The sequence below is a fragment of the Vibrio sp. 05-20-BW147 genome (genome assembly GCF_013369385.1).
In the GTDB taxonomy this organism is placed as follows: Bacteria; Pseudomonadota; Gammaproteobacteria; order Enterobacterales; family Vibrionaceae; genus Vibrio; species Vibrio floridensis.
This window is the reverse complement of sequence record NZ_SZTO01000001.1, coordinates 114,728-172,398: the sequence shown is the minus strand read 5'-3', so window position 1 is coordinate 172,398 and position 57,671 is coordinate 114,728. Positions and strand designations below refer to the sequence as shown.

Below are 57,671 nucleotides of genomic sequence, written 5' to 3'. Positions count from 1 at the left end.
CGATCGGAATTGTGGCCAACAACGGCATTCTTTTCTCTGAATCGGCGCAAAAAGGCGCACATTTCATTGAGTTGTGCGCAAAACGCAAAATTCCACTACTCTTTTTACAGAACATCACTGGCTTTATGGTGGGGAAAAAAGTCGAAGCAGAGGGCATTGCGAAACACGGCGCCAAACTCGTGATGGCGGTGGCATGTGCCGATGTGCCTAAGTTTACAGTGATCATCGGCGGCTCTTATGGTGCGGGCAATTACGGCATGTGTGGCAGGGCTTATGATCCCACTATGTTGTGGATGTGGCCCAACGCTCGCATTTCGGTCATGGGCGGCGAACAAGCAGCAGGGGTGCTCACGCAAGTGCGTCGTGACGTAAAAGCACGCCAAGGGGAACACTGGCCAGAACAAGATGAACACGATTATCGTCAGTCGATTCTTGAACTGTACGAAAGCCAAGGTAATCCCTATTACGCCAGTGCGCGATTATGGGATGACGGCATCATCGATCCCGTAGAGACTCGCGCCATCGTTGGTCGTGCATTACGCGCAAGCTTGAATGCGCCGATCGGCGACAGCGAGTTTGGTATTTTCCGCATGTAAATAGTCACACGTTGGAGAGTTAACCTATGGTTAGGCAGGCGTTATTAGCCAATATGGATCAGCAAGGGGTTGCCACGTTAACCCTTAATCGGCTTGAAAAGCACAATGCCTTTGATGCCGACCTGATCCGCGCATTGATTGAAGCGCTAGAAACCTTCGCTTCAAACGCACAATTGCGGGTTTTGATTCTCAACGCCAACGGGCCACACTTTTCGGCTGGGGCCGATCTCAACTGGATGCGTGCCATGGCAGAGCAAGACGAAGCCGCTAACCTTGAAGATGCAAAACGCTTGGCCAAGTTGATGCAAACCCTCGACCACTTCCCTGCCCCCACCATCGCCAGCGTTCAAGGCGCGGCTTTTGGTGGTGCACTTGGGTTGATTTGTTGTTGCGATATCGCCATTGCCACCGCGGAAAGCCGCTTCTGTTTGAGTGAAGTTAAATTAGGGTTGATTCCTGCCACCATTGGGCCGTATGTCTGCCGAAGTTTGGGACAACGACATGCTCGACGTTACATGCTCAGTGCCGAAACCTTTGATGCCAATACCGCACTGGAAATGGGATTGGTGCACATTGTGGTTAACGACGAGAAACAGTTGCCGCAGACCACACAATCGATGGCCCAGCGCCTATTGCACAACAGTCCGAAAGCGATGCAACAAGTAAAACGGCTCTGCCAAGATTGCGCATCCATGCCCATCGAATCGCCGTTGATCGACAAAACCAGTGCCATGATCGCCAATATTCGTTGCAGTGAAGAAGGCCAAGAAGGGCTCAATGCATTTTTTAGCAAAAGGTTACCCAGTTGGTGTCCGGCCAAAAGGGAGATTGAATGAGCCGCTTCTCTGCAGAGAACTTAACCCTGCCTGAACACGTCACGATTGTTGAGGTTGGCCCTCGTGACGGCTTACAAAACGAGGGCGCCGTTTCCACCGATAGCAAGGTGGCGCTGATCAACGCCCTCTCCCAAACCGGATTAACACGCATCGAAGCGGGCGCGTTTGTTTCTGCTAAACGTGTGCCACAAATGGCAGATTCTCTTGCTGTGTTTGAACAAATTCACCGCAGTCTGGGAGTTCAATACAGTGCCCTCACACCTAACTTGCAGGGTTTTCAAGCCGCTGTTTCTGCCCAAGTGGATCACGTCGCCGTCTTCGCCTCTTGCAGTGAAGGGTTTAGCCAACACAATATTCATTGCTCCATTGCCGAAAGCCTAGAGCGCTTTCAACCTGTAATGGCACAAGCCAAGCAGCTCAACATCCCCGTACGAGGTTACCTTTCTACTGTCATTGACTGCCCTTACGATGGTGCAACCCCGCCCAGCCAAGTGGCTTCCATAGCTTCTGCGCTATATCAGTTAGGCTGCTTTGAGATTTCACTTGGCGATACCATTGGTACAGGCACGCCACGTAAAGTCGCCACCATGCTCGATACAGTGATGAAACAAGTGCCATGTGAACACCTTGCCGTGCATTTTCACGATACCTATGGCCAAGCAATTGCCAATATCTATCAATCGCTACTGATGGGCATCAATACGCTAGACAGCAGTGTGGCTGGCCTAGGTGGATGCCCTTATGCTCCCGGGGCGTCGGGCAATGTCGCCAGTGAAGATGTGGTCTATTTGTGCCAAGGATTAGGCATAGAAACTGGTGTCGATCTTGATTTACTCATCCAAACTGGCTGGCAAATCAGCCGTCAGCTCAACAAGCAACCGAACTCAAAAGTGTCATTGGCCAAAAAGCCTTAGCCCAGAAAGCCCTAAGCCAGCAGAGCAGAAGCGCTTTAGAGAATGGTTCCTATCACACAAAACATCACCTATTAAAAATCCACAATCAATAGATAAGACTTTTCAAATAACGCCTTTGTTCCCCTAGGTAAAATAGAAAACGCCTATCAATAGAATAGCCACAAGCAATTTTCCTTTCATGGGTCAGAATGGGAATATACCTCCCGAAGGCAAGCGATGCCAAACCTAACAAACTTAAAGGAAATCAAGAATATGATTAACACTACTATCAAACCATTTAGCGCAACAGCATACAAAGATGGCAAATTCGTTGACATCACTGAACAAGATGTATTGGGCAAATGGTCGGTATTTTTCTTCTACCCAGCGGACTTCACTTTCGTCTGTCCGACTGAACTTGGTGACCTAGCAGACCACTACGAAGAGCTTCAATCTCGCGGTGTGGAAGTATTCTCAGTGTCAACTGACACGCATTTCACTCACAAAGCGTGGCATGACAGCTCTGAAACTATCGGCAAAATCAAATACTTCATGGTGGGCGACCAAACTGGCAACATTACCAACAACTTTGGTGTAATGCGCCCAGGCCAAGGTCTTGCAGACCGTGCAACCTTCGTTATCGACCCACAAGGTGTTATCCAAGCGGTTGAAATTACAGCAGAAGGTATCGGCCGTGACGCAGAAGACCTACTACGCAAAATCAAAGCAGCTCAATACGTTGCTGCGCACCCAGGCGAAGTATGTCCTGCTAAATGGAAAGAAGGCGAACAAACGCTAGCACCTTCACTAGACCTAGTTGGCAAAATCTAACCATTTGCGTTGATTACCCCTTAAGTTAAAGAGTGGGCCGGGCGTTTTACTTGACGACCTAAATGCTCGGTCCACTCTCCCCCTGATATCCAGAGTGACCGCTCTCCAATTTAAAAAAACTATAAAGGTATTCGAGTATGCTAGACCAAGCGATCAAGCAACAGTTAACCCAGTATCTAACAAATCTAAAACAAGACGTCCGTTTAGTGGTCAGCCTAGATGACAGTAAAGGCTCACAAGATATTCTTGCGCTCGCCAATGAAATCGCAGATCTAAGCCCGCTGATCACCGTTGTCCGTGATGATGCTGCGAGCACACGCAAGCCCGTTATGACGGTGACTAACCCAGAGAAAAGCACTGCGCTTCGCTTTGCAGGTTTGCCAATGGGTCATGAATTTACATCCTTAGTTCTTGCCCTGCTTCATTCAGGTGGTCATCCGATCAAACTGGATGCAGAAACCATCGAACAGATTGCACAACTAGACAAAGAACTCGATGTGGAAGTCTTTATTTCCCTTTCATGTCAAAACTGTCCGGATGTGGTGCAAGCGTTCAACATGATGGCGGCGATTAACCCGAAAATTCGCGCAACCATGATTGATGGTGCCCTGTTCCAAGATGAAGTGAAGCAGCGTGACATCCTCGCGGTACCGAGCGTCTTTGTAAACGGTGAGCTGTTTGGTCAAGGCCGCATGTCATTGACAGAAATTCTTAACAAATTGGACGATGGCGCAGCAGAAAAAGCGGCGGCAAGTCTTAATGAAAAAGATCCGTATGACGTTCTTGTTGTCGGTGGTGGCCCAGCAGGTGCAGCCGCTGCGATTTACGCAGCGCGTAAAGGCATTCGCACTGGTATTGTTGCTCAGCGTTTGGGTGGTCAGGTGATGGACACCATGGCAATTGAAAACTTTATTTCAGTCAAACACACGGAAGGTCCAAAACTGGCGGCTAACCTTGGTGAGCACTTGAAAGAGTACGGTGTTGATATCATCACAGAGCAGCAAGCTGAAAAGCTGATGGGCGCGCAATACACTGAAGATGGCAAAATTCACGTCAATCTACAAAGTGGTGCAACGCTTAAAAGTAACAGCGTGATCCTCAGCCCTGGTGCTCGTTGGCGTGAAATGAACGTCCCTGGTGAACAAGAATATCGCAATAAAGGCGTGGCGTACTGCCCACACTGTGATGGCCCTTTGTTCAAAGGCAAGAAAACCGCTGTTATTGGTGGAGGTAACTCCGGCATCGAAGCGGCCATTGACCTTGCAGGTATCGTAGAACATGTGACGGTTTTGGAGTTTGCTGACACATTGCGCGCAGACCAAGTACTGATCAACAAAGCGAACTCTCTGCCTAACGTCGATATCATCACCATGGCTCAAACCACTGAAGTGGTTGGTGATGGTAAACGTGTGACTGGCTTGAAATACAAAGATCGCAACACTGATGAGATCAAGCAGTTAGATCTTGCTGGTATCTTTGTTCAAATTGGTCTTGTGCCGAATACCGAGTGGCTAAAAGATTCTGACGTTGAGCTTTCTGCTCGCGGCGAAATCGAAATCGGTAGCCGTGGTGAAACCAGCCTAGAAGGTGTATTTGCCGCTGGTGACGCGACAACCGTGCCTTACAAGCAAATCATCATCGCAATGGGCGAAGGTGCAAAAGCGAGCTTGGGAGCGTTTGATTACTTGATTCGTAAGCAAGGCTAAAACCAACCCGCAAAGGCATGTCACAAAAGAGAGAGGTTTAAAAGCACCTCTCTTTTTATTTTTAACCATGCTAAAAAATAATTTGCTTAAAAACAAAATAAAGCTATCTAATAAATAAAAAGTGTGTATAGTAATCATCAGCTCTTACCAAATGAGCTATTCATGATAGATTTAGTTCAAGTTTAATCTCAGTTATCTTTCGATACCCTTCGTTTAGCCTCTGCGACAGCTTTTCCTTAATACCCATAATAGCTTTTGTTATCAGCAATTAATTAATCGAAAAATTTAATACTTAGAGGTATCTATGTCTAATAAAGTAACTGGTTCAGTAAAATGGTTTAACGAAACGAAAGGTTTCGGTTTTATTTCTCAAGACAACGGTGGTAACGATGTGTTTGTTCACTTCAACTCTATCGTTTCAACAGGTTTTAAAACTTTGGCAGAAGGCCAACGCGTAACATTTGAAGTTGAGCAAGGCAAAAAAGGCCCACAAGCTGCAAACGTAACTGCGCTATAATTTTAATGGCGTGGTCACCACGGCCACGCCATCTCCTGCTCTGCCCCATCGTGTAATCCATTTAAAATCAATCACCTTCATCAAATACCTCTGATCTGTTTGTCGACAGTTTTAAAGACTTTTTTGTTGCCAACAGAATAGGAGTAGACACATCTGTGTCATATTGGTTTTGTATATTCATTCAATCAAATTCATCGGAGGACTTATGTCTCGTAGAACCACTCGCCAACGTCATTGGTATCAACTATTACGTGAAAAACACATAAAGGAAGAAAATTTAAAGCATGTTCAAAATAAACTTTAATATTTACAAAGATAATTTAAATTGGTCTGCAGAAATACATCAACTTAACAGTGATATATTAACGCGCCATGTTGTACTCAAAACTCAGCTCGGCCTTTTTGATTTAAACTTTGATTTTTGTGAAAAATCGAACCAAGGCAGTATTTTTTCACTCAGTGGAAATAAAATAGGTGCATTCTCGGTCTTTTAGGTGTATTTCATCAATAGATAACATCAAAGAAAAACACAGATAGAGAGCGAAAATGGATAAGAAAAAAGAAAAAACAAGTAAGAAAGAGACATTAGACGCTGATGAGAAAAAGCCACTCACACAGCACCAAACTCGAAAGCGAATCGAAGACATTTTGGAACAGAAAGAATTCGAGAAACAGTATGCGCTTTAAGTGTTCCAGTTACCAACCATGCTCTGCCATGCACAACTCTGATTGGTAACTGGATTGTTCGACTTGCTCTAGCGGTTAATTTACCGTTGAAATCCTATAACGCACCGTAAACCAAGTAACCGTTATAAACCACATAGCAACCTAGCAGTGCAGCGCCTTCCATTCGAGTAATAGTCTGTTTTTTGCCAAAGCGCGCAGCGGTCACTAACAATAGTAACGTGACAAACAGCATGGTTGCCCAATCTCGCCAAAACACTTCTAAACCAATATTTTCGATTGGCTCAATACTGGCTGCGATCCCCACCACTGCCAATGAGTTAAACATATTTGAACCGACGATATTACCCACAGCAATATCGTGTTCACCTTTTCTTGCAGCCACAATCGATGCGGCAAGTTCTGGTAAAGAGGTACCTAAAGCGACGATGGTTAAGCCAATTAGTAAATCGCTGATGCCCAGTTGCTGAGCAATGTTTACTGCGCCCCACACCAGCATTCTTGAGCTGACGATAAGCAGAACTAAACCGGCGATCAACCAGAAAATAGCCATCCCTTTAGAAAGCTGAGGTACGTCGAGTTCTTGCTCAAACTCTGTGGCAAGAGAGTCTTTTTTGGCACGCATCGCACTCCAAATTGACCAAGCAACCATAGCAAAGAAACTCGCCAGCAACACAAACGCTTCCATCAAGCTAATGGTTTGGTTCCACAGCATCCCCCCTAGTAATAGGGTAATGAGCAGCAACAACGGAATCTCTTTGCGAATGATGTTGGAATGCACCACGATCGGAGAAATCACGGCCGTGACGCCAAGGATCAAACCGATATTTACGATGTTGGAACCCAGTGCGTTCCCCAACGCCAATGCAGGATTGCCATCCATTGCTGCCATCGCCGAGACCACCATTTCTGGCGCTGAGGTACCAAAGCCGACCACCAGCATACCGATCAGTAACGCTGGCATTCCCGCGTATTTGGCACTCGCAGCGGCCCCTTCGACAAATTTATCCGCACTCCAAACCAAAAGCGCGAAGCCTAAAATAATTGCAACACTTGCCAGTAACATGTTTGTATCCTGAAAAGAAAATGACTACATGAGTAAGCTTGATAAATGTGTAATGGCAGTTCAGAGAAGTAGTGTAGAAATGAAGGGAATCTTACGTCTGCTCTCCGATACCAAGTACATGTAATATCGCATGCATACTCGTATCTCGGGTAGGCTTTAACCGAAGCAAAGTTTGAAATGCTACCCAAATTCAAACTTTGCTTAAGTCTTGCCAGAACAGATGAACGTGAATACCACAAGCATTAAGCTCGGAGACTGTTGATATTCACTCCTCAAACCATGAGGAAGGCTACTCCCTTAAGCGGCGCTATTCTATTACCAAACCACGAGAAAAGAAAACAAATTGATCGTTATAAGATCAAACACCAGCCAAACACTAGACGACTGGTCTAATATCATTTATAGTGCCGCTCATGAATACGAAAACCAATGACACTCGCCAACACATTCTTGACGTTGGCTATCAACTCGTCGTCAACCAGGGCTTTACTGCCGTGGGATTGTCGCAATTGTTGAAAGAAGCAGGCGTGCCGAAAGGCTCGTTTTATCATTACTTCAAGTCGAAAGAGCAATTTGGCCAAGCATTGATTGAGGAATATTTTCATCAATACCTTGCTCGCTTAGAGGCGCATTTTAACCAGCAAAATGACTCTGGTTTTGACAACCTTATCTCGTATTTTTCTCGTTGGCTTTCGATTGAAAATGGTGTGTGTAATGCCAATCGCTGTCTTGTGGTGAAGCTCAGTGCTGAGGTATCTGACCTATCTGAAACGATGCGTCATACCCTTTCGCAAGGTGCACAACGCGTTATTCTGGCGTTGGCAAGCGCAGTACAAACTGGCATTGATGATGGTTCGATCTCGGTAAACAATGCCACGGCTACCGCACAGCAGCTTTACCAACAATGGCTAGGTGCCAGCTTGTTAAATAAGTTAATGCAGGATCAAACGCATTTAGAACAGTGCTTAGCCAGCACCAAACAGATACTCAAAGGGTAACGTTCAAATACGTTATCGACACCCCGCCTTGCTGGCGGGATTTTTTGAAATAAACACTAGACGACCGGTCTAATAAAGGAAGAATAGATGACTCACCCTACAAACCGTCAAATCGTGCTCGCGTCTCGCCCAGTAGGCGCACCAACCGCAGAAAACTTTGCGCTTACACAGAGTGACATCCCAACACCAGCCCAAGGTGAAATACTGCTACGCTCTGTTTATCTGTCACTCGATCCCTACATGCGTGGCCGCATGAGCGATGCCAAATCGTATGCCGACCCCGTTGGTATCGATGAGGTCATGGTCGGTGGCACGGTTTGCCAAGTTGAAGCATCCAACCACGCCGAGTTTGAAGTGGGTGAATGGGTGTTGGCTTACACAGGTTGGCAAGATTACGCGCTTTCCAACGGTGAAGGCTTGATCAAATTAGGCAAACAGCCTAGCCACCCTTCTTATGCACTTGGTGTGATGGGCATGCCTGGATTTACTGCCTACATGGGCCTATTGGATATTGGTCAACCCAAAGAAGGGGACACATTAGTGGTTGCCGCAGCAACAGGCGCGGTCGGCTCTATGGTGGGACAAATTGGCAAACTCAAGGGCTGCCGCGTCATTGGCATTGCCGGTGGCGAAGAAAAATGCCAATTTGCCAAAGAAACACTGGGCTTTGATGAATGTATCGACCACAAAGCGGCTGACTTTGCCGAGCAATTAGCAAAAGTATGCCACAACGGAATCGACATCTATTTTGAAAATGTCGGCGGAAAAGTCTTTGATGCTGTGATGCCGTTGCTAAACACTGGTGCACGCATTCCACTGTGTGGTTTGATTTCCCAGTACAACGCCACATCACTGCCAGAAGGTCCAGATCGCATGTCTATGCTGATGGCGCAACTGTTGATCAAACGCATCAAGATGCAAGGTTTCATCATTTTTGATGATTACGGCCATCGCTATGGTGAGTTTGCCGCGGACATGACCCAATGGCTAGCACAAGGAAAAATTCACTATCGTGAACATCTTGTCCAAGGGCTGGAAAACGCGCCTGAAGCCTTTATTGGCCTGCTTGAAGGGAAAAACTTCGGCAAAATGGTCGTCCAAACCAATCAACCACGCTAGGAGCTAGGTATGATCACTCTACATCATCTCAACAAATCCCGTTCAAAGCGTATCATTTGGTTGCTGGAAGAGCTGGGCGTTGACTATCACGTTGTCGCCTACCAGCGAGACAGCGTGACGTTTTTAGCACCACCAGAGCTGAAAGCGATCCACCCACTAGGCAAATCACCGGTCATCGAAGCCGATGGTAAAGTGATTGCTGAGTCAGGCGCGATCACCGAATACCTCATTGCCAAACACGCCCCACTGCGATTGGCTCCAGCACCAGAGAGCGCTGAGTACGTGGAATATCTGCAATGGCTGCATTTTGCGGAAAGCTCCGGCATTTTGCCTTTGCTGCTTAAAGTCTTTTTAACCAAAGATGGCGCGCAAACGCAGTTTCTTGCTCAGTACGCAGATGCGGAGATCAACAAAGTGGTGGGTTATCTCGACCAAAGCTTGCAGGGCAAAAACTACCTTGTTGGTGAGACGCTCTCCGGTGCCGACATCATGAACTCGTTCATTGTCGAGATTGTGCAGCAATTTGGTTTGCTTGAGCAGTATCCGAACCTTGCCCGTTACGCGGATACACTCGCCAGCCACCCAAGCTTTGTTAAAGCGCAAGCGCTGGAACAACAATACAATTAATCCCTTTTAAACACTGCCTTTGCCAGCCGCTGATACGGCTGGCTTTTTTTTAAACAGAAAGCCCTACAGTTTGCAAAAGCCTAAGAAAGCCGTCGTCCGCGATTATTCGTCTTTCAAATTAGTGGGGCAGAACATCAGCCCCACTTGCACAGCAAACGCCTAGAATTGATATGCTGCAGAAAGCTTGACGTTTCTTCCCGGCTCATAGTCATCCAACTTATAACCTCTCGCAAAACCCGAGCGTGAGGCGTGAGAGGTATAGGTTTCATCCAAGATATTATCAACGCCAAATGTGACGGTTAATCCCTCAACCTGTTGTGGCAGCCATTGGGCATATAGGTTGTGTACATCGTAACCTTCTTTAACTGGCGTGCCTTCGAAAACATTATCTTCTTCTAGCACCACTATCGAGCTCCAACCAAGCAGAAGATCAAGTGAACCTGCATAGTAATCTAGCGTAAGCGCAACGCTGTCGCCCATATCCATACTACGTCCATTGCCAGCGGCAACCGGGCCACCTGTTTGTTTATTTTTCATGTCCGATTTCGCATAGGACAATTTCGCATTGAATGCGTCATAGCCGTAAGTGACAGCGGCCTCAAAGCCTTTGATTTCCACATCACCGAGGTTGTAAACCAAATAACTTCTCGTCGCACCTTGATAGGACTCAGCAATGTAATCATCAATTTGTGTATCAAACACCGTTACATTGGCAGCGACGCTATGCTCACCAAACGTTTGTCGATATTTCACGCCACCTTGCGTATTCTGACCCGTTTCAGCCTTAAGATCATCGGTCAAGTACGTCGAGTGCTGAGCTCGAATAAAGGTTTCCATAAGTTCAGGCCCTTTGAACAGGCTACGTGTACTCGCAAACAGAGCCAGCTGTTCAGTGGCTTGCCATTCTGTCGCTAGCGCCCAAGTGACATCATCAAACTCGCGAGAATCATTGACCGCATCTCTTGTGTAGTCATCCCAACGTAACCCTCCGGTAACTGACCAGTCTTTTGTAATCCATAGCTGATTTTCCACAAACAGCGCCAAAGAATCCGCGGATTCTTCCATGTATTTACTGCCGCCATACGTCGCACTGGATCGCTTGTCCATGTAATCGAGGCCATAAGTCGTTGCGTTCTCTAGGCCAAACCCATTGAAATAAGAAACAAACTGAGCGTTTAGACCTGTATTGCGGTTTTGGGCCACATTTTCACTCAAGCGATTTGCTGGCCAGCGCCCAACTGGAATAACAGACTCATCACGCGTAATTTCCGTTTTACTTGAATAGAGGCTAACACGCCCTTTGTGCTGTTCTCCTAACAGTTCATAACCTAAAGTGACCGTATCACGATCATATTGCGTTGGAATCAGGATTGCTTGGGAAAGCCCTTGGTTGGCGCTGCCCGACATATCGGGTCTTGGTCGATAGTCACCTTTGTCACGATAGAGATCGTAAGTCAGCTCCAAACGATGGCGCTCACTCGGTTCAAAACCCACTTTCGCTAAGATATTGTACACATCACCAGCAGAACCAAATGATGTGGTTCCTTCTCCATCTTTAAAGTCATCTCGACTCAAGTAATTGCCATAGAGCATCCAGTCAAACTGCTCACCAGCCAGACCATAGGCAGTGAGCGATCCTTGTTGGCTGTCATTGGTTTGATAATCAGCAAAAACACGGGCACCGATTGTCTCGCCATAGCGGAGAAGATCACGCGCATCTTTGGTTTCGAATAACACCGAGCCACCTAGCCCATTTTGCACCACCGAGTTGTTACCTACTTGAATCGTTGCCGATTTCAGAATGTCAGGATTGAGCGTCAAATTACCGATATGATGAAACATGTTGGCATGCTGAGAAGCGCCATCAAGTCGAATATCCAAATCTGTCTCACCTAAGCCACGAATGGTAATTCGCTGGTTGACTGAATGCGTGCCGCCCACATCGACACCGGGGATATCACGCAGCAAATCAGACATGTGATCCGCCTGTTTTAACGACATATCATCTGACGCCATCGACTCTGTGTTGCTGGACACGGTCGTTCCCCATACGATTTGCCTTTCATTGGTTTGCGGGTCGTAGGCACTATTTTCTTGAGCCATCGCACCACTCGATATGCCAAGTGCGACTGAGTAGGAAAGCAATGAAAGTGTAAAGCGATGGTATTTTGTCTGTTCCATGGAATTGTTCCAAATATTGATAATGATAATAATTCTCAAATATAATAGAATCCTGATGCTATGAGACCAAGATCAAATGCTTATGCGGAACAACCGACAAGTTATGAGGAAACGTCAGCATGGAACAAAACGAAACGCGCGTGTACAGCCACCGAAAAGTTGCTCTAACGGAATGTGTGAAGAACGACGACAACCAGCAGATTATTGCCAGAGGCATCAGCGGTTCTCCGTTGCTCACCGAAGGACGTTTTCTCAACTATCGCTATGGTGACGGTATTGTTTTACAAGGAGGAACTACTGTTGAACGATGCAGCTGTGAAGTCATCTCGAGTGCGTCACCGAGCTTGAGTTTGGTGTTTATATTGGAAGGCAACGTCACCTTTGGTTTCGATGATGAGGCGTTTGAACTGCACGCTGGCGCTCCTGTTGATGCTGTGGCGATCAACCTGACCAAACCTGTGCGTTTTCGACGGATTTTGAAGGCGGGAAATAGTGTAAAAAAGTTGAACATCGCTTTAGCACCGCACTGGTTAGAGCGGCATTTTGGTGTCCAAGACGCTGCGTATCGATTCACTTTCACGCATCTAGCGAGCCAAACATTGCAGATATCAGGTCAGATGCGCAAACTGATCACACAACTGCTTACCCATCCTTCACCAAGTACATTGCAAGAGAAACTCGCATTTGAATGCACCTGCCACCAACTTATCGCCTTGGCATTGGAGCAGTTGCAGCCACTCGATCTTGAATCCAATGCACCAAGCAGACAACACCAACTCAACTTGCTTGAACCCGTCCTCGCTCATATTGATGCAAATCTAAATCGTAATCTGGAACTCAGCCACTTAGCACAGCTGTTTTCCATTAGTGTCTCTAAGTTGCAAAGAGTGTTTAACCAAGCGTTAGGCCTATCTGCCAATGCCTATATTCGCTATCGGCGACTCCAGTTGGCCAAGATACACCTCGAAAGTGGTTTAATGTCAGTAACTGAAGCGGCTTACGAGTCGGGCTATCAGCACCCCTCTAACTTTACCAATGCCTTCAAACGCCATTTTGGTGTTGCGCCACATACCATTGCAAAACCCATCTCGAGGAACACAATCAATTAAAACAGACTATCGAACAGCTCAACGAACATAGGAGTCAGTTCGATAGCGACACAATCCGTACAGTGAGCCCTCTCATTGAAACAAGAGCACATGTTTTAGCCATGAATTAACACAAACCTCAATCCATTCTGTATAGTAATGCGCGAAGAAAATGACTCGAATATGAGGACGTAATGAAAAGAACACTATTTGTTGTGTTAAGCGCAGTAACACTTTCAGCTTGCAACGATGTGGGCAGTGAAAATTGGTGCAACGACATGCGCGATAAGCCGAAAAGCGAATGGAACGGGCAAAACACGCTAGACTTTGCCAAACACTGCCTACTCAACAACGAGATTGGTAGCAAGAGCTGGTGTGAGGATATGGACGAGAAATCCAAAGGTGACTGGACAGCCAAAGAAGCTACATCTTACGCAAAATACTGCATAATTTAGTTGTATTACCCTTAGTTGTTATGGTTTGGAGTAGATCTGACACTTCAGTTTGAAAAGAAGAGAGTCACCCACTTCGATTCATAGCCCGATCTAATGCACAGTATTACTCATTTCACGCTTTCACCCAGCAGTACTATTCCTACGCAAATTGGTCACGAACTTCTTCCTAGTGAAAGATATTCTGTTTCTTGCGGTGGCAATCAGTGTAATTGAGCGCAGTAAGGCATTGATGTTGAAGGAACAACAATCTTAGTCCCCTTCAAAACAACCAAGATGGTTTGCATGACAAACCATCTTGGTTTCTTACTCCGCTATTGAGTGAGTATCACTAAAAACTACGCCAAGCCATTCGCCGATGCGCTGCTTTGGTAGTTTCCAAGCAATGCCTGATAGATATGTTCCGTATCGAGCACGCCAACAAATTGATCATCTTCTGCCAACAAAATCGGCTGCCTATTTTTCTTTTTCAACGCGATCATCTCGCGCATATCCAGATCGGGTGAAGCGACAAGAAGCACATTGTCATCAACCACAGGATCTTGCTGCTCACAAGGCCAAGCCAGCAGGCGCTTGTCTGAATTGCGTAATGTCATCTGCTGGTCCGACTGCTCCAACCACAAATCCTGCCTACCACACACTTGCCATGCGCCATCAGTCTGCGTCAATGATTCTTTGCTGAGCATCAAAGTACGACCTTTCAGAACATTGAGAGGATTGGTGTGGGCCACGAAATCCTTCACATAATCGGTTTCTGGAGACAACACAATCTCTTCTGGCGCGCCATGCTGTATCAAGCATCCGGATTCCATGATCGCAATGTTGTTACCAATTTTTAGTGCTTCGTCTAAATCATGGCTGACAAAGAGAATGGTTTTGTTCATTTTTTTCTGCAGTTGAATCAGTTCATCTTGCAACTGAGCGCGAATCAACGGATCTAAGGCGGAAAAAGGTTCGTCCATCAAGAGAATGTCGGTGTCCATCGCGAACGCTCTCGCTAGGCCAACGCGTTGCTGCATGCCTCCCGACAGTTCATGTGGATACTTATCCTGCCATTCCGAAAGCCCCACCATTTCAAGCTGTTCTTTGGCTTTTTTACGGCGTTGCTTTTTCGCCATACCTTGCATTTCTAGGCCAAACGCAACATTGTCGAGCACCGTGAGCCAAGGCATCAGCGCAAACTTTTGGAAAACCATGGAAACACGATGCGTTCGTAAATGCCTTAACGTTGCTTCGTCACATTGCGCTAGATCGACCTGTTGGTCCCCATCTTTTATACGCAACGACCCACGAGAAATGCTGTTCAAGCCGTTCACCGCTCGCAATAAGCTCGACTTACCTGAACCGGACAAACCCATCAACACACAGATTTCGCCTTCTTTGATTGAGAGAGAAACCTTGTTCACCCCCACCACTTGGCCTGCTTCATCAATGATTTCTTGGCGCGTTTTACCTTGATCGAGCAGCGCCAAAGCGTGCTCTGGCTTGTCGCCAAAAACCACATCAACATTCTCAATTGTAATGGCATCCATGATTAGGCCTCCTTCTGCTGAGGTGTTTTACAAAGGCGATCCAAAATTATCGCCACCAGAACGATCGCCAAACCGGCTTCAAAACCTTGAGCGATGTTCACTGTGTTGAGCGCGCGAACCACAGGTTTGCCTAATCCATCCGCACCAACGAGCGCAGCAATCACCACCATAGAAAGCGACAACATAATGCACTGAGTAATACCGGCCATTATGCTAGGCAAAGCGGCAGGCAGTTCTACTTTAAGCAGTAACTTCAGCCGGTTAGCGCCAAAAGCTTTGCCCGCTTCAACCAACTCTTCCGGCACTTTGGTAATGCCGAGGTAGGTCAAACGTATCGGCGCGGCGATAGCAAAAATAATGGTTGAGATAAGCCCAGGTACAATACCTAAGCCAAATAACACCAAGGTAGGAATCAAGTAAACAAAAGTCGGCACGGTTTGCATCAGGTCAAGTATTGGCCTTAGCAAGGTGTATATCCAACGACGATGCGCAGCCATGATCCCAATCGGCACACCAATTAATACGGAAATCGTTGTCGCGGCGAAGACCAAAACAAAGGTTTCCAGCATTTCTTGCCAGTAGCCAAGATTTAAAATGGTCAGCAGAGCCAAGACCACAAAGAGGACTAACCCAATACTGCGATGCAGAAACCAAGCGATCAGTGCTGTAGCGATAATTGGCATCGCTGGCGGCATCCATTTAAATACGTCCACGACGAATAAAATGATGCTTTCCAAAAAGAAAGCGACCGCATCAAAAAAACCGGCTGCGTTGAGTGTTAACCAATCGACGCCCATTTCCATCCACTCACCGAACGGGAGTTTGTTTTCAGTTATAAAGTTCACTGTATTGCCTTTGTTTTGCTGGGCGGGCTGTCGATTGCCCGCCTGTCTTTATCTCTTAAGCTTGTGTGTTTACGTAGTCAATCACGGCTTGAGCTGCCGGTTTGCCCTCGAGCGTTTTTACGCCTTCAAGCCACGCTTTTATCTGCTCTGGGTGCTGCTTTAGCCAGTTCAACGCCGCCTTGGCAGGTTTCTCTTTTTGGTTGAGAATGGCTTCCATGAGCTGGTTTTCCATTTCTAAGCTGAACGTTAGGTTTTGCAGTAACTGGCCCACATTCGGACACGCTGAGAGATAACCCTCTCGCACATTGGTGTAGACATTGGCGCCGCCGTAGTTTGGCCCAAAGAAGTCATCCCCTCCCGACAGGTACACCATTTCTACATTGCTATTCATTGGATGCGGAGCCCAACCCAGATAGACGATCCATTGGTTTCGGCGCACTGCTCTCGCCACTTGCGACACCATGCCTGCTTCACTGGATTCCACCAAGCTGAATCCTTTTAAATCAAAGGCGTTTTGGTCAATCATGCTTTGAATTAGGCGGTTACCATCGTTACCGGGTTCAATGCCGTAGATACGATTTTTGAACTTATCTGCGTACTTGCTGATATCGGCAAAGCTCTGCACGCCTTGCTCATAGACATATTTAGGTACCGCTAAGGTGTACTTAGCGCCTTCAAGATTGGCTTTGACTGTCTCCACTTCCCCTGAGTCTCGGTATTTCGCGATATCCCCTTCCATGGTTGGCATCCAGTTTCCGAGAAAGACATCCACATCACCGTTGGCCATTGACGAGTAGGTCACAGGAACAGAAAGCAGATCCGTTTTGGTGTGATACCCCATACCTTTGAGCAGCTGACTAGTCACTGCGGTTGTTGCGGTGATATCGGTCCAGCCGACATCCGCAAAACGGACTGTTTGGCATTGGTTGGCAGCGGCGGTAAACGAGAAGGCGCTCAGGGCCATGATTGAAAGTGTTTTTGTCGTCATAGACATTGTTTTTTCCTTGTAATGATTACTGACTTTTATGAGGGCACGCTGTTTGGCGTGGCTTATCTCATCGGCTCTCCAGTCCGCTGCTGAGTTTCCCAACTCGGGGCTAGCCAAACCTTTGAGCGCTGTGGAGGCAACGGCTGTTTATGCAAAATTAAATCGGCGGCTCTTTCCGCCACCATGATGGTTGGCGCATTAAGATTGCCGTTAGGAATAGTGGGAAAAACGGATGAATCCACTACGCGCAGGTTGGTGATTCCTCGTACACGACACTCTTCATCAAGCACCGCCATTGGGTCATCGTCTGCGCCCATTTTGCATGAGCATGAAGGGTGATACGCGCTCTCGACGTTCTCTTTCACCCACTGATCGATTTCCGCATCGGTCGCGACATTGATGCCGGGCTGTATCTCTTCACCACGGAACTCATCCATTGCTGGCTGCGCCAAAATTTCGCGAGTAAGGCGGATACAATCTCGCCAATCTTGACGATCGCGCTCGGTCGATAAGTAGTTAAACTGAATTTTGGGTTTGTCCAATGGATTGGCTGAGACGATCTCAACACGGCCTCGGCTCTCAGGCTTGTTTGGCCCAACATGAACTTGGAAGCCATGACCATCGAAGGCGGCTTGTCCATCGTAACGCATTGCCGCGGGCAAAAAGTGGTACTGAATATTCGGCCATTTCAAACCTGCACGTGAGCGAATAAAGGCGCAAGACTCAAAGTGATTGGTCGCCCCAAGCCCTTTGCGCGTTAAAATCCACTCGGTTCCAATCAACCCTTTGCTGAACCAGTCCAATTTCCCATTCAAGGTGATGGGCTTTTGGCAATGGTATTGGAAATAGACTTCGAGATGGTCTTGCAAGTTTTGTCCAACGCCTGGCAGATGGTGAACGGGCGTCACCCCCGCCTTCTCAAGTACTGTTTTAGGGCCAATGCCAGAGAGCTGTAACAGTTGCACCGAGCCAATCGAGCCCGCACTGGAAATCACTTCATTTTTGGCAAAACAAGTACGCAGTTCGCCTGCCAGTTCAAACTCGACCCCTACGGCACGCTTTTCTTCCAGTAAGATACGTTGAACCACAACGCCTTTGATCAGTTTGAAATTGTTTCTTTTTTTGGCACGGCTTAAGTATGCGTTTGAGGTTGAAGCTCGCACACCATTTTTAACCGTCATATGCATCGGACCAAAGCCTTCTTGTTGGTAGCCATTGTAGTCCGATGTTTCTGGATATCCGGCCTCCTTACCCGCATCAATGAACGCGCGATAGAGTGGATTCAGCGTCATCTTATTGCCAGCACAGGTACTTAATGGCCCATCGCCACCGCGATACTCATCTTCCCCGTCAATCCAGTTTTCTGCTCGGCGAAAATACGGCAGACACGCTTGGTAGTTCCAGCCTTTTGCCCCTTGTTCTTCCCATTCATCAAAATCACAGGCATGACCACGAACATAAACCATGCCGTTGATGGAGGAACTGCCCCCGAGCACTTTCCCTCTTGGGCAATGTAAACGACGGCCATCTAAGTCCGCTTCTGCATCGGTTTCAAATTGCCAAGCGTACTTCTCTGAGTTCATAGGGTAAGAGAGCGCCGTTGGCATTTGAATGAAAATACTCTTGTCGGAACCGCCCGCTTCGAGTAATAAAACACTGTGATCACCACTCTCTGATAGTCGATCCGCTAGCACACAGCCAGCGGAACCCGCACCGACGATAATGTAATCGTAGTGTTGCTGCATCTTTTTCTCCTAACTATTGATTAAGCGTAAGGGGAGTCGAACGGACCCAGTTCGACAAACACGCTTTTGGTCTGCGTATAGTGCAGTAACGTCTCTTGGCCATTTTCGCGGCCAATGCCCGACAACTTGTAGCCCCCCACCGGCATCTCTGCGGGTGAATTTCCCCAAGTGTTTATCCAGCAAATGCCCGCTTGCAGTTGGTGAATGACTCTATGGGCTTTGGATAGATTTTGCGTAAATACCCCAGCAGCCAAGCCGTATTGGGTGTTGTTCGCGCGAGCAATGACTTCATCTTCGTCATCAAACACCAGCACTGACATGACAGGTCCAAAGATTTCATTTTGCACATGAGGCATCTCATCGCGGCAATCGACAAAGACGGTAGGCGCAACAAAACACCCTTTCTCTAGCCCTCTTTCCGTCACTTGGAAACCACCAGTGAGCAACGTTGCACCACTCTCTTTCGCACTCGAAATAGCACCGAGTACTTTTTCTAGATGCGATTTAGAAATCAGTGAGCCAATTTGCGTTTCCATGTTCATTGGATCGCCGACAATGAGCTTTTCCGTGCGCTCTTTTAGCTGTTCAACAAACGCGTCGTACATCGCTCGTTGAACATAAACTCGCGTGCCATGGGTACACACCTCACCTTGAGTGTAAAAATTTGCCACCATTGCTGCCGAGACAGCATCATCGAGATCGGCATCATCGAAAATAATCAAGGGCGATTTCCCCCCCAATTCCATGGTGACGGGCTTGAGTGTCGCAGCGCTATCGGCCATCACTTTCTTGCCCGTGCCTGACTCACCGGTGAATGAGACTTTGTCGATTTCAGGATGCGCGGTGAGCATTTGCCCAACACGATAGTCCCCTTGAACAACGTTAAACACGCCATCAGGCACGCCCGCTTGCGTAAAGAGTTCAGCCAGTTTGAGTGCCGAAAGTGGCGTTTCTTCTGAGGGTTTAAAGATCATCGCGTTGCCAGCGGCTAATGCAGGCGCGGCTTTCCACATTGCAATTTGAATCGGATAATTCCAAGCGCCGATGCCTGCACAAATGCCCAGAGGTTCTCTTCTGGTGTAAAAAAACTGATTGGAACCAAGGGATTGTTGCTCGCCACCTAAGCCATTCACTAATCCAGCAAAATACTCGATAACATCTGCGCCAGTGGCAATGTCAACCACACTCGCTTCTTGAATTGGTTTGCCCGTATCGTGCACTTCCAACTCTGCTAGTTCATCATTGTGATCGCGAATCAGCTGCGCCGCTTTGAGTAAGCATCGGCTGCGCTCGGCAGCGCTCATAGATGACCACACAGAAAAGCCAAGCTTCGCGCTCTCGATGGCATGAGCTAACACCCTTTCGTCGGCTTGCTCAATGTGCGCTAACACTTCTCCGGTTGCTGGATTTAAGGTCGCAAAAGATTCGCCAGTGTCACCAACGAAAGGCTTCCCTCCAATGTAATGTGCTGTAACTTCCATCTGAAATTTGACTCTAGGTTATTGTTGTGAATAAAACGTGAGCTGTTTTTCTAAATAATCGTTAATAATGATGCGCGCTTTGTTCGCATTAATACCTTCCGGATTAAGCGCTCCACGCAGCCAGATCCCGTCGATAAGCGCGGCAATGCCTTGGGCGACAATGTCGGCTTGTTCTTTGCTCATCAACGCTTTGAGTTCTCGCTTTAAATGTGAAAGCAAGCGCTTTTCATTAACGCGCTGTAAACGCTTTAACGCTTCGTCATGCATGGAATAAGACCAAAACGCCAACCATGTTTTGATCACCTTGCTTTCAGATTGAAAGCCAACGAAATTAGCATCCAATATCGCGTTGATTCTCTGCATATGCGCCTGCTTCGGTAGTGAGTTCAAGCGTTTTGTTGCATCACAAGATAACTGCCTCAAAATATCGCGCATCGTTTCTTCAAGCAGTCCATGCTTACCACCAAAGTAGTGGTTGATGATGCCACTAGAGACACCCGCCTCTTGGCTAATCAAAGAAACACTGGCTCCGTGCAAGCCCACACGGTCAATTACCGTCATGGTCGCACTCACTAATTGTGGCCTGCGAATCTTTGGCATTCCTACCTTGGGCATCCGTGTTCCTTTTTTTATTTGAACGATTAGTTAAATTAAAATGGCACAAAAATAATTAGATCTCAAACCATAAAGCCACTTTTACCGTCGATCATAAAGCTCAATCACCCAACAAAACTCATACACAACTCAACACATCCAACGCCACTCGCGCACAAAAACCAAACAAAAACGAAATTTTTAACGTGTTGTTTTTAAAGGAAAGTAGCCAAACCTAGTAACAAAACACGACAATTAACACCCAGTTCACCAATTAACCCTCATTTGTTAACAAATAAAAAATTAAAAGAAATTTACTTAGACATCGAATCATTTAGCGTTTTAGAATTGCCCTCTCTTAACTGAGTGAGAGATGGAGTATTGGATGGTGGGCGAAAGCAGTTCTGTGCATTCTGCTTTTCGTTATTCACACTCCGAACCGCTATTCGCACAACATACCTAAAGGTGGAGCCGTCCTTCTATGCGAGTTTTATTCATATTTATGATGCTAATCAGCATCAACTTGCCCGCACAGGCCGAGCAGCAAACGTATTCCGACAGCGAGTTGCTCGATAGGCCATTAATGGAGAGATACATCCTTGATGAGCTCAAATCGCTAAGACAAGATCAACAAGACTTAGAAAAGCGATTAACCGTTCAGTTTACCGAGCGCGAACTCTCAGTAGCCGATAAGTCACTGAACTACGCCAATGTGACAGTGACTTACTTCTTCTACATCATTGCCGGTGTTGCTTCTCTTGTCGCCTTTGTTGGCTGGCAATCATTAAGGGAGTTAAAAAACAACACCAAAGCGATGGCCGATAAAAGGCTGGAAACCATTGCAGAAAAGTATGAGAAGAAGTTCATTGCGTTAGAAAGAGATTTGAAACGCAAAACACGCATCATCAGTGAAAACAACCGAGAGATCGAAATCATCAATGAGATTCATAACCTGTGGTTGAGAGCGCAAAGTATGCCAACCGCTGAGCAGCGTATTGATGTGTACGATGAGATTCTGGCGATAAGGCCGGGCGACTTAGAGGCCGTCACCTACAAAGCCGATGCTGCAATGGAAATCAAAGAGTACAACTGGGCACTCAGTCTTTGTAACCGCGTACTGGATATGGACAGTTCTAATGCCCCCGCACTCTACCAAAGAGCCTGTGCATATTCTCGTCTGGGTTTGGAAGAGCAGTCGATCGACGATCTCGAACGAGCAATCGAAGCAAGCCCTTCAATACGCGACCTCATCGCTAATGAGCCCGATTTGGAACCATTACACGGTAACCCGAATTTTGATCGCATGATCGCTCGCGGCCAAGAGAGTTAGAACGAAAAAGTTTGCAAAAAAACTGCGGATGTAAAACTCGAGACAAGTCATCGTCTCGAGTTATTTTTTACAGCCCAAAAAAGCGGGTGAACCAAGTGATTTCACCAAACTCAATTAAATCGTAAATGGAGAAAAAGACCGCGCAGATAACCGCGAGTTTGAGTAACTTGATGGCAATTAACATCATAATTTCTTCCTTAGCTTGCGTTGCGCACACAGTCTAACGAAAAAGCAATAAGACACAATCCCTAACGCTCCTGTAACGTCCATTTATCCCATTGAATGGTCTGCATAATGAATCGCTCAGGATCAATAAAACCGTGAAAAACAGGCATAGCACTCGTATAGCCCGCCATCCAACGTCCCTCTCCCGACTCAGGATAATCTGATTTGATTCCTAAACGCAGTGCAAAATGCAAATGCGGCACACGGCTATCGCCTTCATGTATCATAGGCTCAGCTACGTAACCGATAATAGCGCCTCGTTTCACTGGCCCCTGAGTCACCACTGCTTGTTTGGTCGAGAGGTGCCCATAGAGTGAATGCAGCCCTTCTTTGTAATGGTCAATAATGACCAGCCCAAGGTGTTCTTCTTGTTCACCCGAATAACTTACATTGCCATCAGCCACCGCATAGACAGGGGAACCCGCTTGAACATGATAGTCTATTGCCGCGTGATAAAGATTGGGAAAGCGTGGAGAAACGTTAAATGCGGCGTACTCCTGCAAAACGGTGCGGCGGTCAAGGGGAAAAAGATAAGATACCTCACTATCTTCAAGCACCGCGGTTAATTCTCGATGCACACGATCAAGCTCCTGCTCAGCATTTAATCGATGTTTTTCAGAATAGGTTTTCGTCCCCCAAAACAGGAAAATAAACACCAATGAAAGCAGTAAAAATAGAGTGATATTCTGCAACTTTAGTAACATCTAGCCATCCATGTATGGTTCAACTTAATCCCAAAGACACCCTTGACGAACATTGCAAAAAAAGTGGCCAAGCAAAAATCTTAAAAGGCTTTTCTTACGAGAGTTCATCCATAGCCCTCTCAAACAATTGGGTGAGTGACGTTGATATTGCTGAATCTCCCATTGAGCAATAATGAATCGACATCTTTACGATTCATTTCACATTTGCAGCCCAATGCAATCGATTACACATTCACATACGCAATGCTCAGGTGGTTTTATATGCAACAGAATAATTTATAAAATAACCAGAGAGAAAGTGATGATTAGAACCTTTGTAATATCCGGAATTTTGTTGCTCATAACCGCATGCGGCGGTGGGTCTTCTGGCGATAACACCTCAACAGCGCCCCCTTCCAGCCGAGATTTATCCGTCGAACTGGGTCAAGACCTTTTCCACAATGCCAATGACACCATAGAACTCGTTCCTCAATACCAGCATGACAGCGCATTTCCCCCCACGTTTCAGTGGCGACAAACCGAAGGTCCTAGCTTAGATGCCTCCCCTTTTAACCAGAAAAGTCTTAAGTTCACCCTTCCATCTGTCGCGGTAGAAACCACCATCGCGTTTGAACTGACGTTAACCGACGCTCAAGGCAACCAAGCGCAAGATACGATTCGCATTACCATCAAACCCACTCCTCAGCCACACAACCTCCCCCCCACCGTACAAGCAGGTTCGCCCTTTAGTGTAGAAGAAGGCGCCTTTGCCGACGGACTGAGTGTCACCGCCCGAGATGAAGACGGGCAGATAGAAAAAATCGAATGGCGACAAACGGGTGGCCCGACGGTGTCCCTCTCGAATGTCAATTCAGCTTATCCAAAGTTCAAAGCACCTTTGGTAGATAACGATACGGATCTGGAGTTTAGCGTCACCGTGACTGACAACTTAGGGGCAACCGCGCAAGACCAACAGCTCGTCACCGTACAGGACAGCGCGATCAATCAGCGCCCGCAAGTTTCAGTTGGAGAAGATAAAGCCGTCATAGAAGGCACCGACGTGACGCTCACGGCACACGCCACTGATGCAGACGGCAACATTGTCGCTTATCGCTGGAGACAGTTATCGGGACCAAGCGTCACGCTCAATGACGCCACTCAAGCCAATGTGACCTTTTCTGTACCGACGCAATGGACGCAAGGCGATAGCATCGGCTTAATGGTCAGCGTGACAGACAATCAAGGTGGCATTGGCAACGCCAGAATAACGCTTGCCATCACTGCCGCAGAGCACAGCTTTAACGCCATTGAATACCTCGACCCAGAGCTCAAACGTTGTGTGGATCAGCACCGCACGCTGAAAGGGTGGCAGAATACACTCGAGGTGACGGAACTTGACTGCGCTTCTTCTTTCCAAGTCAATACCAGCCGCGATTTGGTCAACTTTACCAACCTTGCAAAATTGACCATCAAGTCACGTCTGTTTACCGACTTTTCTTCGGACCATGTACCCAACATTGAACGTTTGTCGTTCCAAGGTTCTGCACTGAAAACACTCGACTTCTCAGGCAATAAGTCGCTTAGATCACTGACGTTAGTCAGTATTAACACGCTGCAGAGCCTCGCCCTAGCGCAAAACTTTGCTCTGACACAACTGACGGTCAATGGCAGTCAGATAGCAGATTTGGATTTGGGTCAGCAAACCGCTTTGCAATCCTTGTCCCTTCATATGGCGAGGCTGAATCAACTGCAATTGGCAAACATGCCGGATTTAACCACGCTCAAAATCACCGGAACACAGCTCACCCAGTTTATTGCGCCCTCTCTACCGCAACTACGCACCTTGAACGTGAGCGACAACAAACTGCAAACCTTGGGGGTGACAGAGTTACCCGCTCTGACTGCTCTCTATGCGGGCAACAATGCACTGACGGAACTGAGCTTAGCCAACAACCTCGCGCTCACCGACGTTCGCGTGTCGAAAAACCCGCTTTCGACACTCAATATTCGGCCACTTCTTGAGTTAGAAAGATTAGAGATCAGCGAAACCGATCTCACGACCATCGACTTTTCGCAAAGCCAGAAAATAGCGGCGCTTCTTGCAGGCAATAGCACTCAATTGCACACCCTACATGGCCCGCTCCTCCCCATCAAAGAAATCGATTTAAGTCATACTCGCGTCACCGATATCGACTTCAATCAGCTTCAGGAGGGTATGGTGTTGATTGGGGCGTCTGGGAAGGGGCTCACGCAGTTTAATGCGGCGCGATATCCGAACTTGCGAACGCTCTATATCGCAGATAACGCACTCACCTCCTTGGCGTTATCGCACAATCCGCAGCTGCTTCTGCTTGATGCAAAAAACAATCAGCTCGCTCAACTCGACTTGAGTGCTAACCCAGAGCTGGCGGATCTGGATGCAGCTCACAATCGACTCACTTCCGTTCAATTGGCCGAAGGAAGCAGACTGAGTTTCATCGTGCTTTCTCACAATCAGTTGAAAGACGTGGACTTGTCTCCAGCGGTCAATGTTTTTGATGTGGAAGTTCAAAATAACCCATTGGTGAACATCGAGTTATCGGGGCTGCGTCAATTACAAACTTTGGATGTGTCAAACTCTGACCTTGTGGATCTCGACACACCGACAGCGGCAAGTTTTTGGTGCCTGAGAGCGGAAAATAACCGCTTCAGTACCCAACTGCTTGAACAACTGACGCTGTTTGACCAAATGCTTGGCAAGGTATTTTTGACAACGCCCATGAGCAAAAGCACCTTAAATGACGAGTGCCACGCGCACCTTTAATAAAACAAAAGCCGTGAAAGGCGACCTTTCACGGCTTTTGTCGTTTGCGACAAGATTAAAACAGATTGCTCAACCAACGCTTAAACCAATCGGTAATGCGTTTAAACAGCCCACCTTGCTCAACGGATTCTAACGCCACAAGGTCGACCTCTTTCAACACCTTATCTTCCACTTTATAAACCACCTGACCAACCACCTGATCACGCAAGATTGGCGCTGATAGGTCCGGCAGATAAATCAGCTCAGCTTGAAGCTTTTTAGTATCCCCTTTGGGTAAGGTAAGGTAAATGTCCTCTTTAAGACCAACGCTTAACTGATTCTTCTCTCCCATCCAAATTCGAGTATCTGCCAGCGGCTGATTCGCTTTCGTTGGGGAAACCGTATCAAAAAAGCGGAAACCGTAGCTCAGCAGTTGTTTGCTCTCCGCTTCACGGCTTGAAGTGCTGTTGGACCCCATCACCACCGAGATTAAGCGCATATTGCCACTGGTGGCAGACGTCGCCAAACTGTAACCAGCGCCACTGGTGAAGCCTGTTTTCATACCATCCACGGCAATACTTCGGTCTCGCAGCAATCCATTGCGGTTGTATTGCGTAATGCCGTTGTAGGTAAACGAGGTTTCACTGTACATCGGGTAAACACTAGGCAAATCACGAATGATCGCCTGCCCCAACTTGGCAATGTCACGTGGTGTTGAGTAGAGACCAGTACTGTCCAAGCCATGAGGGTTGGTGAAGGCGGAATTTTGTAAACCAAGCTTGTCGGCCCACGAGTTCATCAAACTGACAAACGCATCTTGGCTACCGGCCACATGCTCGGCGATAGCGACACTCGCGTCATTGCCCGACTGGATGATCAGACCTCGGTAGAGATCTTCCAAGCTCACAGAAGTACCCACTTCGATAAACATTTTCGAAGAATCTGGGAAGTTTTTTGCCCATGCGTTACGGCTGATCACCACTTGATCTGAAAAGCGAATGTTGCCGCGATTCATTTCTTGCCCTGCCACATACGCCGTCATCAATTTGGTTAAACTGGCAGGATTTAACTGAGTATCGGCATTTTTGGCGACCAATACTTCCCCTGAATGGTAGTCCATCAGCACATAGCCTTTGGCACCCAAAGCGGGAGGATCGGGAATGACGGTTGGCGCGGCGTGAGCGGAAAATGCCATAACGCTGGCACACAAAGCGGAAGTAAGAGAAACAATAGATTTCATGAAAGCAGCCATCGTCAAATAAAAACTACCCCCGAGTATAAGTCAGTTAATTCAGGTTTCAGTCGCTAGGTTACGAATGGTTACGTTTCTTCGAAAAATGTCGCAATTTGCTCACATACCAATGAGTTGGCACTGTTTCGCAAAATGGGGAAATGAGGAAAAAAGAGAGGGGGTATGTTTAGTGGAGCTCCCTTATCGCAAGCTCCACTGACTTTCATTTGCACTTAAGCGTTAAACACGTACTTATCCATCATGGCAACCATACGACCAATTTCAGGTTTGGTAATGGTGTCATTGGCACCTAAAGCCAGTGCTTTAGAACGGTTGTCCTCACTCATCAATGAAGAAAACATCACAATTGGTATTGTTTTGTACGCTTCACTTTCACGAAGACGCTTGACTAAATGCATACCGTCCATACGAGGCATTTCAACGTCAGTCACCACCGCATCAATCAACTCACTCAGAGGTAAGTTCTCTTCACGAGCAACTTCGATCAAGTTCATCAATTTATCGTGCGCTTCACCACCATCTTTACAGGCGATCACATTGTACCCAGCAGATGTTAGGGTATCTTGAATCAGAGAACGAATGAAGGCCGAGTCATCCACGACCATAATCGTTTTGGCGTTACGCTTCACAACCATACGTTGGTTAAGATCGACGCTACGGTCTGTCTTAACGTCGTATTTTTCCATGCTAAGTTCTGGGTTGATATCTGCAATGATCTTCTCGAAGTCGAGGATCATGATCAGGTTGCCATCTTTACGCACAACTGCAACGACGCAATCTTGTTCCCCGGCTTCTAAAAACTGGCTTGGTGACTCTACATCATTCCATGAAATGCGATGGATACGGCTAATGCTGTCAATCAAGAAGCCGTTGGTCATCTTGTTGAAGTCGGTAACAATAACAAATTTTCTTTCAACATCAGGACGTGTTGGAACCCCCAACCACCCAGCAAGATCCACCAAAGGCGTCAAAATATCGCGAGAGGAGAAGACTCCGACCATATGCGGCTGCGCATTCGGATAATCTGTCGTTTCGGGAACTTGAATCACCTCACGAACCTTCGCGACGTTGATACCGTAATAACACGTTTTTGTCTTACCGTTTGGTAGCATTTTCTCTAAATGAAACTCAATGATCTCAAGTTCATTGGTACCGCTTTCGGTCAAAATTGTACTACTTGAATAGCTCATGATTGCAAATACTTTTCATGGTTAGCAAAAACCAGCCTAAAAACAGGCAATAGTTTTTATCGATAGATTTATTTTTACTGCTTGGCTCAGTTTTGTAAATCAGTAAACAACCCAGTACTTCAAATATTTAAACAAAAAATAGCATTACACCACTTTTACCAAAGTAAAAACCCTGTTCTTTTCAATAATAGTCGTAGTTTTTCAGTTCGCTGCAGTTTCTTGCACTGCTCTTGGCTCATCAAACTCAACGGACGTTTGCAGCCACAGACGACAGATTCCACCTTGCTACTGACCATCAAACAAAAAGCACCTTACGAGAAGGTGCTTTTTGTTTGCTAGCGTTTGTGTGATGACGTTTGTTTACTCATGAGCGAGGTATTTTCGTTTAAATTCAGATGCCAACGCAAATACCAAAACCATCAAAAAGGTGACTGCGATACCAACTCCATACCGTAGATTTTCATTGGCAAGTAACTCATAGCAACTGACGATAAATATCGCCAGTGTGAACAACAGATTAAAACGATGAACCCAAGGGTATTTAACTGAAAAATGAGCGTATTTTCTACCAATCATATCGCAACTCAATGCTTGTAATAATTAACTTATCGATATATCAATAAGACCACACAGTGTTCGTATTAACAACTATTGATAGCGATTCTTGGCTGAGTATCACACGATTGATCCTATTTAATATTGAGAAACAGAATCACTTTCAATCCGCCGAGAGTGAGCTCCAAAAGCAACTTAGCTTTGCATACAAAACGCTCACAAGTGTAAGGAAATTTTACAAAAAAAGATGAAAGATGAACTACCTCTCTTTTTTACCGTATCTCGTTACACTCATTCTCTCTACTAATGTCGGTTCAAGCTGTACTACCTGCACTTCTGCGGTCTCTTTATTAATTTTCTTTAATAGGGTCTCTACCGCTGCTTGGCCTAAACGATATTTGGGTTGATGAATAGTGGTAAGCGAAGGCGTCATAAATTTAGCGATGTGAATATCGTCATAACCGATAATAGAAAGGTCATGAGGAATCTCCACGCCCAGTTCATTGGCAGCATTGATCACCCCCATCGCCATCATGTCATTGCAAACAAACAGAGCACTTGGCAAAGGGCCTTTGGCGACGATTTTTTTGAATGCTTGATAGCCTCCTTCGCATTCGAAGTCCGCTTCCACAATCCACGCAGGGTTGAACGACAATCCGTGCTCATTGAGCGCCCGCTTATAGCCTTCATAACGCATTTGAGCTTGATGCTTAATCAGTGGGCCAGTAATACAGCCAATCTCTTTATGCCCCATTTGAATGAGGTAATTCGCGGCAAGATAGCCACCGCGTAACGAGTTGTCCTGAATCTTATCGCTACTAAACAGCATCGGGCCCCAATCCATGACCACCACGGGAATATCAGGGTAGCGCTCAAACACATCCAAACGCTCGCCTTCAAGCGAAGAACACATCAGAATCAAACCATCGACGCGTTTTTGCAGCAAGGTCATTATCGACGATTTCATCCTCTCGTGGTCGCCTTCCGTATTGCAGAGAATTAAGTTGTACCCTTTTTGATAACAGCTGCGCTCTACCCCTTTAACCACTTCACCAAAAAAAGGGTTGGTTGAGGTCGTCACAAGCATTCCGATGGTATTGGTTCGGTTGACTTTTAAACTACGGGCTAAGGCGGAAGGGGCAAAATAGTTGAGCTCTTTAGCCGCATGATTCACCCGCTGCGCAATTTCTTCACTGACAAAACGGGTCTTATTAATGACATGGCTAACGGTTGATGTGGAAACACCAGCAAGCTTTGCAATATCTTTCATCGTAGCCATGTTGTTCTCCTAATTATTGGCTAACTGTGCGCGGCTAAAAACTCATCGACCTCTTTACGGGTTGGAATAGAAGTTTGCGCTCCAAATCGAGTCACTGAAATCGCCGCCGCTGCATGAGCAAACTTAATCGCTGATTCTAAAGGCATATCCTCCAATAAACCAGTGACCAATGCCCCATTAAAAGTATCTCCCGCGGCGGTTGTATCGGTGACGTCGACTTTAAAACCGCAGATGCGTTGCCCCCTGCCATTTTCGCTGAGCCAAACCCCTTTAGAGCCAAGCGTAATCATGACGATCTCAATGCCTTTTTGATGTAAGACATTGGCGGCGTGCTGAGCGCTTTCATCATCCACTACCTCAATCCCGGTTAACACCTGAGCTTCTGTCTCATTTGGTGTGATCACGTCGATGCATGCTAATAGCTCGTCGGATAAGGTGCGCGCTGGTGCTGGATTTAAAATCACATTGGTTTTTGCCGCTTTAGCTTCTCTGGCCGCAAGCTCTATCCCGCAGATAGGGGTTTCTAACTGCATAAGAAGAAATCTGGCATCACGGATACGTGGCAAATCCGATTCAATGGCCACCTCGGTTAACTTGGCATTGGCTTCCGCCGAGATACAAATGCTGTTCTCGCCGCTGTCTGCGACTTGAATCATTGCGATACCTGTTGGGCAATTGGGCTGCATCTTCACGCCATCGATTTGAATACCGTCAAGCTTGAAGTTTTCTCGAATATTGATGCCAAACGAGTCATCCCCAACACAAGCGATGAAGCCCGTATCTGCGCCTAAACGTGCAGCGGCAACGGCTTGATTGGCACCTTTTCCACCCGGAATCACTTGATAATTTCGCCCATGTAACGTTTCCCCAGGACGTGGGAAGGATGGGACTTGAAGCACATGGTCTGCGTTAACACTACCTAAAACCACTAACTTGTTCATTGGGTATTCCTCAGCTCTTGAATGAGCTTTGTTCATTGTAAAACGACACTGATGACGTTGAGTTTTCTGCTTGCTAGAGAGCGAAGCGCGAACCAAAAACTCAATGGCATCGGGCGTTTATGCCTCTGAGCAACGTCAGAGGCATAACATGACAATTATTTCGTTACGACTTTCAGTGGAACAGGGATGTAACCTTCAACCTGTTCGCCTTTCAGCACTTTGTCTGCAGTCTCAATACCAAGCGCACCGATAAGGTCTGGCTGCTGGGCAATGGTTGCGGCCAGTTTGCCACGATTCACCGCAGCGATACCGTCATCCGTGCCATCAAAGCCCACAATCATTACCTCTTTGCCCGACGCTTGAACGGCGCGCAACGCCCCCAATGCCATTTCATCGTTTTGTGCAAAGACCGCTTGAACATCTGGGTTTGCTGCCAGTAGGTTTTCCATCACGTTCAGACCTTTAGTGCGGTCAAAATCCGCAGGTTGGCTCGCAAGCAGCTCCATATGACTGCCTTTAACCGCATTCATAAAGCCTTCTCCGCGTTCGCGCGCCGCTGATGTTCCAGCAATACCTTCAAGCTGGATCACTTTCGCTTTTTCACCCACTTTTTCGACGATGAAATTACCGGCCATTTCACCGCCCACCACGTTGTCTGACGCAATATGACTCACAACGTCGCCACGGCTTGCACCACGGTCTAAAGTTAGAACAGGAATCTTGGAGCGGTTAGCAATACGAATCGCATTCGAAACCGCATCCGAATCGGTTGGGTTGATCAAAATCGCTTTAACGCCACGAATGGTCAGATCTTCCACGTTCGAAAGCTCTTTGCTCGGGTCGTTTTGCGAATCCAAAACAATCAGGTTGTAGCCCAGCTCTTTTGCACGCGTTTCCGCACCATCTTTCATGGTGACAAAGAATGGGTTATTCAGCGTCGAAACAACGATCGCCATCGTATCTTGCGCCTGCGCACCAAGAGAAACGGTAGAGGTTAGTAGTGCAGCAGAAATCAGTGTTGCCAATTTTTTCATTGTTGTCGTCCTTTGTACTTTTGTAGGGGTGCCAAGCCGAAGCTTGGCTGTCAGAGTTTTCGAGTCCAGAGTGAAAATTACTTGTTCTTGTTGTCGACCATCACCGCCAGCAAAATCACCGCAGCTTTGGCAATCATCTGGTAGTAAGAAGAAACATCGAGTAAGTTCAGCGCGTTGTTTAGGAAACCGATGATTAACGCACCGATCAAAGTGCCCATAATCCGCCCTTTACCGCCCATTAAGCTGGTACCACCAAGCACCACGGCAGCAATCGCATCCAGCTCATAGCCCATCCCTGCCGTTGGTTGAGCCGAAGATAGACGTGATGTGACGATGATGCCTGCCAAAGCAGCAAGTAGGCCGCAAATCGCGTAAACACCGATTTTGACTTTGTCGACGTTAATACCGGATAGACGAGTGGCAGACTCGTTCCCACCCAGTGCATACACATAGCGACCAAAGCGGGTGTGGTTAAGCAGATACCAAGCGGCCGCAAACACCACCACCATCAACCAAACCGGTACCGGAATGCCAAGCGCATAGCCAGTGCCAAACCAAGCAAACGCGTCGGCAGTATCGGTAAAACCCGTAGATATAGGACGACCATCGGTATACACCATGGTGACACCACGCAGCAAGGTCATCGTCACCAGTGTGGCGATAAAGGCTTGAACTTTGCCTTTGGCGATAATAATGCCGCTAATGGCCCCCAACGTTGCCCCCGCTAACAGCGCGGTTGGCACTGCGATTAATACCGGGACTTCCATCGCGACAAGGCTGGCAGCAAACGCACCACATAAGGCCAACACCGACCCCACACTCAAATCGATGCCCGCGGTCAGAATAACCAAGGTCATCCCCACAGCGATGATCGCGTTCACCGAGGTTTGACGAAGAATGTTGAGAATGTTGTCTACGGTGAAAAAGTTTGGATTGAGAAAAGAGACCACCACGATGAGGAAAAGTAACGCGATGAGCGATTTCTGCTCAATGAGCCACTCTTTACTGATCCAAGTTTTGTTTGTCTCATTTGATTTGTTTTTGCTCATGATTTCACTACTCATGCTGCTTCCTCAGATACTTTTTTGCCGACTGCACAGGCCATCAGTTTTTCCTGATCGGCGTGTTTTGCTTCAAACTCACCTGTGATGCGACCTTCATGCATCACTAAGATGCGATCGCTCATGCCGAGCACTTCTGGCATTTCAGATGAGACCAGAATGATGCTCATCCCTTCGGCTTTGAATTTGTTGATTAACTGGTAAATTTCTTTCTTCGCGCCGACGTCTACACCTCGAGTCGGTTCGTCTAGGATCAAAACTTTCGGTTTGGTCATCAACCCTTTTGCAATGGCCACTTTTTGCTGGTTTCCGCCGGAAAGATTGCCAATAATTTGTTCGCGAGATGGCGTTTTGATGTTGAAAAGTTGGATAAAATCATCCACAGCAACCACTTCATCTTGATGTTGGATTTGCACACCTTTGCTTAGCTTATCGAGCGCACAAAGTGACATGTTTTCTTTCACCGAAAGGCCAAGGACGAGGCCGTCGCCTTTGCGGTCTTCTGAAATGTAAGCAATGCCATTTGCCAAACCATCTTGTGGGCTTACCGGATTAATGGTGCGATTATCAAGATTGATCACGCCTCTCTCACTCGGCAAAGCGCCATAAATCACTTTCATCAGCTCTGTTCGACCTGCGCCCATCAGACCTGAAATACCCAAAATTTCACCTCGTTTTAAGGTAAAACTGACATCGTGTACGCCAGACCCCGTCAGACCAATCACTTCTAAACAGGTTTGACCGTGCACCACGTCAATTCTTGGGTATTGCTCTTCAAGCTTGCGCCCAACCATCATCTCAATTAAGCCATCTTCGTCTGTTTGCACGACTTCGCACTGACCGATAAATTTGCCATCGCGCAACACCGTGATGTCATCACAAATTTCGAAGATCTCTTTCAAACGGTGGGAGATGTAAACAATGCCACACCCCTGCTCTCTCAGCTCTCGAATAACCGAAAACAGCGCCTCTGTTTCGGTGTCCGTCAAGGCGTCTGTTGGTTCATCCATGATGATGACTTTGGACTCAAAAGAGAGCGCTTTAGCGATTTCCACCATCTGCTGCTCACCCAGACTTAACTGACCAAGTAATGTCTTGGAGCTGTGCTTCACTTTCAAGCGCGCGAGCAGTTTATCCGCTTCTGCGTACATTTTTGGCCAATCAATACGCCCAAACGCCGAGGTAATCTCTCGACCAAGAAAAATGTTTTCTGCAATGGTCAGTTCACGAATAAGGTTTAGTTCTTGGTGAATAATGCTGATCCCAGCTTGTTGTGAATCTCTTGGCCCTTTGAACTGCGCTGATTGACCTTGATAAACTATCTCACCTGCGTCTCGTGAATAGATACCGGTAAGCACTTTCATCAAGGTGGATTTTCCTGCTCCATTTTCTCCCATTAAAGCCATCACTCTTCCTGGGTAGACATTGAGCGAGGCCTTATCTAACGCCTTCACACCAGGAAATGCTTTTTCAATTTCACTGAGCTGTAAAATCGCTTGGTTCATACTCTCTCCTCAACCACCTAACTTGGTGAAACCTGTCAATGGGTTAGAACACAACGCCAGCTTGAAAAATCACATTGGCGTAAGGGGTGCATTCACCGGTGCGCACCACCGCTTTGCTCGACTCCGTACGTTGCTTGAACTCTTCGTGAGAAACATGCGTCAGTGACAACACTTTGCCTGTTTTTTCTTCTTCACATTGAAGCTCAGCCACTAATGCCTGATAAAGCTCAGGGCTTACCTCTGCAAACTCCGTGGCCACAATTGCCCCTTCGATTTGCGATTCAGAGAGCATCACTCGTACGGTTTCAATAAAACTTGGCACACCGTGAGTCAACGCCAAATCAATGCGAGAGACGCCGTCTGGGATCGGTAAACCAGCGTCACAAATCGTGATCTCGTCCGTGTGGCCTAAGGTGGCCACGAGGTAGGAAAGTTCAGAGTTTAGCAGGGCACTTTTTTTCATTTTTGTTTCTCAATTTGGGTGAACTCTATCGATTCGCGTTTGAGAAAAATCTCATCGAAACGTTTCGATGAGATAATAGAACGCGAATGAAAATTTTCTATCGGCTTTGTATCAATGTGTGATTGAGATCGTTTTCGAAGTGGAATGGGGAAAGAAAACAGCGTGATTAGTCACAAATACATTTCGACAAATGTCACGAATTGAGTATGCTATGCAGAGTTATTTGTTAGTAATTGTATCTTTACGTTACTTTTGTCCCATATTGTGAGGCATTTTCGCTCCATGAACTTCGCGCTACTTTCTGCTTTCATCCCAACCTTTTTCTTTGTCTCTATCACCCCGGGGATGTGTATGACTTTAGCCTTAACCCTTGGTATGAGCATTGGATATAAACGCACACTTTGGATGATGCTCGGAGAGCTGGTTGGTGTTGCGGTTGTTTCCGTTGCAGCGGTCGTCGGTATTGCCGCCGTTATGCTCAATTACCCTATGCTGTTCATTAGTTTCAAAATATTGGGCGCGACCTATTTGGTTTACTTAGGTATCCAAATGTGGCGCTCTCGTGGAAAGCTGTCTCTTTCTGCTGAAACTGGCTCTGTCAGCCGCGCGAATAATTGGCAATTGATCATGCAAGGGTTCATTACTGCCATTGCCAATCCGAAAGGCTGGGCATTTATGATTTCTCTCTTACCCCCTTTTATTGACAAAAGCGCGCCACTACCACCACAGCTTTTGCTGCTGGTCGGGATTATTCTGATTTCGGAGTTTGTCTGTATGACGCTCTACGCCACTGGTGGTAAAGGTCTGAAACGCTTGCTTGGTCAATCACAAAACGTGCGTCGCTTGAACCGGATTGCTGGTAGTTTGATGATTGGCGTCGGTATCTGGTTGTTTTTCAGCTAAAGCCTTCTATAGGGGAATCTGTTTATGCGCCATTATTTATGACGCATAAACACCCAAACCGGACCAATCAGCAAAAACTTCAGGTCCTCAAAAAACGAAGGCTTTTTCCCTTCAATCTTGTGGCCGACAAACTGAAAGATCCACAAGACAATAAAAAGACCAACGGCCATCTCAGCTAAGGGCAGCCCCAACAGTTCAACACTCCAAGCGAGCGCGATACTGGCAAGGGTATAACCCAGCATCATCAAAAAAACACTAAGCGACAGCCGATAGTAGAACCACCAAACTGGCAAAGCGGCAACCCAGACCCAGTTCAGCGATAGAACAGGCAGAGGAAGCGAAGGCAGCGACCAAATCAGCGCTACGATCGAAAAGAAAATCCCCGGCACAGCAAAGGTATGGATTTTTTGATTGGTCGAATTTTGATGACTTTCACCGTAGGCATCCAGCCATTGTTCTAATGAGCGCATTCCCTTACCCCCAGTAGTCTTATTGCATCACTTGATTTAAGGACGCTGCGACTTAGGCAGCTTGTCCACCACCAATTGATATGAGCGTTGGCACAAATCTTCAATCAAACCCGATTCCACATCGCCATTTAAGTACACAGTGATCCAGTGACGCTTATTGGTGTGGTAACCCGGTGTGATGGATTCAAACTGAGACGTTAACACTTCGCCATCTTCGGGCTTCGCTTTAAGTGTAATGTATTCTCGCCCTTCTCGGCTGGCTAGAATCGCAAACATTTTGTCTTTGACCTTAAAGACTAAGGCTTCCGGGCCAAATGGAAAGCTGCTTTCTGCGCAAGCGAATGTATCAAGGTAGGCTTCAAGTTCTTTGGTGGTCATCATCAATCCTTCAACCGTTTTTATGGCTTACATTGTACTTACCATGCCACGGCTTAAGTTGAAGTTAAATCACGGCATGCAAGATTGTGAAACGGCACAAAAAAAGAGCTCGAGGAGCTCTTCTTCGTTTACCACTTTTTCAATAAGCGTCCAACTAGGCCTGGGTGATAAGCCCAACAATGGTCGAACATCGACATCAACGCAGGGTTACCATATTTCGACAAACTGACGGCGTGGAAACGGTTCTTTTGCTCTTTCAAAGCCTCTACTTTAGCCAGCATTTCTTCTGACTGTCTAGGAGCAATAAAATCCGATAACACCACTAAATCCGCATTGCGGTATTTATCCCCACTCATAAGATCGATCGATTTCATCAGTACAGGTTCAAATGCGGTGCCGCCGTGAAATGTGTAGGTGAGAAAATCCGCCGCTTCACGCAAGCCATCTTGCTTGGTCAGCTCGTACGTAATTTGCTCTGTTGAGAATAAGATGACATAGCAGTCACGCCCTTCAGCTAACGCAATCTGCATCAGCGCGTAAGCCATTGCTTTCGCACTCTGCTCAGGGAAACCACTCATCGAACCCGACGCGTCAACGCACAACACAAACGGCCCTTTCTCAATCTCTACTTGCTGATTATCCGGCTTTTGCGCTCTTACCTTGCGCAGCGTTCTCGACTTGCCCTGCACGCGATAATTCATCAAACGTTTGTCAGCCAAATGTTTGTAGAACACCACTTCCAGTTCTGGGTAGGCCAAAAACATGGTTTCGTTTGGCAGCAATTTGTTGAGATCATCACTTTCATGGATGCCGACGATATCATCCGTCGCTTCGTCGCTTTTCTCCTCGACCATCTGCAACTCTTCTGCCGGAGTGCGTTGCAGATCGGGATCATCCACTTCGTTGGCCATGCGACCTAACTGCTCAGCAATTTCCTGTAAGCCATTGTTATTTTTAAGAAACTCAGCGTAACGTTTCATGACGGAAACGTCTGTTTTACTGAGTTTGGCCGATGCCATGTCCCAAAGTCGCCCAACGCTTCCTTCGTCACCAGAATCCGTCACTTTGTCCATGTTTTTCATGGTTTCCATGCGTTGATAAAGATCGTTGAGAACTTTCTCTTTGTTGACTTCCAGTTCAGTCACTTGGGCTTGTTTGATCGCTTCAAACAGACTTTGATACCACTGATCGCAGAAATAGTGAGGAAACATTGGGTTATTTAACCCTTTGTTTTTATCGAGCAAGCGTCGAGCTTGTAGATAGAAGGCGGAATGCCATTCCAACTTACGCACGACATCATCAATGCGTTCGAAAAACTCATTTTCCGTCAGGTGAATCACTTCTTGATAGAGCGACAATTCTTGTTGGAAGCGTTCTGTTTCACACACTTTGGTAATGCGGCGCTTTACACTGCCACGCCATTTGGACAAATGGTTTTTCACCGAGGCTTTCACTCCTCGGTTTTCCGCCATCACCATTAACTGTGAACGTGCCATCAGATCGTTCACCGCAGACTCAACAATCCCTGAGTCTGCAATCATTAAGGCAAGGTTTAGGCCATCGGCTCCTAACATATTAATTCCTTACGAGAAGTATTCGTTGAGGTGTTTAATACGGAACATGGTTTTCTCACTCTCGCTTTTTACACTTTCCAAAGTATGCGATACCTGTTGGATCGTCGCTTCCATCATTCTTGGTAACTCAGGGTCGATAAAGTTGTGCGGCAACGCACCGTGGAAATCCGAGCGAACCTTACGTAAATGGTGTTCTGCGTCAGTGAGCTTACTGAACGCGCTGTCACATTTCTCTGCCCATTTCTGGTAATGTTCTTCATTTAGACCATCTTTAGTCACCAAGCTGACCAACACCGCACGGTTGGCAATGTCTCTGATCACCAAGTTGTTGGATGCATCCAGATCAAATTTCAAGCGGCATAAATTGGTGTTTTGGTTTACGAAACCATAAAGCTCACCCTGACCGTCTTTGATCACTCGATCGAGTTCATCTTTCTGCACATACACCCAGCGGCTATCACCACGTTCAGATTCAGAGACAGACATGTTGCTTTGTAGCAGCACCAATTTGACCAAGTTGCGCGTTGGGCCAACGCTGTAAATACGAGCTTCTGACGTGTCAAAAGTATGTACCTCTTTGCCCTTACGCAGCAGACCAGCAGACGATTCCATTGAAAGGACAATGCCATATTGCTCTTCCAACTCTTGTTGGATATCCGCCAACTCTTCTCGGCAATAGTCGATTTGACTTTGTACTTCCTTTTGATCAAACGCGTAGTTAAGCGCAAACTCTTGGATAACCGAGGTCACGACCTCACGCGACTCTGGGCTGTTCCACAAGCAATCTTGCAACAGCAGCAAATCGAGAGGGTTGATCTCGTCGCGACCATTGAAGAACGCACTGGCTTTGAGTAAGCGCACGGCTTTTTTCCAACGTCGGTCAGAAACGTAGAGATCCGTCTCCGCCACATCGACACCTACCGATTCGGCTTTCTCTTCCAGCATGGTTTTCAGTTGGAACAGTTTTTCAAACACGCGATCGCTCAATTTCAGTGACTCTAAAGCCTTCTGCCACTGATGATACTCTTCATCGGTGATCGCAAGCCCTTCAGGAATACGTGCTTCCTCTGGTGTGCCAACCGTCAGCATCGATTTAAAATTCTGTTTGTTCTGAATACGGTTAACAAACACGCGCACCAACATACGGTCATAAAGTGCTTCTAGGCCGCTGTCTTCGTCAGGCAATTCATTGGAAGCCGAGATAAGCAAACGCATCGGAACACGTTCAATATCGCTGCCGTTTTTGAATGTTTTCTCATTCACCACGGTCAGCAAGGTGTTCAAAATGGCAGGGCCTGCTTTCCAAATCTCATCAAGAAACACCACTTGCGCCGTGGGTAGGTAGCCTTTTGTCAAACGGACGTAACGCCCATTATCTTTCAACTCTTGAATACTGAGCGGGCCAAACACCTCTTCAGGGGTTGAAAAGCGAGTCATTAAGTATTCGAAATAACTACTGTTATCAAAGGCTTGAATAAGGCGTTTAGCGATTAAACTTTTTGCAATACCAGGAGGGCCAAGTAAGAAAACACTTTCACCGGCTAATGCCGCCAGCAAACAGAGTTTAATGGTGTACTCTCTTTCATACACGCCGTCGGCTAACGCGGCCGACAATTTGTTAATTCTTTCAGAAAGTAACGCTTTATCTGCATTAGACGCAAAAGAAGGGCGAATCATTACGTTACTCCTAATTCTCTTCAGTTATGGTATACGTACTTTTATACATTTGTTATCACTTTGTTACAAGTGCATTTTTTATTGATAAGCTCTTATAGCAGAACTGATTTTTCAGTGTTCCGCAGCAAACAAAGATTGCAATTATGGGAGAAAAATCACTGATTACGCAAACGATATCTGGGCAGTTCTCTAATAAGAACTTTCGTTTATCGGCTTTTGTGCGTATCTTGTTGGCTTCTCATCATGAGACCGTTAGCTAGGAAAATGACACATCTATGAGCACCGTCATACATAAATGGAAAAACATCGCCCTAATAGAAGAAGAGGTGCTACTCCCGACCGGACACGCCATCACGCACACAACGATTCAACACCCGGGCGCCTCTGTCATCCTTCCCGTCACGGAAGAGGGCAACATCATACTGATTAATCAATTTCGTCCTTCCCTGAAAAAATGGTTACTAGAACTCCCTGCTGGCACCAAGGAACAAGGTGAAGATCCTCAACACTGCGCAGAACGTGAGTTGGAAGAAGAAACCGGCTACAGCGCAGAGGAGTTTATCTCGTTAGGTCAAGTCACACCGCTTGCGGGTTTTTGCGACGAAATTCAATATTTGTTTGTGGCCAAGAAACTGACACAAACCAATCGCTATCAATGTGATGAAGATGAAGTGATTCAAGTGGTCAGCTTATCCCTTGAACAACTCGAAGAAAAAATAAGAGATGGCAGCATTAGCGACGCCAAAACCATTGCTTGCTTAAGCAAAGCCAAGCTTTGCGGCTATATATAGGCAACATGAGGAGACACTATGGATTTTCGTTCTGACACCGTAACTCGCCCTACTCCCGCCATGCGCGAGGCCATGGCTAACGCCATCGTCGGCGATGATGTTTACGGTGATGACCCAACCGTAAATGAACTGGAAGCCTTTGCCGCCAAAGAAGCGGGCTTTGAAGCGGCGCTCTTTACTACTTCAGGTACGCAAGCAAACCTGCTAGGTTTGATGGCGCATTGTGAACGCGGTGATGAGTATCTTTGTGGCCAACAAGCGCATAACTATCGTTACGAGGCTGGCGGTGCGGCAGTATTGGGTTCCATCCAACCTCAACCGATTGAGAACAATCCCGATGGCACTTTGCCGTTTGACAAGCTAACCGCCGCCATCAAACCCGATGACAGCCACTTTGCGCGCACTAAGCTGCTGAGCCTTGAAAATACCATCAATGGTAAAGTGCTGCCTTTGAGCTATTTGCAGGAGGCGCGTGCTTTCGTCGATAAACACAATCTAAAACTCCATCTTGATGGTGCTCGTGTTTATAACGCAGCAACGGCGTTGGATGTTCCAGTAAGAGACATCGCTCAGTATTTTGATTCAATGACCATTTGTCTTTCCAAAGGATTGGGCGCTCCGGTGGGTTCTCTGCTACTGGGTTCTAAAGAATACATCGCAAAAGCACGACGTTTACGCAAAATGGTCGGTGGCGGCATGCGCCAAGCGGGTATTTTAGCCGCGGCAGGTAAGCTTGCTTTGACCGAACAAGTGGCTCAGTTAAAAGTCGATCATGCCAATGCCAAAGCATTGGCGCAGGGTTTGTCTGAGTTGCCAGGTGTGCATGTCAATCCTGATTTCGTGCAAACAAACATTGTGTTTGCCAAACTGGATGACAGTGTCGACATCGACGCGATTGCGCAAAAATTGGCGGAAGAATCGATCATCATTACCCCAGGAAACCCGATTCGTTTTGTGACTCACAAAGATATTTCTCGCCAAGATATTGATCTATTTCTAGAAAAGTTGCGATTCTTCCTCGGCTAACGTCTTTACTCTTGAGCTTCCCCTAAGGGGAAGCTCTATGCTGCTTCACAACACGTTTAGTTTGGAGCCGCCATGTTAAGACCAATTCTGTGCCTAGCCGCCACTGCTTTCACCTTCACCGCTCACGCAAACGCTCTTCAAGGTAATCCTGAACTCGGCAAAGTCAAAAGTCCAAGTTGCGTCTTTTGCCACGGCGCATCTGGCGTAGCGGCCAATAATGCTTACCCGCATCTGGCAGGCCAAAACGAACAATATCTGTTTGATTCCATGAAAAGCTATCAAAACGGCCAACGGACAGGTCCGCTAGCCGATATGATGCAGGCACAATTACAACGCCTGAATGACCAAGACTTAAGAGACGTCGCGGCCTATTATGCGCAGCAAACTCGTTAGTTTCTGCTGAATGGCCGACTCATAATTGCCAATCTTTCGGTTGATCATGACATTAAGAATCGATTTTGCGAAACCGCTGTAAGGGGAATAAAACAGTGGTGTGAGAGCAAATCGAGATTGAGTCATCACGGGCTTTAACTTCGAAAAGGTGTTAAAGCCTTCTCGACCATGATAATGCCCCATACCACTCTCGCCGACACCACCAAACGGCAAGTCGTGTTGTGCGACATGCAGCATGACGTCGTTGATACACAAACCACCAGACAGTGTTTCTTGGGTGAACTTTTTCTGTAACCACTTATCCTCACTAAAGAGGTATAACGCCAAAGGACTCGGCCTCTGAGCAATGTAGTGGAACACCTCGTCAATATGTTGATAAGTGATGATAGGCAGTATCGGCCCAAAGATCTCTTCTTGCATCACCGCCATGTCGCTCTCCACCTCCGTCACTAGATAGAATGGCAGTTTTCGACTGCCTCGCTCTGGTTCAGAGTTTGGAATGCAGTTGATGAGCTTCGCGCCTTTTTCCTTAGCGTCGCTGAGCAGGTGCGTTAAACGCTCAAAGGCATTGGCATCGATAATCGAAGTGTAATCTTGATGTTGAATTGTGCGAAAGCGTTTCGCCATGATGGCTTTGGTGGTTTCGACGACTTCGTTCAATCGAGATTGAGGCACAAACAGATAGTCAGGTGCGATACACGTTTGTCCACAGTTATACAATTTGCCACCGAGCAAGCGTTCTAGTGCGATCTTCACATCAAATTTTTCATCTAAGATCACAGGGGATTTCCCACCCAACTCTAAAGTCACTGGCACCAAATTATTGGCTGCGGATTGCATCACCGCGCGTCCCGTTTTTGTTGAACCAGTAAACAGCAAATGATCGAACTTAAGCTTGGAAAACTCTGGCCCCATCTCGGCTTCGTCCGCGTAAATGGCCACTTCATCACGATTAAACTGCGCTTCAAACAGCTCGACCAACAGTTGAGCTAAATGCGGTGAATTTTGCGACATTTTGAGCATCACGCGATTTCCTGCCGCCAGCGCCGCAACCAGCGGACCAATGGTGAGCATCAGCGGATAGTTCCAAGGCACAATCACACCCACCACACCTAACGGCTGAGGGACAACTCTGTTTTTAGCAGGAAAAAACCAGACAGAGGTGTGTCGATGGCTTGGCTTCATCCATTTCTTTAGTTGTTTTTTGGCATCTCGAATAGTTTCAATACTGGTAAACAGCTCGAGTAATCCCGTTTCACTGATTGAACGAGTACCAAAGTCTTGTTCGATGGCATAGATGATCTCAGCTTGATGCGCTTTGATGAGCGATTCAAGTTTGTTGAGGTTCTCGAGTCTTTTTTGGTAGGTGGGGTATGGGTTTCTTAGAAACGCATCGCGACTTTCTTTGAGCTGTTGACTCAATCGCTGTTTTAACTCCATGCGCCTACTCCTTATAAATGCTGACCAAACCACTATACGCGTTATTTGAGTATTTGTTCAATAAATGACAGTGATGATTTGCGCGCTTTGATACATCCATTTAATTCGTGCCACACGAACTATTTGTCTTTAGATCAATAAATTGTCGAATATTGTGTTTACAAAAGGCAGAGGGTTTGACTTTTTATTCTAATTTAATGATATTCCATGCTCCTTTAACTTAACGTGAAAACAGACATGTCTCACACACATTCTCATTCGGTTGACGCAGCCGTGAGCAAGAAATCTTGGCAAATGCCAGATACGCTTATTCTGATTTTTATTGTTGGTATTTTCGCAGCCATTCTTACTTATCTTATTCCTGCGGGTCACTTCGACAGCCAACAAGTTACCTATATGGTTGATGGTGCAGAAAAAACACGCACCGTTATCGACCCATCCTCTTTCAGCTATGCCACCGATGAACAGGGCGAACTGGTCTACAACCGTGTGGGACTTTTCGCCTCTGGCGGTGGCATTGGCTTGATGAACTTCCCGTTTGAAGGGCTGGTTTCTGGCTCAAAATGGGGTAGCGCGATTGGCGTCATCATGTTTATGCTGGTGATTGGTGGTGCGTTCGGTGTTGTGATGCGCACGGGTACCATCGACAATGGCATTCTGCGCCTGATCGATAAAACCAAAGGGAGTGAGGCTTTATTCATTCCTGTGCTGTTTTTGTTGTTTTCACTTGGTGGTGCTGTGTTTGGTATGGGCGAAGAAGCCGTTGCGTTCGCCATTATCATCGCGCCTTTGATGGTGAGACTGGGTTACGACGGTATTACCACCGTGATGGTTACTTACGTCGCAACACAAATTGGCTTCGCCACCTCTTGGATGAACCCATTTTCCGTGGCGATTGCCCAAGGGATTGCCGGTATTCCCGTGCTTTCTGGCATGACTGTACGTATGGCGCTGTGGGTAGGTTTCACACTAATCGGTATCGCCTTCACCATGATTTATGCTGCGCGCATCAAGGCCAATCCAGAGTTTTCCTACAGCCGTCGTACCGATGCCTATTTCCGTCAGCAAGAGTTAGGAAGCCATGACTCGCGTTGGAACCTAGGCGATACGCTGGTGATTCTCACGGTGATTGCGGTCACCATTTGGGTAGTATGGGGTGTGGTCGTGCATGCTTGGTACATCCCTGAAATTGCTTCGCAGTTCTTCACCATGGGCTTTGTCGTTGCCATTATTGGTACGGTTTTTCGTCTCAATGGTATGACACTCAATGATGCCGCAGACGCGTTTAAAGAAGGCGCGAGCATCATGCTTGCCCCTGCTCTTCTCGTCGGTTGTGCTAAAGGGGTTTTATTGATTCTTGGTGGTGGCACCACAGATGAAGCGAGCGTTCTCAATTCAATCCTAAACAGTGCTGGCGGGGTGATCAGCGGTCTGCCAGATGTGATGGCTGCGTGGTTGATGTACGTATTCCAATCGGTGTTCAACTTCTTTGTGACGTCAGGTTCTGGCCAAGCGGCACTCACCATGCCATTGCTATCACCACTGTCAGACATCGCGGGAGTTACTCGTCAGGTCGCGGTACTGGCATTCCAACTTGGTGATGGGTTTACCAACGTGATTGTGCCAACTTCAGCCTCTCTCATGGCGACGCTGGGCGTATGCCGCATTGACTGGGGTGACTGGGCGAAATTCTGCTGGCGCTTTATGCTGTTACTCTTTACTCTATCGAGCATTGTTGTGGTCGCAGCGCATTTGATGGGCTTTGCGTAAGCAAAACCGTTTGTTGCAGCCAGTCGGAAAAAAGACGGCTGGGCTTAGCCATCCCAATTGATAAGGGCGAGATCCATTCTCGCCTTTTTTTAATTTTGCTCCAGAGCGATTGAGTGACGCTCGCGAGTGATGACTAATTTGGAGTTTACCGTTTCATGACAACACACTACTTAGATGACGTTATTCAAGGTCACCAAGTAATCCAATCTCTCAACGTGGATGATCTTCCCGCGGGAGAACACAAATTTTGGTTCCGCATTGCAACCAATGCACTTGGTCAGTGGCAACACATGCCTGTCCTCGTTTTCAAAGGTGCCGAATCAGGGAAGAAGTTTGTCATTACCGCCGGTGTTCATGGTGATGAATACAATGGCGTGCTGGCAGCCCAGCAGGTTGCACGGGATTTAGTGGGCCAGTCTGTGGCAGGCTGCGTGACCATCGTACCAACCATTAACCTAACGGGTATGCTCAATCACAGCCGCGATTTTTACTCTGCCGATCCAGATGTTTCTCCTGCGAATCTAAACCGCTTTTTTCCGGGTGACGACAAAGGTAATGAAGCACAGCGCTATCTGCACTCTATTTGGCACCATGTATTAAAGCCCAATGCTGAACTGGCGATCGATTTACACACTCAAACCAGTGGCGCTATCTACCCACTGTATATTTTTGCCGATTTTCGTCTTGCTCAATCATTGGAAATGGCGCGCCTTGCAGGGCCCGATGCGATTTTGAATGATCCTGGCGACGCGGGGGTACTGGAAACAGTATGGAATCAACATGGCATCCCAAGCATCACCATTGAAGTGGGCATGGGGCGTTATACCGAAAGCGACTTGGTTGCTCGCACCGCTTCTGGCATCGCAAATATTCTGAGAAATCATAACGTTATCCAAGGCGATAGCATCGCACCTACACCGGCTTTTGAAGGGCAAAGCGTGACCTCTATTCGCGCCGAACTCGGTGGCTTTATCCTTCCACAAGTGGCGATGATGCAATCGGTCGAACAAGGAGCGCTGCTGGCGATTCAATACGACAGCTTTGGTGATGAAGTTTGGCGTTATCACGCGCCGAAAGCCGGTATCGTGCTCAGTCACAATATTGAATCCATGCGCGCGGCAGGCTCACTTGTGGTGAGATTGATTCACACATAAATCACGCAAAAAGGGCGATTGGCAACACCAATCGCCCTTTTTACCAATCTCTTGTAGATATGCCCAAGTGACTTCAAGATGCCGAATTCAGAGCTTGAGGTTAAACCATCTTTTAGAACTGATAAGCAACATGGATACCTGCGCCATCATGGCTCACCCATGGCAGCACTTGGATATTTTCATCGTAGGCGTCAGTAAAGATCCACGCTGACAGCGTGCCTAAAGCGGCACCTGCGATCACATCACGCCAGTAGTGTCTCTCCGCCTCCACTCTCCCCACGCCAACCAAGGTGGCAATCGTGTAGGCAGGCAAACCCGCCTGCCAACCGTAGCGAATTTGCAGCGTCGTCGCGGAAGCAAATGCATTGGCGGTATGATTGGAGGGAAAGCTATCAAAACCCGATTTATCCGGCCTTTCTTCTTCAATGGTCACTTTTCCCAATAGACCGACGGCAGACGCAGTGCCAATACTCAACCCCGCTTGCCAAAAGCCTTGCCAATCTTCTTTATAAAGTGGCACTGCCGCTGCGGTGGCGACCAAGCCGTACGCTCCGATGTCACTAAACGTCTCCCACCCTTTAGAACCTTGAGCGTAAACAGGCGCAGCACATAATGCGCCTGCAGCAAGCGTTGTTAAACAGCAACGTTTCATGAAATACCTCATCACAAACAAGCTATGTTTGCGCCAAACTGTTCACCAAACCATTTGGGTGACATTGAGAATAAAAAAAAGCCAATCACAATAAGAGGTGATTGGCTGTATATATTTGTGAACAATCAGGTTCACTAACAACGTCAGTTGGCTAGGTGACCCTCGGCTTAAAAAGGGTCAACCTTAATAAAGCAGAAAGCGTGCCAACTTTTAAAACATGCGCCAAGCACCTTATCTGCTGCATTATTAACCAAATGCAGACAAACACGATTCATATTCTAGCAAAACAGATCGAAAAGTGATGCATTTTGCAATTTACATTTCGCAAAATGCAAAGACTCTAAGCAATTCTTTGGTAGGAAATCACGAATAGTTGCTCAATACCTGGATAGATAGCCTGTATCACCGACTTTAACTCTTCTAATGTCATGTTTTCTTGCTCAGCATGAAAGGCGTTCAACGCTGAAAATTGAATTGGTTCGACACTCAATATCTTGAGACGGCAGAAAACGCGCCCTTCTTCTAACGTGGATACCTCAACCGTCGTCCCAGCAACATAATGGCTTTCTGATTCATCCCGAATGGTGATGGTTTTTTTATCCGCTAAAATGTCGGATTCAAAACGTGAAAAAAACGTCATAGTGGTTGGAATGCTCATCGCTACCTCATACATCATTGTTCTACGATACGTATCAATTTATGGCTTGCTCACTGATCCTAAACTCACGAGACCTCTTTTGGATCGAGTGGTTAATGTTTCAGCGATGATACACATCAAGCCAAACCAAATTAAACCAAAGCTGATCATTTTCGTTTGATCAAACAGCTCACCAAATATCACGACCGCTAAAATAAACTGCAAAGTGGGTTCAATATATTGCATCAAACCGATATTGCTCATATCGGTACAACGAATTGCAATGGAGTAAAAAATAAGGGGAGCAATTGTTACTGGGCCACTACCTAAATAAAACAGCAAGGTTTCAATATCGGAAGATAAGGCCACCGCATCACCTAGCGAGTGTTTATACATCATATAGACTAAAGCAAAAGGCATTAGCAGCAGTGCTTCTAAAAATAACGTAGTACTCCAATCGAAAGCTACTTTCTTTTTGCAAAATCCGTAGAAAGTAAAAAACACCCCCATCGTAAGCGCGATGTAAGGAACCTCACCATAATCCACCACTTGGTAAGTTAAACCGAGCGTTGCAAAAGCAATAGCCAACTTTTTACCGAGCGAAAGAGACTCTTTCAGAATAATGACCCCTAAAGCCACCATCATTAATGGGCTGATAAAAAAACCAAGGCTGGCATCAATTACGCGATCATGGGTCAGTGCCCAGGTGAAAGTTGACCAAGAAATGCACATCAATAGTGAAGCAATCAAGGTAAACAGCAACGAGCGCTTATCCGTCATCACTTGATGAAAGTTAGGCCAGTGCTTGGTCATGATCCAGACTAAGACAACCCCCACGGGAACAGACGCGATTATGCGTAAGGCGAGCAGCTCATCTGTGGCAGCCGATGGCAAAAAGCGATAATAAATGGGTGTTAACCCCCAAATCAAAAAGGAGATTGCAGCCATTAGGTTGCCATAACTGCTGGTTTTCATAAGTGCTCTATCGCATAAGTAGAAAGCAGCGATTCTAACGCTGTGATGCGTATTGTTAAACTGTTTTTCATGGGTACTTTGTGATTGACATTTCATTTGAATATAAATCAATCACCATTAAATCGGGATTAAATATACATTTAATAACTCAAATAATTCCCATCAATTATCCATTGATCCTATTTGTTATTTTTCGAGAAATTAATTCCAAAACGAATTAATTAATTCGCACTCTCTTATGTAACCTCCTAAATTACGTTCGACATCACACATAGGCAAACCATTTGAAAGAATGGGACGCAAAGCTTCCGGTCTGTCGGCGTAAAATCCAACACAAAACACCTAAGATAGCGGGGCCGCCACTCTCGAGAGAGAGTGTTTGAGCTAAAGATTCAGGGAGTTTCCCCCTCTCCGGCGTCTTTGGCAATAACATGCGTATGCTGTGGTCGATACCCAGAGCACTCTGGATAAAGTCAGCACAAAAAAAGAGTATGTTATGAAAAAACAACCCACTTACACCATGCTTGCCATTGCTATCTCTGTCATCAGCGGTAGTGCGATGAGTCATGGCTATGTTTCAGCAGTAGAGAATGGCGTGGCCGAAGGTCGTGTTGCGTTATGTAAATTTGCCGCTTCTACAGGAGAAAAAAACAGCCATTGTGGCGCCATTCAATATGAGCCACAGAGTGTAGAAGGCCCTGATGGTTTTCCGGAAAGTGGCCCACGCGATGGCAAAATTGCCAGTGCAGAGAGTGCCCTTGCCAGTGCGCTGGACGAACAGACCAGCGATCGCTGGGTTAAACGCCCGATTCAAGCCGGCCCACAAAACTTTGAGTGGACGTTTACCGCAAACCACGTGACCAAAGATTGGAAGTACTACATCACAAAACCCGATTGGAACCCAAATCAACCATTAGCTCGCGCATCATTTGATCTCACGCCTTTTTGTGTGATTGATGGCGGTATGGTGCAGCCACCAAAACGTGTCAGTCACAGTTGTAACGTTCCTGAGCGCCAAGGTTATCAAGTGATTCTTGCGGTTTGGGATGTGGGTGATACTGCTGCCTCTTTCTACAATGTAATCGATGTCAAATTTGACGGAGAAGGCCCTTCGCTACCAAATTGGAGCCAAGGCGGTCAGATCAACCCGACCATGAACCTGAACGTCGGCGACACTGTATTTACACGGGTGTTTGACCATAACGGAGAGAACGTGGCCTACCGTACGACGCTCACTATCGACAGTCAGGCGCTGACGGTCGCAAACAACTGGTCTCACGCACTGGCCACTAAGATTAACCAAACCCAAAGTGATATCGCATCGGGCCAGTTGAATGAGCAGAACCAGTTTGTTCCCGTTTATGGTAGTAACCCGATTTATCTCAAACAAGGTAGCTCTCTAGAACGCGTCGAAATCGGCTATAAAATTGAAACGCCGGTACCGGAGTACGATGTGACTGTCTCTGGCCTCGCGGACGAGTATCTGGTTGAGGACGAATCCGTTGCCTTGCAGTTAACCTTGGACGCAGTGGGTGATATCTCAGCAGAGCTGACCGTTTACAATCACCACAAAGAACCATTGGCGTTCGAAACCGTTTCTATGAAAGATGGTGACACACAAGCGGTAACACTAACACTCAGTAAGTCCGAAGCTGGTCATCATACGTTGGTGTCAAAGGTCAAAGATCACAATGGCAATTTACAAAAGCAGCAAAGCTACGATTTTATGCTGAAAGAAGAGCAAACGCCGCCTCCAGGCAACGACTATGATTTTGTTTTTCCACAAAGTTTAAGTTCATACACCGCGGGCACCAAAGTGCTAGCCACTGATGGCCACGTTTACCAATGTAAGCCCTTCCCTTACTCTGGTTACTGCATTCAGTGGTCACAAAGCGCAACACATTATGAGCCAGCGGTTGGTTCTCACTGGCAAATGGCGTGGGATAAGCTTTAACCGCTTCACGCTCGCTCACGTCACAAGTAAGAAGCGATGCCTGGGCATCGCTTCTTTTTTATGATGGGTCGACCACAACATCTTTGATTTTAGCACGGCGGCCAGTTGCTCGAGGATTGCTGATCGCCAAATGGTGATTGTAGCCAACAGCGCGTTAGAGTTTATTGAGATTAGAAACAAAGGACTCAATATTTTGCCGTTGGGTATTGGGGTTTAAAAACACCGCCTTTTCTCCGGGTAAAAAAAGACAATGACCAACCTCGTTGTAGTCGGTTCTCGCAATAGAGTCCACCCAGTTGGTTTTGAGATAGCGCCCTCTCCTTGATAGAAAATTACTCCGATGATAAGTGGCACTGGTGACAATGCTTTCCATATACGCCTTTTGCCGAATCAGCCGACGTTCACGATAAAATAGCGCTTGAGGACTTTCTTTGACATCCGGAGGGTAAAGACGGAAGGTGACACAAGGACCTTGATTACTGCCCGACACCACTTTGCAGTTTGGCAACTGAGAAAGTAAGCAACGTAAGTAGTTCGCATTCTGTAGGCCATGGGCAATGAGCGACTGATACCCTTCAATACCTATACTCTCCAGTGCCGAGTACGCTGCAAAAACGCCCACGGCACTACGCGAACATTCTATTGTCGATTGGAGATGCGACTGATTCTTTTGCTGCGGTTCAAAATAGGAGAAGTAGTCAGCGTCTTGTTTCAGAGCGTCCAGATCATGGCCTTCTTTCACAAGAATCATACTCGAGGTATATGGCACATAACCCCATTTTTGAAAATCAATCGTGATGGAATCAGCGTAACGTAACCCTTTCACCAACGAGTGATTGGCTTCTAACCCTTCCAAAGTCGCAGGGTTAATCGAAAGCTCATTGCGCTCAAACGCATAATCACGAAAAAACGACAACGTCCAACCAACTGCGGCATCTACATGGATATGCGGTCGGTAAGATAAACCATACTGCCGACAAAGCCGCTCTCGCGCCAAATAGACCGAGGCAATATCGTCGATAGCAAAGGTATCGGTGGTACCAAACGTGAGTAATATGGTCGGTACTTTTATCTCATTGCGAATGCAATACTCAAACTGACGAGTGAGATCATCAACATCAATTTGATTGTTCTCTTTGACTTTAATTCTTCTCAATTGCTGCTCAATATCCACCCCCAACAATGACAGGTTGGTCACGTTGGAGTAATGCCCCGCTTGTGAGTTAATAAAGAGCAGCTTTTTATCTCGAAATCCTTTGGTAACGGAATCAGGAAAACATTTTCTTAGCCCCAACAGGTAGCCATATAAGTTGCAAAAGGTACCACCTTGGGTGAACAACCCCGTCGCCCTGTGATCATCGTAACCAATTAAATTGGCCATTTGCCTTACCACCACTTTCTCAAGCTCTGTCGCTCTCCCCGCGTATTCACTGTAAACCAAATTGGGATTCGCAATGGTCGCCAGAAGTGCTCCGTGAATTGCCGGATCACAAGGTGTCGATATAACGTTTTCTACCGAGCATGGGTCGTCCCAATTTTTGGTATTACCCGCAGCAAACAATGCCAGAGCTTCAAATGGGCGGATGACCTCACTAGAGTGCCGTGGGATGTAGCTGTCTGCTGTGAGTCGTTTAGACAAGATAGGGTTGTTAGGCTTGGTTCGATTGCGTTTGTGCCCAATTAACTCCGCGATTTCTTTTATCTTGTAGATGGGCCACAAATTGGGATTGCGTGCAAAATATTGCTTCAACAGCTTCTGGTGGCAGTAGTGAAAGTGTTGGGAGACCTGATTATTTTGGATATCTAGCCAAGAGTGAACCATTAGCTTCGTCATGAGGCCGCTCCTTCAAAAGAAACCAAAGCGGGCCATCCTGGCCCGCGCTGTCGTTAAAACGTCTACTTTAACTTGAAGTTGGAGACTAACTGATCCAACTCATGATTAGAATCAGCCAAAGATTCTGTGGCTGAGACGGTTTGACGGCCGCTAGCAACAAGATTGGTCACAATATCTCTGATGGACAACATGTTGCGACTCAACTCTGCTGCTACGGTACTTTGCTCTTCTGTCGCCGCCGCAATTTGCGTGCTGACATCATCAATGTCACGTACCGAACCGCTCATGAGATTGAGGCTGTTGGATACTTCCGACGTTTTGCTCGCCGTGGATTGACACTGTTGCTTAGTGCGTTCCATTGAGGCGACAACGCTGGAGGTTCCATCCAACAGTTTCGACAACATTTCGGAAATCTCCGTTGTGCTGTTTTGTGTGCGAGCCGCCAAAGCTCGGACTTCATCAGCCACCACCGCAAATCCTCGCCCTTGTTCACCAGCTCTCGCCGCTTCGATAGCCGCATTTAGCGCGAGTAAGTTAGTTTGTTCGGAAATCTCACCAATTACATTCAATACTTCACTGATCTTATTGGCATCTTTGTTCATACTCACGATGCGCTCTGACATTTCTTCCACATCATTAACCAGTGCACTCACTGTACTCACGGCATTATTAACAATGGCCAACGATTGCTTTGCTTCCTTGCTGGCACTTTCAGTAATGCGATTAGATTGCGTCACATTTTCCGCCACCGAACGAGCACTTTCGCTCATTTCAGTAATCGCGGTCACCACCTGATCCGTTTCTGCTGAATGGTTAATCAACACCTTTTCATTTTCGACAGCGGTTTGATTGAGCTGCACGATGTTCGCCGAGATATTTTGGCTTGCTTCGGAAACTTGCAACATCATCCCTTGCAAACTTTGCACGAAACGGTTGAAACCTTCACTGATCTGCGCAAGATCATCACCCCCTTCTACCGTTAGCCTCGCTGTTAAATCACCGGAGCCTTTCGACAATCCAAGTACCGCTTTTTTCAGTTTGAGTAGCGGACGATAAGCGTGCTCAAGAGTCAGCACCATCACCACCGCACTGACCAAAAGTAAGATTACCCCAGTCACGATTGCTTCATTTTGTGCCTCTCGAACCCCCGCCAATGCGGTGTCCTGATCGACAAACACCATCAAGGTCCAATATTGGTCTGGGGTTAAGTTGACGCGCTGAAAGTAGCCATCGAACTCAATACCAAGATAAGGAAACTGTAAATGGCCTTGCTGTTGGTTGAAGAAAGCACGTTCCATGTCACTAAATACAGCGCTGACTTGTGAAGGCGTTTTCCCGATATCATTGGGATCGTCGCTGGCGAAAAACACGGCATTTTTATCGGTTAAGGTCGCCGCACCTCCGGCAAAGCGCATGTTACTCACCATTTTAATGATGTCTGACAGTAAGATATCGCCTAACAAAACACCTTGAAACTGACCTTGGTAATAGACTGGCATTGTTGCACTGACGACTTTCTCACCCGTAATTTTATCAACATAGATGTTCGTGAGTTTGGCGCTGTTGCTGCCTTTGGCGCTTTGATACCACTCCCTTTGGTTGAAGTTTTGCTCCGACGTTGTAATGCCAGATTTATGGAGCGACATGTACGAGCGACCATCGTCATACGCCATGATGATGTTCGAGATACCGGCACTCTCAGCCAACATGCGTACAAGATTGACATTCTGCTCATCACTGAGTTGTTTATTGAAATGACGAGCCCCAAACTCAACCGCTTTGAGTTGAGTCGTGACCGCGTGTTTCAGTTCATCAACGTGATAATTGAGTTTATTCTGAGTTTCAGAGATCAAAGATGAGACCATCTTTTCTTTTAGAGAAATGATATTGAGCGTACCCAAGATACCTAACGATAAGGCAACCAATAACGCCACGCTGGAGTAAATACGTGATTTAAAGCCTAGATTCATAGCTCCCCCTATCTATCCGATAGTTAAGACGGTTTATTTTGGGAGCGTCTAGTTCTTAATTTATGTTCGGCAAACACCGTTATGGAACCAAAAGCACACCCAGCCAACTCTATAAACATAGCTAGGGTATGAAGGAATATAAAACTAATTTTATATGAAACTATTTGTTTATTTTATGGAGTACAGTTAAGTCATTAAAAACTCTGCCAAACTGCACCAATGCCACTCAAACCGCAAAGTGTTAAGGCACCAATGCGGATCTGCTCTTTTGGCAAACTTGCTGTGGTCATGAGGGCCAACTTGTATCCCAACCATGCAGCAGGAATCAACGGTAAGGTGATTTTTAGGTGATGGAGGGTAAAGAAACCCGCTGGTATCTGGATCGCAAGTGATATCAGAGAGCTGAAAACAAAAAATGCGGAGAGATTACCGCGCAACTGATTGGCTTCCTGATGCTGAAGCAACAAGGCCATCGGTGGCCCACCAATACCCGAACTGGTGCCAAATAGACCAGAAAAGAATCCAGCTATCGTCATGCGCGTAGGATTGGGTTCCACCCGAAATGGCAACAAACTCACCGCGACAGCAAAAAGCACTAAAATGCCAATCCATAACGCCAAGGCTTGAGTGCTCACCATCACAAGCAGTACTCCACCCGCAATCGAACCAGGAATGCGCCCAATTAAGGCCATCTTTAGGCCGCCAATTTCAACGCTGCTTTTGTGCTTAAACGCATTAAGGATGGAGATAAACAATGCCACCAAACAGATTGGGGCAGGTACATACTCAGGAGCAAGCATAATCAGCAAAGGCGCAGACACAATCGCCAAACCAAAGCCAATCGCAGTTTGCACAAATGAGCCAAGAAAGATCAGTAAAACCGCTAACAACACCGTCGTATCAAACATCTTGACATCTTCCTCTACCGCTAAGCTTGACTGGCATATAAATCGCTTGCGATCACTTTACCGATATTGCTTCCGGTTAACAATCGCTTGTACTCACTTCATCCAGTTCGCTTTGCTTAATACCAATAAAAAGTTGCCCAGTTCGCAGCTCATAAAGGGTAAAGGCACCTTGATATTCCTCGCTTGAAGCCGTATCAATAAACACACTGTTGGAAACTCGCTTTGTACCATCGCTGCGTGTATGGCCGTGTATGGTCAGATCCACGTTTTTCACTCGCTCTGGAGCCGTTTCCGTGATGCGGGTTCTTCCCCAGATCCAGCGCGGGTTATCCCACATGTTACCTTGCCAATCAATCATTTCATTCCAATCCAACGAGTGTGGCTGAGCATGTGAAATGCCAAACCTTCGGTCGTCTTCCAGAGTGAGAGTGATCGCGCTAGGCATCGAAGCAGCGATATCTCGCAACGCTCGTTTTTCATCGTTGGGCATGTGTTGCACCCATTCGTTTCCGTTGCGATTCCAAATAGTGATGAAGTACTCTTCCTTTTCCGAACGAGTCTTTTTTTGCTGCGCATCCATTGCATTAACCATCATCCATTCATGATTGCCCATCACCGCATGAAACCATTCATGTTCTGCGTAATAGCGTAACACCCCTGCAGAATCCGGTCCGCGATCGACAAGATCGCCTACCGAAATCAGCAAGTCACACTGAGGATCAAACTCAACACGTTGAAGCGTGTCTTTCAGTAGCGCGAGTTTGCCATGAACATCACCAACGACATAAATCCGCTGGTATTGACTTCCGTTGATCCACTGATGCCGAAAATCCATTTTCCAATCCTATACAGCCACTCAATGGGCTCGCAGTTTAAAGGATTCTCCCACGTAGGTGTAGTTCAAACACTCATCTAGCAACTTATCTGAGCTGTCACAATGAAATAGCAATGAGAACAAAGACCCTCTATGCGAAGTGGGTGCGAAATCAAAGAAGCACCAAGAAGCAAACACGAGACCAAAATGGCGCAAATTGGCTATCTTTATAGGGCGATAAGTTATTTATGCTTCTAGTAAACGATTGGCATCACGGAAATGATATTAGTTACCATTTAGATTAGAGAGAACAAAGAAAGTAAGGAAAAATGTATGCTAAAACAAGTCACTGACTGGTTGGCCAGAGATCCGGATCCACGCACCCGTGAAGAACTTCAGTACCTCATTGATGAGAAGATGACGGAAGAATTGCAAGACCGTTTTCGCGGCAGGCTTGAATTTGGTACCGCCGGATTACGTGGAAAAGTCGGTTCGGGACCAAATCGCATGAACCGACTTGTCATTCAAGAAACCGCGACAGGACTCGGACATTATCTCATCGAGACGATTGGTGATGCCGCTGCTCGTGGCGTGGTGATTGGCTATGATGGCCGAACCGATTCGAAACAATTTGCTCACGACACAGCCGCTGTACTCACCGCCTTGGGCATTAAGGTTTACCTCACCCATAAAGTGGCCCCAACCCCAGTGGTTGCGTTTGGTGTCAAACAGTTTAATGCCGCAGCAGCGGTAGTGGTTACCGCAAGCCACAACCCACCAGAATACAACGGTTTTAAAGTGTATTGGGAAAATGGTGCGCAAATCATACCACCTCACGATGCGGGTATTGCCGCCGAGATTGAGCAAGCGACGCACAAACCTATCCCTCTGATGTCGTTGAGTGATGCGGAAAAACACGGCCTTTTGGTCTGGCTCAAAGAGGACTACTACCAAACGTATCGCCAAGCGATGAACACGCATCCATTATTAAGATCTGGCCATGCGGTTGATATCTCCATCGCGTACACCGCTATGCATGGTGTCGGCGCTGAGATGGCCGAGACACTGCTGGCCGATGCCGGTTTCACTCACGTGCTGAGCGTACCTGAGCAACGAGAGCCTGATGGCACGTTCCCGACGGTCAACTTCCCGAACCCAGAAGAAGCTGGGGCGATGGATATGGTGATGGATCTGGCAAAAACCGTCGATGCAGAGATTGCCTGTGCCAATGACCCTGATGCCGACCGCTTTGCCGTTGCTGTTCGCAAACCG

Annotated in this window: 52 protein-coding genes, 1 pseudogene and 1 riboswitch (2 of these 54 running past the window's edge); of the genes and pseudogenes, 23 read left to right on the top strand and 30 right to left on the bottom strand. The window is 46.9% G+C overall.

Annotated elements, in window-relative coordinates; translation table 11 throughout:
- The 7 genes from FC652_RS00800 to FC652_RS00770 form a co-directional block, all read left to right on the top strand.
- On the top strand, window positions 1–596 hold the end of the coding sequence (locus FC652_RS00800; RefSeq protein WP_040110884.1) for a carboxyl transferase domain-containing protein. The gene continues 1,009 nt to the left of window position 1, outside the view; 596 of the gene's 1,605 nt are visible here — the last part of the coding sequence; its start codon lies beyond the left edge, outside the window; its stop codon occupies window positions 594–596.
- A gap of 26 nt (window positions 597–622) precedes the next feature.
- Window positions 623–1,432 (top strand): enoyl-CoA hydratase-related protein, encoded by an 810-nt coding sequence (locus FC652_RS00795; protein WP_176297105.1) that lies wholly within the window; start codon window positions 623–625, stop codon window positions 1,430–1,432.
- Window positions 1,429–2,346, top strand: a complete 918-nt coding sequence (locus FC652_RS00790) for a hydroxymethylglutaryl-CoA lyase (protein WP_176297104.1) — start codon at window positions 1,429–1,431, stop codon at window positions 2,344–2,346. The genes FC652_RS00795 and FC652_RS00790 overlap by 4 nt, the downstream gene beginning before the upstream one ends.
- 252 nt (window positions 2,347–2,598) lie before the next feature.
- Window positions 2,599–3,156, top strand: a complete 558-nt coding sequence (gene ahpC, locus FC652_RS00785; RefSeq protein ID WP_176297103.1) for an alkyl hydroperoxide reductase subunit C — start codon at window positions 2,599–2,601, stop codon at window positions 3,154–3,156.
- A 137-nt stretch (window positions 3,157–3,293) separates the two neighbouring features.
- The gene (ahpF, locus tag FC652_RS00780) at window positions 3,294–4,862 is read left to right on the top strand and encodes an alkyl hydroperoxide reductase subunit F (RefSeq protein WP_011152333.1); all 1,569 of its coding nucleotides are present in this window, start codon (window positions 3,294–3,296) and stop codon (window positions 4,860–4,862) included.
- 304 nt (window positions 4,863–5,166) lie between these two features.
- Complete coding sequence (locus FC652_RS00775; RefSeq protein ID WP_011081453.1) at window positions 5,167–5,379, top strand: cold-shock protein; 213 nt, start codon at window positions 5,167–5,169, stop codon at window positions 5,377–5,379.
- Between the two features lie 546 nt (window positions 5,380–5,925).
- Window positions 5,926–6,066 (top strand): hypothetical protein, encoded by a 141-nt coding sequence (locus tag FC652_RS00770; protein WP_017422670.1) that lies wholly within the window; start codon window positions 5,926–5,928, stop codon window positions 6,064–6,066.
- Window positions 6,067–6,160: 94 nt separating this feature from the next.
- On the opposite strand, the gene FC652_RS00765 is transcribed toward FC652_RS00770, so the two are convergent.
- A complete protein-coding gene (locus FC652_RS00765) occupies window positions 6,161–7,129 on the bottom strand; it encodes a calcium/sodium antiporter (RefSeq protein WP_176297102.1) in 969 nt (322 codons plus the stop codon).
- A 413-nt stretch (window positions 7,130–7,542) separates the two neighbouring features.
- On the opposite strand from FC652_RS00765, the gene FC652_RS00760 reads away from it, so the two are divergent.
- The 3 genes from FC652_RS00760 (at window position 7,543) to FC652_RS00750 (ending at window position 9,873) form a co-directional block, all read left to right on the top strand.
- Window positions 7,543–8,127 (top strand): TetR/AcrR family transcriptional regulator, encoded by a 585-nt coding sequence (locus tag FC652_RS00760; RefSeq protein ID WP_176297101.1) that lies wholly within the window; start codon window positions 7,543–7,545, stop codon window positions 8,125–8,127.
- Window positions 8,128–8,214: 87 nt separating this feature from the next.
- Complete coding sequence (locus FC652_RS00755; RefSeq protein ID WP_176297100.1) at window positions 8,215–9,246, top strand: NADP-dependent oxidoreductase; 1,032 nt, start codon at window positions 8,215–8,217, stop codon at window positions 9,244–9,246.
- A 9-nt stretch (window positions 9,247–9,255) separates the two neighbouring features.
- Window positions 9,256–9,873: a glutathione S-transferase family protein gene (locus FC652_RS00750; RefSeq protein WP_060534135.1), complete on the top strand. Its 618-nt coding sequence runs from the start codon at window positions 9,256–9,258 to the stop codon at window positions 9,871–9,873.
- Between the two features lie 159 nt (window positions 9,874–10,032).
- On the opposite strand, the gene FC652_RS00745 is transcribed toward FC652_RS00750, so the two are convergent.
- Window positions 10,033–11,976 carry a TonB-dependent siderophore receptor gene (locus tag FC652_RS00745; protein WP_255199115.1) on the bottom strand — a complete coding sequence of 648 codons (1,944 nt, stop codon included), beginning with the start codon at window positions 11,974–11,976 and terminating at the stop codon, window positions 10,033–10,035.
- A gap of 197 nt (window positions 11,977–12,173) precedes the next feature.
- Here FC652_RS00745 and FC652_RS00740 point away from each other — a divergent pair, with 197 nt between their 5' ends.
- The 3 genes and pseudogenes from FC652_RS00740 to FC652_RS20800 all read left to right on the top strand — a co-directional run.
- A complete protein-coding gene (locus FC652_RS00740; RefSeq protein ID WP_176297098.1) occupies window positions 12,174–13,163 on the top strand; it encodes an AraC family transcriptional regulator in 990 nt (329 codons plus the stop codon).
- 173 nt (window positions 13,164–13,336) lie between these two features.
- A complete protein-coding gene (locus tag FC652_RS00735; RefSeq protein ID WP_176297097.1) occupies window positions 13,337–13,597 on the top strand; it encodes a DUF3012 domain-containing protein in 261 nt (86 codons plus the stop codon).
- 148 nt (window positions 13,598–13,745) lie between these two features.
- Window positions 13,746–13,850: pseudogene (locus FC652_RS20800) on the top strand (DUF417 family protein); the annotation flags it as partial.
- A gap of 82 nt (window positions 13,851–13,932) precedes the next feature.
- Here FC652_RS20800 and choV read toward each other — a convergent pair.
- From choV to betI, 6 genes are read right to left on the bottom strand one after another with little or no spacing between them, the layout of a single operon-like run.
- Window positions 13,933–15,126: a choline ABC transporter ATP-binding protein gene (gene choV / locus FC652_RS00730; RefSeq protein WP_011080998.1), complete on the bottom strand. Its 1,194-nt coding sequence runs from the start codon at window positions 15,124–15,126 to the stop codon at window positions 13,933–13,935.
- A 2-nt stretch (window positions 15,127–15,128) separates the two neighbouring features.
- Window positions 15,129–15,971 carry a choline ABC transporter permease subunit gene (gene choW, locus FC652_RS00725; RefSeq protein ID WP_111416327.1) on the bottom strand — a complete coding sequence of 281 codons (843 nt, stop codon included), beginning with the start codon at window positions 15,969–15,971 and terminating at the stop codon, window positions 15,129–15,131.
- Between the two features lie 55 nt (window positions 15,972–16,026).
- Entirely contained in the window at window positions 16,027–16,965 is a 939-nt protein-coding gene (locus tag FC652_RS00720; RefSeq protein ID WP_045621144.1) for a choline ABC transporter substrate-binding protein, read from the bottom strand.
- A gap of 56 nt (window positions 16,966–17,021) precedes the next feature.
- Complete coding sequence (betA, locus tag FC652_RS00715) at window positions 17,022–18,704, bottom strand: choline dehydrogenase (RefSeq protein ID WP_176297096.1); 1,683 nt, start codon at window positions 18,702–18,704, stop codon at window positions 17,022–17,024.
- Between the two features lie 20 nt (window positions 18,705–18,724).
- On the bottom strand, window positions 18,725–20,185 hold the full coding sequence (betB, locus tag FC652_RS00710) for a betaine-aldehyde dehydrogenase (RefSeq protein ID WP_176297095.1): 1,461 nt from the start codon (window positions 20,183–20,185) through the stop codon (window positions 18,725–18,727).
- A gap of 18 nt (window positions 20,186–20,203) precedes the next feature.
- Complete coding sequence (betI, locus tag FC652_RS00705; protein WP_011151877.1) at window positions 20,204–20,800, bottom strand: transcriptional regulator BetI; 597 nt, start codon at window positions 20,798–20,800, stop codon at window positions 20,204–20,206.
- A gap of 460 nt (window positions 20,801–21,260) precedes the next feature.
- On the opposite strand from betI, the gene FC652_RS00700 reads away from it, so the two are divergent.
- Window positions 21,261–22,109, top strand: coding sequence for a tetratricopeptide repeat protein (locus FC652_RS00700; RefSeq protein ID WP_176297094.1), 849 nt, complete (start codon window positions 21,261–21,263; stop codon window positions 22,107–22,109).
- A 248-nt stretch (window positions 22,110–22,357) separates the two neighbouring features.
- On the opposite strand, the gene FC652_RS00695 is transcribed toward FC652_RS00700, so the two are convergent.
- Entirely contained in the window at window positions 22,358–23,038 is a 681-nt protein-coding gene (locus FC652_RS00695; protein ID WP_176297093.1) for a M23 family metallopeptidase, read from the bottom strand.
- 301 nt (window positions 23,039–23,339) lie between these two features.
- On the opposite strand from FC652_RS00695, the gene FC652_RS00690 reads away from it, so the two are divergent.
- On the top strand, window positions 23,340–25,820 hold the full coding sequence (locus FC652_RS00690) for a leucine-rich repeat domain-containing protein (protein WP_176297092.1): 2,481 nt from the start codon (window positions 23,340–23,342) through the stop codon (window positions 25,818–25,820).
- A 55-nt stretch (window positions 25,821–25,875) separates the two neighbouring features.
- On the opposite strand, the gene FC652_RS00685 is transcribed toward FC652_RS00690, so the two are convergent.
- The 9 genes from FC652_RS00685 to rbsD form a co-directional block, all read right to left on the bottom strand.
- Window positions 25,876–27,039, bottom strand: a complete 1,164-nt coding sequence (locus FC652_RS00685; protein WP_176297091.1) for a D-alanyl-D-alanine carboxypeptidase family protein — start codon at window positions 27,037–27,039, stop codon at window positions 25,876–25,878.
- A gap of 224 nt (window positions 27,040–27,263) precedes the next feature.
- Entirely contained in the window at window positions 27,264–28,241 is a 978-nt protein-coding gene (locus FC652_RS00680) for a chemotaxis protein CheV (protein ID WP_176297090.1), read from the bottom strand.
- Window positions 28,242–28,601: 360 nt separating this feature from the next.
- Complete coding sequence (locus tag FC652_RS20400; RefSeq protein ID WP_217904480.1) at window positions 28,602–28,817, bottom strand: hypothetical protein; 216 nt, start codon at window positions 28,815–28,817, stop codon at window positions 28,602–28,604.
- 238 nt (window positions 28,818–29,055) lie between these two features.
- A complete protein-coding gene (locus FC652_RS00675; RefSeq protein WP_176297089.1) occupies window positions 29,056–30,075 on the bottom strand; it encodes a substrate-binding domain-containing protein in 1,020 nt (339 codons plus the stop codon).
- A 20-nt stretch (window positions 30,076–30,095) separates the two neighbouring features.
- The gene (rbsK, locus tag FC652_RS00670) at window positions 30,096–31,016 is read right to left on the bottom strand and encodes a ribokinase (RefSeq protein WP_176297088.1); all 921 of its coding nucleotides are present in this window, start codon (window positions 31,014–31,016) and stop codon (window positions 30,096–30,098) included.
- Between the two features lie 155 nt (window positions 31,017–31,171).
- The gene (gene rbsB / locus FC652_RS00665) at window positions 31,172–32,050 is read right to left on the bottom strand and encodes a ribose ABC transporter substrate-binding protein RbsB (RefSeq protein WP_080537164.1); all 879 of its coding nucleotides are present in this window, start codon (window positions 32,048–32,050) and stop codon (window positions 31,172–31,174) included.
- 77 nt (window positions 32,051–32,127) lie between these two features.
- On the bottom strand, window positions 32,128–33,114 hold the full coding sequence (gene rbsC, locus FC652_RS00660; protein ID WP_015727714.1) for a ribose ABC transporter permease: 987 nt from the start codon (window positions 33,112–33,114) through the stop codon (window positions 32,128–32,130).
- On the bottom strand, window positions 33,111–34,616 hold the full coding sequence (gene rbsA, locus FC652_RS00655; RefSeq protein WP_065091049.1) for a ribose ABC transporter ATP-binding protein RbsA: 1,506 nt from the start codon (window positions 34,614–34,616) through the stop codon (window positions 33,111–33,113). The genes rbsC and rbsA overlap by 4 nt, the downstream gene beginning before the upstream one ends.
- A gap of 43 nt (window positions 34,617–34,659) precedes the next feature.
- Window positions 34,660–35,079, bottom strand: coding sequence for a D-ribose pyranase (gene rbsD / locus FC652_RS00650; RefSeq protein WP_011081049.1), 420 nt, complete (start codon window positions 35,077–35,079; stop codon window positions 34,660–34,662).
- Window positions 35,080–35,361: 282 nt separating this feature from the next.
- Here rbsD and FC652_RS00645 point away from each other — a divergent pair, with 282 nt between their 5' ends.
- A complete protein-coding gene (locus FC652_RS00645; RefSeq protein WP_065091048.1) occupies window positions 35,362–35,982 on the top strand; it encodes a LysE family translocator in 621 nt (206 codons plus the stop codon).
- Between the two features lie 32 nt (window positions 35,983–36,014).
- On the opposite strand, the gene FC652_RS00640 is transcribed toward FC652_RS00645, so the two are convergent.
- The 4 genes from FC652_RS00640 to FC652_RS00625 all read right to left on the bottom strand — a co-directional run bounded on the left by FC652_RS00640 (window position 36,015) and on the right by FC652_RS00625 (window position 40,081).
- Window positions 36,015–36,452: a DUF962 domain-containing protein gene (locus FC652_RS00640; protein ID WP_045597183.1), complete on the bottom strand. Its 438-nt coding sequence runs from the start codon at window positions 36,450–36,452 to the stop codon at window positions 36,015–36,017.
- Between the two features lie 36 nt (window positions 36,453–36,488).
- Window positions 36,489–36,830 (bottom strand): MmcQ/YjbR family DNA-binding protein, encoded by a 342-nt coding sequence (locus FC652_RS00635; protein WP_172666046.1) that lies wholly within the window; start codon window positions 36,828–36,830, stop codon window positions 36,489–36,491.
- Window positions 36,831–36,958: 128 nt separating this feature from the next.
- Window positions 36,959–38,404 carry an ATPase RavA stimulator ViaA gene (gene viaA, locus FC652_RS00630; protein WP_176297087.1) on the bottom strand — a complete coding sequence of 482 codons (1,446 nt, stop codon included), beginning with the start codon at window positions 38,402–38,404 and terminating at the stop codon, window positions 36,959–36,961.
- Window positions 38,405–38,413: 9 nt separating this feature from the next.
- On the bottom strand, window positions 38,414–40,081 hold the full coding sequence (locus FC652_RS00625) for an ATPase RavA domain-containing protein (protein ID WP_176297086.1): 1,668 nt from the start codon (window positions 40,079–40,081) through the stop codon (window positions 38,414–38,416).
- Between the two features lie 275 nt (window positions 40,082–40,356).
- Between FC652_RS00625 and FC652_RS00620 the strand changes: the two genes are divergently transcribed.
- The 3 genes from FC652_RS00620 to FC652_RS00610 all read left to right on the top strand — a co-directional run bounded on the left by FC652_RS00620 (window position 40,357) and on the right by FC652_RS00610 (window position 42,291).
- Window positions 40,357–40,872 (top strand): NUDIX hydrolase, encoded by a 516-nt coding sequence (locus tag FC652_RS00620; protein ID WP_176297085.1) that lies wholly within the window; start codon window positions 40,357–40,359, stop codon window positions 40,870–40,872.
- An 18-nt stretch (window positions 40,873–40,890) separates the two neighbouring features.
- Entirely contained in the window at window positions 40,891–41,898 is a 1,008-nt protein-coding gene (ltaE, locus tag FC652_RS00615) for a low-specificity L-threonine aldolase (RefSeq protein WP_176297084.1), read from the top strand.
- A gap of 72 nt (window positions 41,899–41,970) precedes the next feature.
- The gene (locus FC652_RS00610) at window positions 41,971–42,291 is read left to right on the top strand and encodes a cytochrome c (protein WP_176297083.1); all 321 of its coding nucleotides are present in this window, start codon (window positions 41,971–41,973) and stop codon (window positions 42,289–42,291) included.
- Here FC652_RS00610 and FC652_RS00605 read toward each other — a convergent pair.
- Entirely contained in the window at window positions 42,250–43,731 is a 1,482-nt protein-coding gene (locus tag FC652_RS00605; protein ID WP_172666045.1) for a coniferyl aldehyde dehydrogenase, read from the bottom strand. The genes FC652_RS00610 and FC652_RS00605 overlap by 42 nt on opposite strands.
- Before the next feature lie 237 nt (window positions 43,732–43,968).
- On the opposite strand from FC652_RS00605, the gene yfcC reads away from it, so the two are divergent.
- Together yfcC and FC652_RS00595 are read left to right on the top strand one after the other, a co-directional pair.
- Complete coding sequence (gene yfcC / locus FC652_RS00600) at window positions 43,969–45,501, top strand: putative basic amino acid antiporter YfcC (RefSeq protein ID WP_080726441.1); 1,533 nt, start codon at window positions 43,969–43,971, stop codon at window positions 45,499–45,501.
- Window positions 45,502–45,656: 155 nt separating this feature from the next.
- The gene (locus FC652_RS00595) at window positions 45,657–46,655 is read left to right on the top strand and encodes a succinylglutamate desuccinylase/aspartoacylase family protein (RefSeq protein ID WP_176297082.1); all 999 of its coding nucleotides are present in this window, start codon (window positions 45,657–45,659) and stop codon (window positions 46,653–46,655) included.
- 112 nt (window positions 46,656–46,767) lie between these two features.
- Here FC652_RS00595 and FC652_RS00590 read toward each other — a convergent pair whose 3' ends face one another.
- From FC652_RS00590 to rarD, 3 genes are all read right to left on the bottom strand, one after another.
- Window positions 46,768–47,307: a phosphatase PAP2 family protein gene (locus tag FC652_RS00590; protein WP_237286276.1), complete on the bottom strand. Its 540-nt coding sequence runs from the start codon at window positions 47,305–47,307 to the stop codon at window positions 46,768–46,770.
- 340 nt (window positions 47,308–47,647) lie between these two features.
- Entirely contained in the window at window positions 47,648–47,965 is a 318-nt protein-coding gene (gene yqfB / locus FC652_RS00585) for a N(4)-acetylcytidine aminohydrolase (protein ID WP_176297080.1), read from the bottom strand.
- 39 nt (window positions 47,966–48,004) lie between these two features.
- Entirely contained in the window at window positions 48,005–48,919 is a 915-nt protein-coding gene (gene rarD, locus FC652_RS00580) for an EamA family transporter RarD (protein ID WP_176297079.1), read from the bottom strand.
- 264 nt (window positions 48,920–49,183) lie between these two features.
- Window positions 49,184–49,283: riboswitch (cyclic di-GMP riboswitch) on the top strand.
- A gap of 132 nt (window positions 49,284–49,415) precedes the next feature.
- On the opposite strand from rarD, the gene gbpA reads away from it, so the two are divergent.
- Window positions 49,416–50,873, top strand: coding sequence for an N-acetylglucosamine-binding protein GbpA (gbpA, locus tag FC652_RS00575; protein WP_176297078.1), 1,458 nt, complete (start codon window positions 49,416–49,418; stop codon window positions 50,871–50,873).
- A gap of 154 nt (window positions 50,874–51,027) precedes the next feature.
- Here the strand turns inward: gbpA and FC652_RS00570 are convergent, their stop codons facing one another.
- The 4 genes from FC652_RS00570 to FC652_RS00555 form a co-directional block, all read right to left on the bottom strand.
- The gene (locus FC652_RS00570) at window positions 51,028–52,707 is read right to left on the bottom strand and encodes a pyridoxal-dependent decarboxylase (protein ID WP_176297077.1); all 1,680 of its coding nucleotides are present in this window, start codon (window positions 52,705–52,707) and stop codon (window positions 51,028–51,030) included.
- 62 nt (window positions 52,708–52,769) lie between these two features.
- Window positions 52,770–54,677 (bottom strand): methyl-accepting chemotaxis protein, encoded by a 1,908-nt coding sequence (locus tag FC652_RS00565; protein ID WP_176297076.1) that lies wholly within the window; start codon window positions 54,675–54,677, stop codon window positions 52,770–52,772.
- 194 nt (window positions 54,678–54,871) lie between these two features.
- Entirely contained in the window at window positions 54,872–55,585 is a 714-nt protein-coding gene (locus FC652_RS00560; RefSeq protein WP_176297075.1) for a sulfite exporter TauE/SafE family protein, read from the bottom strand.
- 76 nt (window positions 55,586–55,661) lie between these two features.
- Window positions 55,662–56,420 carry a metallophosphoesterase gene (locus FC652_RS00555; RefSeq protein ID WP_176297074.1) on the bottom strand — a complete coding sequence of 253 codons (759 nt, stop codon included), beginning with the start codon at window positions 56,418–56,420 and terminating at the stop codon, window positions 55,662–55,664.
- A gap of 312 nt (window positions 56,421–56,732) precedes the next feature.
- Between FC652_RS00555 and FC652_RS00550 the strand changes: the two genes are divergently transcribed.
- Window positions 56,733–57,671, top strand: the 5' portion of a protein-coding gene (locus tag FC652_RS00550; RefSeq protein WP_176297073.1) for a phospho-sugar mutase. The gene runs 768 nt beyond the window's last position; 939 of the gene's 1,707 nt are visible here — the first part of the coding sequence; its start codon is at window positions 56,733–56,735; its stop codon lies beyond the right edge, outside the window.

Excerpts from the sequence above, each read along its gene's own strand:
- FC652_RS00795 (WP_176297105.1), top strand. The coding sequence starts at position 623 with ATGGTTAGGCAGGCGTTATTAGCCAATATGGATCAGCAAGGGGTTGCC.
- FC652_RS00790 (WP_176297104.1), top strand. The coding sequence starts at position 1,429 with ATGAGCCGCTTCTCTGCAGAGAACTTAACCCTGCCTGAACACGTCACG.
- ahpC (WP_176297103.1), top strand. The coding sequence starts at position 2,599 with ATGATTAACACTACTATCAAACCATTTAGCGCAACAGCATACAAAGAT.
- ahpF (WP_011152333.1), top strand. The coding sequence starts at position 3,294 with ATGCTAGACCAAGCGATCAAGCAACAGTTAACCCAGTATCTAACAAAT.
- FC652_RS00775 (WP_011081453.1), top strand. The coding sequence starts at position 5,167 with ATGTCTAATAAAGTAACTGGTTCAGTAAAATGGTTTAACGAAACGAAA.
- FC652_RS00770 (WP_017422670.1), top strand. The coding sequence starts at position 5,926 with ATGGATAAGAAAAAAGAAAAAACAAGTAAGAAAGAGACATTAGACGCT.
- FC652_RS00765 (WP_176297102.1), bottom strand. The coding sequence starts at position 7,129 with ATGTTACTGGCAAGTGTTGCAATTATTTTAGGCTTCGCGCTTTTGGTT.
- FC652_RS00760 (WP_176297101.1), top strand. The coding sequence starts at position 7,543 with ATGAATACGAAAACCAATGACACTCGCCAACACATTCTTGACGTTGGC.
- FC652_RS00755 (WP_176297100.1), top strand. The coding sequence starts at position 8,215 with ATGACTCACCCTACAAACCGTCAAATCGTGCTCGCGTCTCGCCCAGTA.
- FC652_RS00750 (WP_060534135.1), top strand. The coding sequence starts at position 9,256 with ATGATCACTCTACATCATCTCAACAAATCCCGTTCAAAGCGTATCATT.
- FC652_RS00745 (WP_255199115.1), bottom strand. The coding sequence starts at position 11,976 with ATGGCTCAAGAAAATAGTGCCTACGACCCGCAAACCAATGAAAGGCAA.
- FC652_RS00740 (WP_176297098.1), top strand. The coding sequence starts at position 12,174 with ATGGAACAAAACGAAACGCGCGTGTACAGCCACCGAAAAGTTGCTCTA.
- FC652_RS00735 (WP_176297097.1), top strand. The coding sequence starts at position 13,337 with ATGAAAAGAACACTATTTGTTGTGTTAAGCGCAGTAACACTTTCAGCT.
- choV (WP_011080998.1), bottom strand. The coding sequence starts at position 15,126 with ATGGATGCCATTACAATTGAGAATGTTGATGTGGTTTTTGGCGACAAG.
- FC652_RS00720 (WP_045621144.1), bottom strand. The coding sequence starts at position 16,965 with ATGTCTATGACGACAAAAACACTTTCAATCATGGCCCTGAGCGCCTTC.
- betA (WP_176297096.1), bottom strand. The coding sequence starts at position 18,704 with ATGCAGCAACACTACGATTACATTATCGTCGGTGCGGGTTCCGCTGGC.
- betB (WP_176297095.1), bottom strand. The coding sequence starts at position 20,185 with ATGGAAGTTACAGCACATTACATTGGAGGGAAGCCTTTCGTTGGTGAC.
- betI (WP_011151877.1), bottom strand. The coding sequence starts at position 20,800 with ATGCCCAAGGTAGGAATGCCAAAGATTCGCAGGCCACAATTAGTGAGT.
- FC652_RS00700 (WP_176297094.1), top strand. The coding sequence starts at position 21,261 with ATGCGAGTTTTATTCATATTTATGATGCTAATCAGCATCAACTTGCCC.
- FC652_RS00695 (WP_176297093.1), bottom strand. The coding sequence starts at position 23,038 with ATGTTACTAAAGTTGCAGAATATCACTCTATTTTTACTGCTTTCATTG.
- FC652_RS00690 (WP_176297092.1), top strand. The coding sequence starts at position 23,340 with ATGATTAGAACCTTTGTAATATCCGGAATTTTGTTGCTCATAACCGCA.
- FC652_RS00685 (WP_176297091.1), bottom strand. The coding sequence starts at position 27,039 with ATGAAATCTATTGTTTCTCTTACTTCCGCTTTGTGTGCCAGCGTTATG.
- FC652_RS00680 (WP_176297090.1), bottom strand. The coding sequence starts at position 28,241 with ATGAGCTATTCAAGTAGTACAATTTTGACCGAAAGCGGTACCAATGAA.
- FC652_RS20400 (WP_217904480.1), bottom strand. The coding sequence starts at position 28,817 with ATGATTGGTAGAAAATACGCTCATTTTTCAGTTAAATACCCTTGGGTT.
- FC652_RS00675 (WP_176297089.1), bottom strand. The coding sequence starts at position 30,075 with ATGGCTACGATGAAAGATATTGCAAAGCTTGCTGGTGTTTCCACATCA.
- rbsK (WP_176297088.1), bottom strand. The coding sequence starts at position 31,016 with ATGAACAAGTTAGTGGTTTTAGGTAGTGTTAACGCAGACCATGTGCTT.
- rbsB (WP_080537164.1), bottom strand. The coding sequence starts at position 32,050 with ATGAAAAAATTGGCAACACTGATTTCTGCTGCACTACTAACCTCTACC.
- rbsC (WP_015727714.1), bottom strand. The coding sequence starts at position 33,114 with ATGAGTAGTGAAATCATGAGCAAAAACAAATCAAATGAGACAAACAAA.
- rbsA (WP_065091049.1), bottom strand. The coding sequence starts at position 34,616 with ATGAACCAAGCGATTTTACAGCTCAGTGAAATTGAAAAAGCATTTCCT.
- rbsD (WP_011081049.1), bottom strand. The coding sequence starts at position 35,079 with ATGAAAAAAAGTGCCCTGCTAAACTCTGAACTTTCCTACCTCGTGGCC.
- FC652_RS00645 (WP_065091048.1), top strand. The coding sequence starts at position 35,362 with ATGAACTTCGCGCTACTTTCTGCTTTCATCCCAACCTTTTTCTTTGTC.
- FC652_RS00640 (WP_045597183.1), bottom strand. The coding sequence starts at position 36,452 with ATGCGCTCATTAGAACAATGGCTGGATGCCTACGGTGAAAGTCATCAA.
- FC652_RS00635 (WP_172666046.1), bottom strand. The coding sequence starts at position 36,830 with ATGACCACCAAAGAACTTGAAGCCTACCTTGATACATTCGCTTGCGCA.
- viaA (WP_176297087.1), bottom strand. The coding sequence starts at position 38,404 with ATGTTAGGAGCCGATGGCCTAAACCTTGCCTTAATGATTGCAGACTCA.
- FC652_RS00625 (WP_176297086.1), bottom strand. The coding sequence starts at position 40,081 with ATGATTCGCCCTTCTTTTGCGTCTAATGCAGATAAAGCGTTACTTTCT.
- FC652_RS00620 (WP_176297085.1), top strand. The coding sequence starts at position 40,357 with ATGAGCACCGTCATACATAAATGGAAAAACATCGCCCTAATAGAAGAA.
- ltaE (WP_176297084.1), top strand. The coding sequence starts at position 40,891 with ATGGATTTTCGTTCTGACACCGTAACTCGCCCTACTCCCGCCATGCGC.
- FC652_RS00610 (WP_176297083.1), top strand. The coding sequence starts at position 41,971 with ATGTTAAGACCAATTCTGTGCCTAGCCGCCACTGCTTTCACCTTCACC.
- FC652_RS00605 (WP_172666045.1), bottom strand. The coding sequence starts at position 43,731 with ATGGAGTTAAAACAGCGATTGAGTCAACAGCTCAAAGAAAGTCGCGAT.
- yfcC (WP_080726441.1), top strand. The coding sequence starts at position 43,969 with ATGTCTCACACACATTCTCATTCGGTTGACGCAGCCGTGAGCAAGAAA.
- FC652_RS00595 (WP_176297082.1), top strand. The coding sequence starts at position 45,657 with ATGACAACACACTACTTAGATGACGTTATTCAAGGTCACCAAGTAATC.
- FC652_RS00590 (WP_237286276.1), bottom strand. The coding sequence starts at position 47,307 with ATGAAACGTTGCTGTTTAACAACGCTTGCTGCAGGCGCATTATGTGCT.
- yqfB (WP_176297080.1), bottom strand. The coding sequence starts at position 47,965 with ATGAGCATTCCAACCACTATGACGTTTTTTTCACGTTTTGAATCCGAC.
- rarD (WP_176297079.1), bottom strand. The coding sequence starts at position 48,919 with ATGAAAACCAGCAGTTATGGCAACCTAATGGCTGCAATCTCCTTTTTG.
- gbpA (WP_176297078.1), top strand. The coding sequence starts at position 49,416 with ATGAAAAAACAACCCACTTACACCATGCTTGCCATTGCTATCTCTGTC.
- FC652_RS00570 (WP_176297077.1), bottom strand. The coding sequence starts at position 52,707 with ATGACGAAGCTAATGGTTCACTCTTGGCTAGATATCCAAAATAATCAG.
- FC652_RS00565 (WP_176297076.1), bottom strand. The coding sequence starts at position 54,677 with ATGAATCTAGGCTTTAAATCACGTATTTACTCCAGCGTGGCGTTATTG.
- FC652_RS00560 (WP_176297075.1), bottom strand. The coding sequence starts at position 55,585 with ATGTTTGATACGACGGTGTTGTTAGCGGTTTTACTGATCTTTCTTGGC.
- FC652_RS00555 (WP_176297074.1), bottom strand. The coding sequence starts at position 56,420 with ATGGATTTTCGGCATCAGTGGATCAACGGAAGTCAATACCAGCGGATT.